General features: G+C 66.3%; 42 protein-coding genes and 2 pseudogenes (2 of these 44 running past the window's edge). 23 read left to right on the top strand and 21 right to left on the bottom strand.

Going from position 1 to position 57,671, the window contains the following annotated elements; translation table 11 throughout:
• Together ACLJO0_RS36460 and ACLJO0_RS36465 are read right to left on the bottom strand one after the other, a co-directional pair.
• A protein-coding gene (locus tag ACLJO0_RS36460) for a polymorphic toxin-type HINT domain-containing protein (RefSeq protein WP_410583740.1) crosses the window boundary here: on the bottom strand, positions 1-1,120 show its start. 5,063 nt of this gene lie to the left of the window's left edge; the window shows 1,120 of its 6,183 coding nt (coding positions 1-1,120); its start codon is at positions 1,118-1,120; the stop codon falls past the left edge of the window.
• A gap of 142 nt (positions 1,121-1,262) precedes the next feature.
• On the bottom strand, positions 1,263-7,970 hold the full coding sequence (locus tag ACLJO0_RS36465; RefSeq protein ID WP_410584006.1) for a LamG domain-containing protein: 6,708 nt from the start codon (positions 7,968-7,970) through the stop codon (positions 1,263-1,265).
• Positions 7,971-8,616: 646 nt separating this feature from the next.
• Between ACLJO0_RS36465 and ACLJO0_RS36470 the strand changes: the two genes are divergently transcribed.
• The gene (locus ACLJO0_RS36470) at positions 8,617-8,808 is read left to right on the top strand and encodes a hypothetical protein (protein WP_410583742.1); all 192 of its coding nucleotides are present in this window, start codon (positions 8,617-8,619) and stop codon (positions 8,806-8,808) included.
• Positions 8,809-8,841: 33 nt separating this feature from the next.
• Here the strand turns inward: ACLJO0_RS36470 and ACLJO0_RS36475 are convergent, their stop codons facing one another.
• Together ACLJO0_RS36475 and ACLJO0_RS36480 are read right to left on the bottom strand one after the other, a co-directional pair.
• The gene (locus tag ACLJO0_RS36475) at positions 8,842-9,330 is read right to left on the bottom strand and encodes a hypothetical protein (protein ID WP_410583744.1); all 489 of its coding nucleotides are present in this window, start codon (positions 9,328-9,330) and stop codon (positions 8,842-8,844) included.
• Between the two features lie 177 nt (positions 9,331-9,507).
• Entirely contained in the window at positions 9,508-9,876 is a 369-nt protein-coding gene (locus ACLJO0_RS36480; protein WP_410583746.1) for a hypothetical protein, read from the bottom strand.
• 132 nt (positions 9,877-10,008) lie between these two features.
• Between ACLJO0_RS36480 and ACLJO0_RS36485 the strand changes: the two genes are divergently transcribed.
• The 3 genes and pseudogenes from ACLJO0_RS36485 to ACLJO0_RS36495 form a co-directional block, all read left to right on the top strand.
• Complete coding sequence (locus ACLJO0_RS36485) at positions 10,009-10,296, top strand: response regulator transcription factor (protein WP_410583748.1); 288 nt, start codon at positions 10,009-10,011, stop codon at positions 10,294-10,296.
• Positions 10,297-10,981: 685 nt separating this feature from the next.
• Entirely contained in the window at positions 10,982-12,352 is a 1,371-nt protein-coding gene (locus ACLJO0_RS36490) for a pyridoxal phosphate-dependent decarboxylase family protein (RefSeq protein ID WP_410583750.1), read from the top strand.
• 2,019 nt (positions 12,353-14,371) lie between these two features.
• A pseudogene (locus ACLJO0_RS36495) lies at positions 14,372-14,799 on the top strand (transposase); the annotation flags it as partial.
• Positions 14,800-14,893: 94 nt separating this feature from the next.
• Here the strand turns inward: ACLJO0_RS36495 and ACLJO0_RS36500 are convergent.
• Both ACLJO0_RS36500 and ACLJO0_RS36505 read right to left on the bottom strand, forming a co-directional pair.
• Positions 14,894-15,505, bottom strand: a complete 612-nt coding sequence (locus ACLJO0_RS36500; RefSeq protein WP_410583752.1) for a TetR/AcrR family transcriptional regulator — start codon at positions 15,503-15,505, stop codon at positions 14,894-14,896.
• A gap of 68 nt (positions 15,506-15,573) precedes the next feature.
• Complete coding sequence (locus ACLJO0_RS36505) at positions 15,574-15,708, bottom strand: hypothetical protein (RefSeq protein ID WP_410583754.1); 135 nt, start codon at positions 15,706-15,708, stop codon at positions 15,574-15,576.
• Positions 15,709-15,761: 53 nt separating this feature from the next.
• On the opposite strand from ACLJO0_RS36505, the gene ACLJO0_RS36510 reads away from it, so the two are divergent.
• The 6 genes from ACLJO0_RS36510 to ACLJO0_RS36535 all read left to right on the top strand — a co-directional run bounded on the left by ACLJO0_RS36510 (position 15,762) and on the right by ACLJO0_RS36535 (position 19,839).
• On the top strand, positions 15,762-16,070 hold the full coding sequence (locus ACLJO0_RS36510; RefSeq protein ID WP_410583756.1) for a hypothetical protein: 309 nt from the start codon (positions 15,762-15,764) through the stop codon (positions 16,068-16,070).
• A gap of 166 nt (positions 16,071-16,236) precedes the next feature.
• On the top strand, positions 16,237-17,142 hold the full coding sequence (locus tag ACLJO0_RS36515) for an NADP-dependent oxidoreductase (RefSeq protein ID WP_410583758.1): 906 nt from the start codon (positions 16,237-16,239) through the stop codon (positions 17,140-17,142).
• A 51-nt stretch (positions 17,143-17,193) separates the two neighbouring features.
• Positions 17,194-17,916 carry an alpha/beta fold hydrolase gene (locus tag ACLJO0_RS36520; RefSeq protein ID WP_410583760.1) on the top strand — a complete coding sequence of 241 codons (723 nt, stop codon included), beginning with the start codon at positions 17,194-17,196 and terminating at the stop codon, positions 17,914-17,916.
• A gap of 169 nt (positions 17,917-18,085) precedes the next feature.
• Positions 18,086-19,228 carry a Gfo/Idh/MocA family protein gene (locus tag ACLJO0_RS36525; RefSeq protein WP_410583762.1) on the top strand — a complete coding sequence of 381 codons (1,143 nt, stop codon included), beginning with the start codon at positions 18,086-18,088 and terminating at the stop codon, positions 19,226-19,228.
• A 160-nt stretch (positions 19,229-19,388) separates the two neighbouring features.
• A complete protein-coding gene (locus tag ACLJO0_RS36530; RefSeq protein ID WP_410583764.1) occupies positions 19,389-19,529 on the top strand; it encodes a hypothetical protein in 141 nt (46 codons plus the stop codon).
• A gap of 16 nt (positions 19,530-19,545) precedes the next feature.
• The gene (locus tag ACLJO0_RS36535) at positions 19,546-19,839 is read left to right on the top strand and encodes a hypothetical protein (RefSeq protein WP_410583766.1); all 294 of its coding nucleotides are present in this window, start codon (positions 19,546-19,548) and stop codon (positions 19,837-19,839) included.
• 465 nt (positions 19,840-20,304) lie between these two features.
• Here ACLJO0_RS36535 and ACLJO0_RS36540 read toward each other — a convergent pair whose 3' ends face one another.
• A complete protein-coding gene (locus tag ACLJO0_RS36540; RefSeq protein WP_410583768.1) occupies positions 20,305-20,982 on the bottom strand; it encodes a MarR family winged helix-turn-helix transcriptional regulator in 678 nt (225 codons plus the stop codon).
• A gap of 143 nt (positions 20,983-21,125) precedes the next feature.
• On the opposite strand from ACLJO0_RS36540, the gene ACLJO0_RS36545 reads away from it, so the two are divergent.
• Positions 21,126-22,097 carry an aldo/keto reductase gene (locus ACLJO0_RS36545; protein WP_410583770.1) on the top strand — a complete coding sequence of 324 codons (972 nt, stop codon included), beginning with the start codon at positions 21,126-21,128 and terminating at the stop codon, positions 22,095-22,097.
• A 71-nt stretch (positions 22,098-22,168) separates the two neighbouring features.
• Positions 22,169-23,260 (top strand): Gfo/Idh/MocA family protein, encoded by a 1,092-nt coding sequence (locus ACLJO0_RS36550; RefSeq protein WP_410583772.1) that lies wholly within the window; start codon positions 22,169-22,171, stop codon positions 23,258-23,260.
• 526 nt (positions 23,261-23,786) lie between these two features.
• On the opposite strand, the gene ACLJO0_RS36555 is transcribed toward ACLJO0_RS36550, so the two are convergent.
• The 3 genes from ACLJO0_RS36555 to ACLJO0_RS36565 are packed head-to-tail and all read right to left on the bottom strand — an operon-like array spanning position 23,787 to position 27,186.
• Positions 23,787-24,068 carry an ATP-binding protein gene (locus ACLJO0_RS36555; protein WP_410583774.1) on the bottom strand — a complete coding sequence of 94 codons (282 nt, stop codon included), beginning with the start codon at positions 24,066-24,068 and terminating at the stop codon, positions 23,787-23,789.
• Positions 24,065-24,964 carry an LLM class flavin-dependent oxidoreductase gene (locus ACLJO0_RS36560; RefSeq protein ID WP_410583776.1) on the bottom strand — a complete coding sequence of 300 codons (900 nt, stop codon included), beginning with the start codon at positions 24,962-24,964 and terminating at the stop codon, positions 24,065-24,067. The genes ACLJO0_RS36555 and ACLJO0_RS36560 overlap by 4 nt, the downstream gene beginning before the upstream one ends.
• Positions 24,961-27,186, bottom strand: coding sequence for an LLM class flavin-dependent oxidoreductase (locus ACLJO0_RS36565; protein WP_410583778.1), 2,226 nt, complete (start codon positions 27,184-27,186; stop codon positions 24,961-24,963). The genes ACLJO0_RS36560 and ACLJO0_RS36565 overlap by 4 nt, the downstream gene beginning before the upstream one ends.
• A gap of 119 nt (positions 27,187-27,305) precedes the next feature.
• Between ACLJO0_RS36565 and ACLJO0_RS36570 the strand changes: the two genes are divergently transcribed.
• Positions 27,306-27,686 carry a winged helix-turn-helix transcriptional regulator gene (locus ACLJO0_RS36570; RefSeq protein WP_410583780.1) on the top strand — a complete coding sequence of 127 codons (381 nt, stop codon included), beginning with the start codon at positions 27,306-27,308 and terminating at the stop codon, positions 27,684-27,686.
• A 1,691-nt stretch (positions 27,687-29,377) separates the two neighbouring features.
• Here ACLJO0_RS36570 and ACLJO0_RS36575 read toward each other — a convergent pair.
• Both ACLJO0_RS36575 and ACLJO0_RS36580 read right to left on the bottom strand, forming a co-directional pair.
• Positions 29,378-29,896 carry a hypothetical protein gene (locus tag ACLJO0_RS36575; protein WP_410583782.1) on the bottom strand — a complete coding sequence of 173 codons (519 nt, stop codon included), beginning with the start codon at positions 29,894-29,896 and terminating at the stop codon, positions 29,378-29,380.
• Between the two features lie 210 nt (positions 29,897-30,106).
• Positions 30,107-33,760 carry a polymorphic toxin type 50 domain-containing protein gene (locus tag ACLJO0_RS36580; RefSeq protein WP_410583784.1) on the bottom strand — a complete coding sequence of 1,218 codons (3,654 nt, stop codon included), beginning with the start codon at positions 33,758-33,760 and terminating at the stop codon, positions 30,107-30,109.
• Between the two features lie 512 nt (positions 33,761-34,272).
• Here ACLJO0_RS36580 and ACLJO0_RS36585 point away from each other — a divergent pair.
• Positions 34,273-35,382: an LGFP repeat-containing protein gene (locus ACLJO0_RS36585; protein WP_410583786.1), complete on the top strand. Its 1,110-nt coding sequence runs from the start codon at positions 34,273-34,275 to the stop codon at positions 35,380-35,382.
• Positions 35,383-35,581: 199 nt separating this feature from the next.
• Here the strand turns inward: ACLJO0_RS36585 and ACLJO0_RS36590 are convergent, their stop codons facing one another.
• The 6 genes and pseudogenes from ACLJO0_RS36590 to dnaE all read right to left on the bottom strand — a co-directional run.
• Positions 35,582-36,013, bottom strand: coding sequence for a hypothetical protein (locus tag ACLJO0_RS36590; protein ID WP_410583788.1), 432 nt, complete (start codon positions 36,011-36,013; stop codon positions 35,582-35,584).
• A complete protein-coding gene (locus tag ACLJO0_RS36595) occupies positions 36,010-38,094 on the bottom strand; it encodes an integrase (protein ID WP_410583790.1) in 2,085 nt (694 codons plus the stop codon). Before ACLJO0_RS36595 ends, ACLJO0_RS36590 begins: the two co-directional genes overlap by 4 nt.
• On the bottom strand, positions 38,091-40,037 hold the full coding sequence (locus tag ACLJO0_RS36600; protein WP_410583791.1) for a hypothetical protein: 1,947 nt from the start codon (positions 40,035-40,037) through the stop codon (positions 38,091-38,093). The genes ACLJO0_RS36595 and ACLJO0_RS36600 overlap by 4 nt, the downstream gene beginning before the upstream one ends.
• Positions 40,037-40,741: a hypothetical protein gene (locus ACLJO0_RS36605; RefSeq protein WP_410583793.1), complete on the bottom strand. Its 705-nt coding sequence runs from the start codon at positions 40,739-40,741 to the stop codon at positions 40,037-40,039. The genes ACLJO0_RS36600 and ACLJO0_RS36605 overlap by 1 nt, the downstream gene beginning before the upstream one ends.
• Complete coding sequence (locus ACLJO0_RS36610) at positions 40,696-41,517, bottom strand: hypothetical protein (protein ID WP_410583795.1); 822 nt, start codon at positions 41,515-41,517, stop codon at positions 40,696-40,698. Before ACLJO0_RS36610 ends, ACLJO0_RS36605 begins: the two co-directional genes overlap by 46 nt.
• Positions 41,518-41,621: 104 nt before the next feature.
• Positions 41,622-43,811 (bottom strand): annotated as a pseudogene (dnaE, locus tag ACLJO0_RS36615) (DNA polymerase III subunit alpha); the annotation flags it as partial.
• 240 nt (positions 43,812-44,051) lie between these two features.
• Here dnaE and ACLJO0_RS36620 point away from each other — a divergent pair.
• From ACLJO0_RS36620 to ACLJO0_RS36630, 3 genes are all read left to right on the top strand, one after another.
• The gene (locus ACLJO0_RS36620) at positions 44,052-44,243 is read left to right on the top strand and encodes a hypothetical protein (RefSeq protein ID WP_410583797.1); all 192 of its coding nucleotides are present in this window, start codon (positions 44,052-44,054) and stop codon (positions 44,241-44,243) included.
• A 533-nt stretch (positions 44,244-44,776) separates the two neighbouring features.
• Positions 44,777-45,502 (top strand): hypothetical protein, encoded by a 726-nt coding sequence (locus tag ACLJO0_RS36625; RefSeq protein ID WP_410583799.1) that lies wholly within the window; start codon positions 44,777-44,779, stop codon positions 45,500-45,502.
• 215 nt (positions 45,503-45,717) lie between these two features.
• Positions 45,718-46,734: a hypothetical protein gene (locus ACLJO0_RS36630; protein WP_410583801.1), complete on the top strand. Its 1,017-nt coding sequence runs from the start codon at positions 45,718-45,720 to the stop codon at positions 46,732-46,734.
• A gap of 78 nt (positions 46,735-46,812) precedes the next feature.
• Here ACLJO0_RS36630 and ligD read toward each other — a convergent pair whose 3' ends face one another.
• Positions 46,813-47,823, bottom strand: a complete 1,011-nt coding sequence (gene ligD, locus ACLJO0_RS36635) for a non-homologous end-joining DNA ligase (protein ID WP_410583803.1) — start codon at positions 47,821-47,823, stop codon at positions 46,813-46,815.
• Positions 47,824-48,029: 206 nt separating this feature from the next.
• Here ligD and ACLJO0_RS36640 point away from each other — a divergent pair, with 206 nt between their 5' ends.
• Positions 48,030-48,269 carry a hypothetical protein gene (locus ACLJO0_RS36640; RefSeq protein ID WP_410583805.1) on the top strand — a complete coding sequence of 80 codons (240 nt, stop codon included), beginning with the start codon at positions 48,030-48,032 and terminating at the stop codon, positions 48,267-48,269.
• 61 nt (positions 48,270-48,330) lie between these two features.
• Here ACLJO0_RS36640 and ACLJO0_RS36645 read toward each other — a convergent pair whose 3' ends face one another.
• A complete protein-coding gene (locus ACLJO0_RS36645; RefSeq protein ID WP_410583807.1) occupies positions 48,331-49,239 on the bottom strand; it encodes a hypothetical protein in 909 nt (302 codons plus the stop codon).
• Between the two features lie 326 nt (positions 49,240-49,565).
• Here ACLJO0_RS36645 and ACLJO0_RS36650 point away from each other — a divergent pair, with 326 nt between their 5' ends.
• The 4 genes from ACLJO0_RS36650 to ACLJO0_RS36665 all read left to right on the top strand — a co-directional run bounded on the left by ACLJO0_RS36650 (position 49,566) and on the right by ACLJO0_RS36665 (position 53,828).
• Positions 49,566-51,056 carry a pentapeptide repeat-containing protein gene (locus ACLJO0_RS36650; RefSeq protein ID WP_410583809.1) on the top strand — a complete coding sequence of 497 codons (1,491 nt, stop codon included), beginning with the start codon at positions 49,566-49,568 and terminating at the stop codon, positions 51,054-51,056.
• A gap of 724 nt (positions 51,057-51,780) precedes the next feature.
• A complete protein-coding gene (locus tag ACLJO0_RS36655) occupies positions 51,781-53,034 on the top strand; it encodes a hypothetical protein (protein WP_410583811.1) in 1,254 nt (417 codons plus the stop codon).
• A 37-nt stretch (positions 53,035-53,071) separates the two neighbouring features.
• The gene (locus ACLJO0_RS36660) at positions 53,072-53,605 is read left to right on the top strand and encodes a hypothetical protein (RefSeq protein WP_410583813.1); all 534 of its coding nucleotides are present in this window, start codon (positions 53,072-53,074) and stop codon (positions 53,603-53,605) included.
• Positions 53,606-53,672: 67 nt separating this feature from the next.
• On the top strand, positions 53,673-53,828 hold the full coding sequence (locus ACLJO0_RS36665) for a hypothetical protein (protein ID WP_410583815.1): 156 nt from the start codon (positions 53,673-53,675) through the stop codon (positions 53,826-53,828).
• Positions 53,829-53,876: 48 nt separating this feature from the next.
• On the opposite strand, the gene ACLJO0_RS36670 is transcribed toward ACLJO0_RS36665, so the two are convergent.
• Positions 53,877-57,095, bottom strand: coding sequence for a hypothetical protein (locus ACLJO0_RS36670; protein ID WP_410583817.1), 3,219 nt, complete (start codon positions 57,093-57,095; stop codon positions 53,877-53,879).
• 543 nt (positions 57,096-57,638) lie between these two features.
• On the opposite strand from ACLJO0_RS36670, the gene ACLJO0_RS36675 reads away from it, so the two are divergent.
• Positions 57,639-57,671 carry the 5' portion of a YfbU family protein gene (locus tag ACLJO0_RS36675; RefSeq protein ID WP_410583819.1) on the top strand. The gene runs 306 nt beyond the window's last position, so the window shows 33 of its 339 coding nt (coding positions 1-33); its start codon is at positions 57,639-57,641; its stop codon lies off the right edge, out of view.

Below are 57,671 nucleotides of genomic sequence, written 5' to 3' on the forward strand. Positions count from 1 at the left end.
TGTAGTGATCCTTGCACGTGGGGCCGTCACAACGATCGGCCAAGGCGACATCGGGAAAGTTCTCGGGCTTCTCGTAGACGCACTCGCTCCCGGGAACACACCGTTTCGCGGTCGTGAAGGTCACTTTCCCTGCCGCGGGGGCGGGGTCACCCTCACGGAGTCCGTACTGGATCTCTTTGAGCGTCCCGCCACGAACGTACGAGACCGCAGTGTCTTTGACGTTCTGCCCGTAATTGTTGGTCTCGATGTCGTAGCTGTAGAGGATCAGATTCCCGTGCCGGTCGACGACCTTGTCCAGATTCCAGCGGTATGCCTGGACACAGGCGGAGTTGTCGAACGTGTTGTCCGCTGCGTGACACGGTTCGCCAGCATCGTCGCCGTAGACGGGAACGGTCCAGGTCGACTTCGACGCCGGAGCGGACCCAAAGAAATACTGGGTGCCATCGACCGTGGTGATCTTCCAGTACTCGCCGTCACGAGCACCATTGTGTGCACCGGTGAGGTGCTCGATGCGCGACCCGTTGTCGCTCTTCTGCCGCCACACCTTCTTGTCGGTGTCGTGGATGAGCATGCCGCCGGACCCGTTGTAGACGGCGGTGGCGTTGTCGCTCTTCCAGCAGAGGTCACCGACCTTCGGTGGGGTGGTTCCGCCTTCTTTGTCGTCCTGGCAACTGCCGTAGGTACGTTCGACGAAACCGGGGTGCAGGTCCCATCCCTCGCCGACCCACGACGCCTGGTTGTTGGTGGCGCTCGTGCGTCCGTCGACCGTCGAGGAGTTGTAGGACAAGGCCAGGTTGGGTTGCAGATCACCGGGTGCGGGTGGTACACGCAGCGGGTACGACCAGGTGAAGTCACCGGTCTGCTTCGACACATCCCACGTCGCCGAGGGCGACAGGGACGTCGCGCTGCTAGTACCGCCACCGTCGGGTGTGGTGGATCCCGTGGGCTGGTTCCCAGTGAGCGCAGCCAGGCTCGCATCGTCGAGGTTTCGCCCCTGCATAGTCTGCTTCGTCACCGGAGTCGAGTTGACTTTCGGCGAGTCGACACTCCAGCCATTGGCCGCGTTCGCGACCTGCGAGGTGCTGACGCCGGTCACGACCAGCGAGCAGATCAGCGCCATGGTCAGGGTTCTCGAGCTACGGCGTGTGGACGACTTCGGTCGCATCAGTTCTCCAGGCTGGACGCGGTGAGACCCTGCCCCACGGCCTGGGGAGTGCCTCAAGTGGCTGTAGTCGATCGGGGTCGCGAATTCCGGTGGCGATCTATCCGCCGCCGGTTCCCGTCGGCGGTGCGGGTTCGCGCCCTACCGTGGACCCGCTGCTCGCTGCGGCGAAGACGGGCTCGACCTGGGGAAGTTTGGTGATGACGTAGCCGAGCAAGCGGTCGTTGCCCATGGCGCCGCAGTTGTCGCTGGTGTTCGTCATCGATTCGACACTGCTACTGCCGCACCGATAGAGCATCTGCACGTCCGGTCCGTCCGGCGGCTGTGTCCACAGCTGTCCGAGCGGCCCGATGACGTTCTTGCCCTCACAGTTCGTGTCGAGTGACACGAACTGGTCCGCGTCGTTCACGCACGCGGTCAGCGGTTGCGTTCCGGTCTGCGGCAGCAGCGGCAAATACCCATGCCGGAACTCGGCGTAGTAGCCGGGGCGTGCGGCTTGTGTGGTGCTGAGGTGGTCGTAGGCGGCGTTGTTGTAGTACCGCACGAGTGGTGCGTAGGCGAGGGTGTAGCCGAGGAGTGCTTCCTGGGTCGCTCCCCCGCAGTCGGCCTGGCGGCTGTCGAAGTGCCCGGCCGCCGAGGTGCATCGGTAGACCGGGATCGTGGGGATGTTGGTCGGCTGCTGGGTGTAGACGGAGCCGATCTCGCTGATCTTGGTCTTGCCCTCGCAGGCGGCGTCGGTCGAGGTGAAGAAGTCCGTACCGGATTGGCAGGAGTACAGCACACGGGTGTGGGGCTGTGCGCTGTCGATGAGCATGCCCAGGCTTTCCTCGAACCGGTACCCGGCCGCGGGGGCGGCATTCGTGCTCGCCGTCCGCTTGCGCCCAGCCGCGTCGACATAGCTGCCCAGCTGTCCGCCATCGGGTGCGGGGAAGCTGCCATAGGTTCTGATCGCTGCTTCGGAGGCCATGCCGTAATGGGCGTAGACCTCGTCGATCATGCCGGGGAAGAATTCGGCTGCCTTGCCGTTGGTCTTGCCGCGGCCGATGACGAAGGACCCGTTCGCCTGCCAGAGGACGACACCGTCCTTCTTACCGGCGAACTGCCCATCGACATAGAGCCGGAGCTGGTGGGCCGCCTGGTCGTAGATGCCGGTGAGGTGTGTCCACCGGTTCACGACTGCCGGGTCGAACGAGCTGACGTAGGACACCGGTGACACGTCGACGTCCTGCGCGGTCGCACCGAACGTCCACCGCCCGGCTTCCGGCCGATACTGCAGGGCGAAACCGCTCATCCGCGCCCCGTCCTGCGACATCACGGTCGCGACCTGATCGGTACGGGCAAGGTTGGCCCACGCGGACACGGTGAAACTGTCCTGCATGGCCAATCCCCGCTCCGGCGCGGTGGCCTGCCCGTCAGTGCCGTTCAGCTTGAGCGCGGTACCGCTCACACCCGGTACGAAGGACGCGCCACCGGCCGGGACGACAGTGTTGCCGCGCCAGCTGTAGTCCTTGCCGGTGCCGTTGTCGAACCGCCAGGCCCCGCCGTCACCCCGGGGGATGTCATCGTGCACCTTGCGCACTTCGGCGTCGGTGAGTGCTCGGGAAAAGGCCCTCATGTCGTCGATTCCTTGCGGGAAGAAACCAGCGTTCCCACCGTTCCAGCGTGCCCTGCCGATCGAGAAGGCACCCGCCGACGGAATCGTCGTAACACCCACCTGTGCCGCGCTTTGCACGCCATCGACATACAGCCTCAGCTGCCGGAACTGAGCGTCATACACCACGGCCAGGTGCACCCACTGATGCGCCTGAGGAGCCTGGCTGGCCCACAGCGCGACAGCCGGGGGGTTGTCTTTGTCCTCGCTGGGTACGACGACACGCCACTTCTTCGCGCCCCCGTCGTATTGGACCAGGAACGCGCTGACCCGATTACCGTCCTGCCCGAACACCGAGTAGTAGCCGCCGTCGGTCTTCGTCAGCTGCACCCAAGCCGCCGTTGAGAAGCTCTTCGCCGTATCCAGCACCGGCCCAGAGGTCTGCGCGTAGCCGGTGGCCCCGTCCAAACGCAACCCCGGCGTGTTCATCCCGCCGCCCCACCCGGCACTATCCTTCAACGCCACGGTCAATCCACGACCACTCGCGTCCAGGGCCACCTGCCCGGCGTTCTCATCGAACCGCCAGTGCCCCGCATCCGCGACCGGCAACGTGGCAGTACCACCGTCACCGGCGGGATACGACTTGTACAGACCCGACACCCGGTCCTTATCGAGGGCTGTCGTGTAGACGCGGACATCGTCGACCCTGCCGGTCCAGAACTGGCTCGGCTTGTCCGCGGTCAGACCACGACCGATCTGAGCACCACCGGACGCCTGCCAGCGCCCGTTCAACGTCGCGTCCCCGACCCGCTTACCGTTGACATACAGCCAGGTCTTCTTGGTCTGCCGGTCATAGGTACCAGCAAGGTGGACCCAAGAATTCATCTCCGCGGGGAACGCCGGCACCGCCGCTCTCGCGACCGTAGTGTCCGTGTCGGTCTCCGCCATCTCGAACACCCATTTACCGCAGGCATTGGGATTCTCGAATTCACCACCGAAACAGGTCGCGTTCATCTCATCGGCCACGTGCCCGAGCCGGAACTTACTGGTCCGCTCGCCATCGACACTCAGCGCCGTAAGCTTGGAGACGATGTCGGATCTGCGGTCCATGTAAACCCACGCCGACACACTGAAACTCTCGTCAGTCCGCAAGTCGACACCCGTGGTTCCGATGGCGCCGGTCTTCCCGTCGAACTGGACGGCGTTCCCGACCCGACCGGGTGCGAACTGCGTACCGGGCTCGAGTGTTCCGGTGCGGGCGCCGGTGGAGTCTGACACCTTGATGCCGCCGGATTCGTCAAGCTGCCAGTTGTGCACCAGGGTGAGGTCCTGCCCGGACATGGTGCGGATCTCGTCGGTGAACAAGGTGCGGCTGTATACCTTGACGTCGTCGACCGCGCCACCGAAGTGGTCCAGCCAGTTACCTGCCCACTTGCCGCGCCCGATGTCGAACTCGGTCGTCGCGTTCCACCTCGCGGTGAAGGTCGCTGTCCCGGACAGGGTGCCGTTCACATACAGCTGCATCTCGCCGGTGTTGCTGTCGTAGTTCGCGACGAGATGTGTCCAGACACCGGTCTGGACCGGCTGCGCCGAGCGTGCGCGGACGACTGCGGTCGGTGCGGTGCTGTCAGGGCCGTGCATCGCGAAGGCCCACCTGTCATCGGCAGTGCCGGTGTAGCCGATGTTGAACGCGGACACGTTCTGCCCGCTCTGGCTCAGCACAGCACCCCAGCCCGGGGTCTTGGTGGTCATCTTGACCCAGGCGGCGACGGAGAAGCTCATGCTGCTGTCGACCGGCGAGGGTGCGCTGACGTGGTCGTCGACGCCGTCCAGCTTCACCGCGAGATCGGTCTGATCCGGGTAGCTGGTTTGCCCCGCTATCCACTGGGCACCGTTTTTCGCGGATGCGTGTTTCGCCATACCCGAGGTGTCCTGCGCGTCGCCATCGAGCTTCCAGGTGGCGGCGGTGACATTGTTCTGCGCGACGATGCCCTGGATCTCCGCGAGGTCAAGAGTGCGGCTGTAGGCACGGACCTCGTCGATACCACCTGCCCAGTAACCGAGCGGTGTCCCGTACTTCCCTCGGCCAATGGCGAAAGGACCGGCGGAGTGCCACGGCGCCGCAGGCGCCGAAACGCTCGCGACCTGCTTCCCATTGACGACGAGGGTAAGGGTTTTGGCGGTCGCGTTGTACACGCCGGCCAGGTGTGTCCATGGCACGGTCTGCACCGTGTTCGCCGCGGACTTGGCCTCTGCCGCTGTGCCGCCGGTGGCGTCACCGGGGTTCATGCCGAAAACCCAGGAACCGTTGATCTGTTTGAGGTAAAAGCCGCTCACGGCCGTGCCGTCCTGGGAGACGGCGGTCATGTCACCGAGCTTGTCCGGCTTTACCCAGGCAGTGATCGCGTAACTCTGATCGGTCCGCACCACAGGACCTGACGTCGCCGCATAGCCCTTGACTCCGTCAAAGGTGGCCGCACCGTTGACCGCCCCCTGGGGAGCGAACCTGGCACCAGGTTGCAGAACCGCCATCTCGCCGCCCGCGGCCGCATTGCGCGCGGTCGTCCCGTCCGCGTCGTCGAGATTCCAATAGCCCGCGGTGACATTGTCCCGGGTGACCGCGGACTTGACCTCGGCATCGGTCAGCACCCGGTCATAGGTACGGATCTCGTCGACCGCACCGGCCAGATAGTCCGACCCGGCGCTGTTGACGATCGCGCGCCCGACCGCGAACTCGTGGGTCGCCGGCCACGGGGCCGTCCACGTCGTACTGCCTTGGAGATCGCCGTTGACATACAGCCGGATCTGCTGTGCCCCGGAGTCGTAGACACCGGCGAGATGAGTCCACGTGTTCGCCTGCGCCTGGGAGAGCGAGGACACCGTCGTCGGTGCCGTGCCCGGGTCGTTACCAGGCCTGAACTCCAGCGCCCAGCGATCGGTCGCGGTGCCGGTGTGCCCGAGCTTCACCATTGCCGTCGTCGACGCGTTCTGGCTCAGCAGCGTCGACCATCCTGGCTTCTTCTCCGCAAGGTTCACCCAGCCAGAGAAGGAGAAACTAGGGTACGTGCCCGCTGAGATCGGCGCCGTCATGTAGTCGTCAACACCGTCCAGCTTGATACCAGAACCGGTACTGCCCGGCACATAGACCGTCCCGCCGTGCAACGTCGCGTCGCGGAATCCGAGGGTCGCGGTGTCCTTCGTGTTGCCCTCCAACGACCACTGCCCCAACGGGCCGTTACCCGCCCGCACATAGAAGTGGTGCGTCTGCACAGGACTGGGATTCCCGGCACGATCGACACTCCGCACATACAGGTCACGCGGCCCATCCCCAGGCGGAGTCAGCTTCACATAGGCCTTACCACCGAGAGCGACTGCATCGACCTTCGTCGTCGGCGGATCCGCCCAGCCATAGAGATAGTGATCGACATCGGTGACCGTCGTAGTCGCGTCGCTCGCATCGAACTCGAACACATCCGGCACGCCGACACCACCGTGCCAAGCATTGTCCGCCTTGTAGAGCGACGCTGTCACAGTCGGCTCATTACCGATACCCGTCCGGTCGACGATGAACGGGCCCGGCCCATTCCTCCAATCACCACCATCAGCGGAATCGTGACCCCACATCGTCCATGAAACACGCTGCCCATTCCGCTTCGTCAAATCGACATCCGTGCTGTGATAAGCGCCAGACGCCTGGTAGGTGGCGGGCGCACGTTGATCAGGGGCACCACCGTAGATGTCCCAGACCGGGCGAAGCTGATCGTTGCCGTCCGGGTCCGACAGCCTGCTCAACAGTCGGATAGACGGGTCCCCGACATACGGCACCCCGTCACACCAGCGACACGGCGCGCGCAGCGGCGGATCGGTCTTCATGTCATACGGCGGATTCGGCCTCGTGTTGTAGGTGATCTGCAGGATCGTGCTCGGCACGTCGTACCTGCGCCAAGCATCGGAGTCCGACTCGGACTTCGCCTGCAGGAAGTAGGTCGAGGGGCCATTAGGGTTGACGTAGAGGCCAACACCGAACCCTGCGGGCTGATTGCCCGGACACGAGTCCCAGCTACCGGGCACCCAGGATGTACTGACTTCTTGCCCGCCCGGCTGGTTGTTCCAGGTGACCCCCCAGTCGAGATTGCGGTCGGCGATGAAGAGCTTGTGCTCGTTCGCACCACAATCCGGACCATGAACCACGGCGGTATTGAAATTGACCGTCTTGATGAGTTTGCCGGCCAGGAAGCCCGTATCGAACTGGAAGAAGGTACGAGCGAGATCGATGTCTCTGCATTGAGCCCATGTGCACTTTCCGACCTTCGCCCACGCGTCACCGTCACCCGTGCCGTTGACATAAGGCATGTCAGGATGCCCTCGGAACACCTTCGCCCACATGCTCTGTCCCGGCGACCGCATGTCAGGGTCGACCACGACCGGGTACCGCGTACTCGGGGCCGTCAACATCGCGGCGTTCGGCTTCAACGTCATCGTGGAGCTGTCGACCGCGACATCGACGGGCGTGCTCGTGCTCTCGCGTCCTCTGGCGTCCCACATGATCGCCGCCGGTGCGACGAAGACCTTCTGCCCGGCGCCATCGACGGCCTGAACCCGCCCGGTCCCGTCCGACATGAGCTGCACGCCCTCCGTCTCAAGCGCGAGCTTGATCGACGCCAGCGCTGGGTTACGTCCTGCCTCCGGCGTCTTGACCACGAAGCGTTGGTTGTATCCCTCAGCTTCGGCCTGCATCTCCAGGTCGACGCCGGGCAGCACCTCCCGATACCTGGCCGTGCTGCCGTCAAGCTCAGGCTTCGGCAACACGCCAGGCCACCGCAACGCGAGACGCTTACCATCACGCGAGAACCGCACCAGCGGCCCCTCGGCTCCACCGGCCGAAAACGCCACATCAGCCACGGCAGCCTTCGGCCTGACCGTGCCATCCGACACGGACGCCAGCGCTGTATCGACAGGAACCCAACCGTCACGCTTGCGGACCCGCACAGGCTGCGGCGACAGCTGCGCCGTCAACGTCCCATCCGGATTAGCCAGGACCTTCTTCGCCTCGGCGGTCTGATCGGCCACTCCGACCGGCGTGCCCTGCAACCGCGCCGCCGCGAACGCGCTAGCGGCGTCCGGCGCTTCCGCCACGGGAACGACCGGGGTCGGCAGCGAACTCTTCGGTGAACTCGCCGTCACCACGACGACGCCAGCGAGCATCAGGAACACCATGGGTAGCGTGCGCAGCCTGAAGCCACGCGCCACTGACGGACGCAACATTGGAAAAATCCCCTCAGACGGCCAACGCGCGTCCCCGACGCCACGCGACCACAAAGTCATCATGACTCTTCACGACCACTATCGAGTGAAGGAAGACTCCATCAGAGTGAATGATCATGGAACATGATCTGGCATTTTTCGGCGACTCGTCAGATGCTGCCGGTTTGCCGCATTTCCCCTACGTTATGTTGGAACTTTTCTGACCTATTACTTACTGCGTGACCGGGACATCAATTACGCCATCCGCGCTACTGCTACGCCCCGAACCCAGCATTCGCTTCAAAATCCACGCCAACCAACCAAGAAGCTTCATCGATGGACGCCGATGGATTGTCAAGCCGATGAAGGGGCACTGCTGATCAGGGGCGGCTCGGCTCCGCCCGCAAACGATCCGCGCGAGTCGGCAGCTCAGGTCCGGCAGCAGCAGACAGCCCCACCTGATCGACAATTCTGGCCAGCCAGACCTCCTGCTGGCTGTCGCGGTCGCCTGGAGGATCAAGCCCGCCACCACGGACTCCGGACTCGACAAGATCGCCTCCCAGTTCGTGGCCGTCCCCACGGGACGTGCTGCCCGACGCGGCTCACCGACAGCCTGAGAGTGGATGAGGGCCTGAACCACAAAGCGCACTGGCACAAGCCCGGTACGGCCGTGCAGCTCACGGCGTATGGGGCGAGAAACTCTTCTGAGACCCTGCGGCAACTGGACGAGATGCGGGAACGCACCGACCAGCTGATTGCCCACATCACCGACAACCTCAACCTGGTCCGGCGCGTTACAAACCGTCGCTGACCGCCGGGCGTCACCCGCCTCAGCCCGCCAACCTCAGCGTTCGCTCTCCGCGGATGACGCGGGCCGGGCGCTGCCAGAGTCGAGGCGATACAGGACGTCGGGGGCGCTGACATAGGAATGCAGCCGGTCGACGTCGAGCGGGTCAGCCGGGGTCGCGGGCACGGACAGTTCTGCGTCGAGTTCGCCAGCGGCGACTTCGGCGCCGTTGAGTAAACCCAGCCGGGCGTTCTGATGGGCGAGGAACCGGGCGGTCGGGAAGCTGGGGTGGCAATAGGTGGTGGCCTGCGGCACGACCCAGATCGCGACGCCGCCTTTGCCTTCGGTGAGACGGAAAGGAACCCCGGCGCGGGAGTACGCCTTGCGGTCGTCCATCCACGGCTGGGAGCTGCGGCTGCGGTCCGCCCGCCCCAGCACGCCCTTGCCCCGGCCAACCTGGAGACTGCCAGCGCCGCAGCCCTTGGCATCGATCAACAACCAGTCACACCCGGTCACCACGAGGTGGTCGATGTTGCTGCCGCCCAAGTGATCGGCTTCAGCCCGGCGCCGCTGATGTTGTTCAGCCCGACCAGGTCATGGAACACATGCACCTCGTCCTGTGAGACGACACCAGAGTGTCAGTAGCCAAACGACATTTGAGTGTCAGTAGTTCGTCGGCGTGTGCGTGCATGTCTACCTCGCCTGTGCAGAGGCTCGTTGTGACTACTTGACGACGAGCCTGAGCACGGCGGTGACGAGGGCGGCGATGATGCTTGAGGTGATCGTGGCGGTGACGACAGTGCGGAGCAGCCGGGCGAAGCGGCTACGGGGTGAGCGGGTGGCGAATCGTTTCGCCGGCGAGAATTGAATGTCGGGCACGGTGTCGCCGGTGCTGATCGCCGTGATCATCTCAGCCATGTAGCCGCTGAAGATCGCTCGGCGTCTGGCTTCGTGCGGGCTCTCGGCGTACCACAGCAGTACCTCCCCGAGCCCAAACTCGGCCGTGGAGCGGCCAGCGAGACGAGCTTGGTCGCGGGTTAGCGCCCAGGCCAGCCCGGCGATCCGCCTCCGCCGGTATAGCTGGTTCCGCATTTTGAAGCGGAACCACCTCAAGATGGGATCTACGGGGGTGTCACGAAACAGGATGAGCAGCCGGATACACCGTGTGGCCGAGATCAGCAGTCGTATGCGAGGCGACACGGCTGTGACTGCGAAGACACGGCAATGCCCTACGCGCTCGGAAAGAGCGTCACACCCGCAGACTTGGGCATACCGGGCGAATCGCTCACCATCCGCGAACGTGAGATCGCCTCCCTCGTCAGCGCGGGACTGCCCAACCGGGACATCGCCGCAAAACTGGTCATCTCCGTTCGCACGGTGGAAACACACGTGCAGAACATCATGACCAAGTTCGGTGTGAGCAACCGGACCCGGATCGCCACCTTGATGACCTCGACCGACACCACACCGAACCGACCACCCGCACCTCAAGATCATCCACCGGCTTATTGAGGACTAAGGCAAACGTGGCGGGTCGGCCGCGGGCCGATCGTCACGAGGACCCGGCGCGGTCACGACTGTCCACAAGGGACGCCAGGCCGAGTTGTGACGCCCGTTTTGCGCACTTTACGCAGTCTGGCGCGGGGGGCGCGAGTGGCAAGTGTCGTTCTAACGCTCTTTACCACTCACGACCCCGGCGAACCCGGCGAAAGACCTGCGCGACAGGCATTCACAACCCGCCACGTTTGCCTTACTCCTCAAGAGACCTCAACGAGAAAACATCTCACAGGTGGTCTACGATCGAATGCCATGTCGAGGCTGGCGTGTTGACGCTCTCCGAAATTCCTCACTTGTGCTCTCGAACGATCCGAACCGGAATGACCCCGGCGACGATGCCCTGCTGATGACCGGAGCGCGATCGGTCGCTTAAGCACCTGTTCGTCGAGCCCCACACCACAGAGATCATCTCCATGATCAAGGACACTGGCGGGCACCGCACGCTGTCCTTTCTCGGCGGGCTCGCTCACGGTGCCGTCGAACTGCAATACTTGCCGGGGCAATACCCCTGCTGGCCCGCACGTGCAAGACGCCCGTCGTTTCGGGCTGACCGACCGGGCCTCATCGTGCACCGAATCGCCGCTCAGCGTATGAGAACCAGATAAACCATGTATAGCGTGGCATTGCCGGAAGGACATTCATGCACGAAGAGCACTCTCTCTTTTCGCGAGCGGCGGAGTTGGCCGCCGAGTACGTGGCCGGCCTGGATGATCGGCCTGTCGCTCAGCGGGTCGACCTAGCGGACCTACGGAAAGCTTTCGGAGAAGCACTTCCCCGCGATCCCAGCTCTCCGGAAGCCGTCATCGAGCAACTCGCTCGCATTGCCGAGAAAGGACTCGTGGCGACGGCGGGGCCACGGTTCTTCGGGTTGGTCATCGGCGGCGCCTTGAGGTCCGCGGTCGCGGCGGACATCCTGGCGGCAGGATGGGATCAGAACAGCTTCAATCCCGCTCTGTCACCCGCCGCGTCCGCCGCGGAGGACGTCACCGGCGGATGGCTCAGGCACCTCCTGGGCATTCCGGCCACCGCGTCGACCGGGTTCGTCACCGGAGGCCAGGCGGCCAACACGGTCGGACTCGCGGTGGCACGTCACCACGTCCTCGCTCAAGCAGGTTGGGACGTCGAACAGGACGGCCTCATCGGCGCACCCGCTCTCCGGGTTGTGGCAAGCGTCGAGCGGCACGCGACCATCGACCGCTCGCTGAGGTTGCTGGGTATCGGTACCAGGGCGATCGAGGAGGTGGCAGCGGGTCCGCAGGGCGCGATCGACGTCGAGGACCTGGCCAGGGTTCTGGCCGCAGGTGAGGGTCCCACGATCGTCTGCCTGCAGGCGGGAAACGTGAACACCGGCGCCTGCGACGACCTGCGCGCCGCCTGCACACTCGCGAAGGGGCATGCTGCCTGGATCCACATCGACGGTGCCTTCGGGCTCTGGGCCGCAGCCAACCCCGCGACAGCGGCGCTGGTCGACGGCCTGGAGCTGGCCGACTCCTGGGCGTGCGACGGCCACAAATGGCTGAACGTCCCCTACGACTCGGGCTTCGCGTTCTGCGCACACCCGGCACTGCACGCCGAGACCATCGCCTATCGCGCTCCCTACCTCGCCGGCTCAGCCGAGTTATCCCGGATGGGAGACCTCACGCTCGAGGCATCGCGCCGCGCACGGGTGTTCGCGGTGTGGGCGGCCTTGCGCGAGCTGGGACGCGACGGTGTGGCCGACCTCGTCGACCGCTGCTGCAGGCTTGCCCGGCTGTTCGCCACGATCCTCGCCGAAGGTGGTGCCGAGATCGCCAACGACGTCGTCCTGAACCAGGTACTGGTCAGGTTCGGCGACGATGACCGAACCGACGCGATCATCGACGCCGTTCAACGTGACGGCACCTGCTGGCTGGGCGGCACCACCTGGCACGGTCGCCGCTACCTGCGAATCTCGGTCTCCAACTGGTCGACCACCGAATCGGACGTCGAGCGCTCCGCCGCGGCGATCCTTCACGCAGCGGCGGCGAGCTGAACGAGTCCACCCGCGTGACGAACAGCGAATCGCCACACCACCGTTGATGAACAGCGAATCGCCGACGTTCTCTGCCTGACCTTCCTGCCGACCAAGGAGATCAGCGTGTTCTCCCAGGGCGGTGAGCCCCCCCACCCCCCCCCCCACCGAATGAACACAGTCGTCCCGAAGAGGACCAACCGAGAGCGAATGAGACGCCACCAGGACGTCTGCGCCCGCCGAGTTGACACCGAGATATTGAGCCGAGCAAGGAGGCCTCCGGGGCGAGGCGCGGGCGCCGACGAGGACTACCGCGCGCCCCGATCGTCCACAGAGGACAGTCCGGGCCACTGGAGGTCCGTTTGATACCCATTCGAGCACCATCGTGCTCACCGCCGACACAACCGGATCGCGCCGCTCCCCCGTCATCGTCCGCACCACCCAGCGACGCTTGGTCCTTCAATGTGGCTGGACCAAGCGACAGAACCCGGCATCCACGAGCCCGAGACGTCCAAAACAGTCCGACACCAGGCGACGCACCCCGACACCATGGATGCGCCGCGACCAGACGAAAAGGTCTTGTTAGACATTACTTGGCACCATCCGACATAGAAAGCAGCTCACTCTTAACCAGCGGGTTGCCGACATGGGTGCTGCCATCGGGTCGCATCCTGCGAAAGTTCCTGTGTCATGGGGGCTCGGGTCGCAGGTAGTCCGGTTCAGAGGCTGTCTGAGCTTGCGCAAGCGCCGCCGGGCCTCGCGGCTTCTTACTGATGAGGAACTTGCCGATCATCTTCACTGGCTTCTCAACCGACTCGAGCCTAAGCCGACACGTTGTGGCAGCTGGCAAATCAGGGGTATATGGCCGACTGGTTCTGCTTGGCGGCGTCGGATCCGTGCGAATATGCGATCGAGCTCGACCGACCACTCCTTCGACGACTGCTGACAGTGCCAGGCGATCCACTCCTGGACGTCATAGGCGATGACTGACCATCATCCGCTCATGCCGCTATGAGGACCTCCGGACATGCGGCTGGACCAGCCCACACCTAAACCGTGGACGTCACCGACCTTCTGCTCGAGATCACGCCAGCCGACCTGCGAACGCACCCAGCTTGTCGAACTGCGGAAGCAAAGAACCCCGGACCCGCTGAAGCCCCACCTCAGCGGTTGTGACGAGAAAGCAGAAAACTGCTACGCCACCAACCGGCTCCACAGAGCACTTCTCCACCTCTCGGCACACCGGAGCAAACGGAGACATAACGGAGCCCAGTCGCTATTAACGCCGAGGCGAAATTGCCGCCGAAGGCCCAACGTCCCTGCAGGTCGGCAACGATACTGACGTGGTGGGCCGGGTCGGGCTCGAACCGACGGCCAAGGGATTACGAGTCCCTCCGCCACCGTGTCGGCGAGTGTCGCGTGGTACCGAATTTTGACCGTTCGTGCAGGTCAACGTGCACCTCCTGCCCATCCGAGTGTCAGGCCATGTCGGTTCGTACCAGGCTCTACTTCGGCAACGGAGCCCAATCGGAGTCGGCCGTTGTCCCGCTCAGTGGGCGACTTCCTATGTCCGAACCAGACCGGCGGTGTCAGAACGTCCCCTGCGAAGTTTCTGTCTGTGCGGTGCCGCTATGGCATGATCTGACCATGACGACATTCAGAAAGGGTCATGGCGCGTAGACCGCCTGCGGCTGTCCGCGCGCACCTTCCTGTTCGCCCGCGCCTCCGGCAGTTCTCCGTCGTGCCCGGGTTGCCGCGCTGGGCGCTGGCAGACATCCACCGGTTAGAGGCCACCCAGCTCCGACCGGGAGACATCGCGACCGCGTTGCGCGAGTGGCAGCGGTATGCCCGTGTCGCCCACCAGTACCGAGCACCACACTGGGCTCTCGGCTGCCCGTGCTGCGAGCCCCTGGCACGGGAAACCCTGGACCTGGCGCTCCGAACGCTTCCGCCGCGAAGCCGCGCCGCCCTGCACACCCTCATTCGCCCCGTCGACGACGAGATACGCCGGAAGACCCTGCCCGATCCCACCAGCCCGCCGGGCTGTGGATGGGCACCGGCGGCGAGGGGCGAAGTTCTGGATGAGCGTGCTGATCGGCCTGAAGAACCGCGGTGTCCGGGACGTGTTCTTCCTCGTCTGCGACGGACTCAAAGGCCTGCCCGAAGTCGTGACGAACGCGTGGCCACAAACCATTGTCCAGACCTGCATTGTTCACTTGATCCGCAACACCTTCCGGCTCGTGTCCCGCCGGGATCGGGACGCGGTGAAACGCGACATCAAACCCATCTACACAGCACCCAGCCGGGACGCCGCGGTGGCTGCTCTCGTCGCATTCGAAGAGAAATGGGGCGCGAAGCATTCGGCGGTGATCCGCCTATGGCGCAATGCTTGGGATGAATTCACCCCATTCCTTGACTACGACGTCGAGATTCGGACGATGATCTGCTCCACGAACGCGATCGAATCACGCCCGCTACCGGCGGCGGCCCGCACCCTGCTGTCGAGCGGACTCGGGGGTGACGCCTAAGGCGTCGATGAAGACGATCGCAGAGTTCGCTGTCTCAGCCGTGGGACCAGGACGCCGCGTTCATCGCCACATCAGCAACCCGGCGCAGTTCCGCCTCGCTCTTGCCCGTCGCCGCCTGAACGGCGATGCCGTACGCGACCGTCGTGATGTAGGCCGCCAGCGTGCGCGGATCCTCGGTCTCCGGCAGATCACCCTCGGCCCGCGCACGCAGAAATCGGGACTCGAGGCGCGCAGCGGCATCCTGGCGCCAGTCGACGAGGACCTTCTGGGCAGTGAGCCCGTTGTCGCCGGCGGACAGTGCAGCCTGGACGCCAAGGCATCCGTGGGGTGCCTCGCGACGCGTGCTGGCAGCGGCTGCGCCGCGAAGAAGGGACTCGGCCACTTCGCGTGCGGTCGGCTCGGACAGTGCACGGATTCCGTAGGAGGCTGGGCCTTCCGTGTAGCGCTCGAGCGCTCGGTGGAACAGCTCGTCCTTGTTCCCGAACGCCGCATACATGCTGCTGCGAGTGATGCCCATCGCCTCGGTCAGGTCCGTCAGGCTCGCCCCTTCGTATCCTTTGGCCCAGAACACTCTCATGGCTTGTTCGAGGGCGTGGTCGGGATCGAACCCGCGGGGTCGCCCCAGATTGGTCTGCGATACGGGCATGGCAGTCATTATGCCCCCTTACGGACCAGGCAGTCCAGATAACGCGAAAGCGACTGGGACGCCCCGGTTCAGGATGCGGTCATCGTGGAGTAACTGGCCGCTTCCACCTGGAACGCCGGGTTCGGGATGCTGACCGACCGCTTCGGCGTGACCTGGAGCTTCAGCGTCACCGCGAGTTGAGATCCGGCTCCTGCGACTGTCATCGACCGAGAAAGCGGCGATCCTCTTGTCGACGACACTGTATGACAGTCGTGCCTTGGCGGATATGCGGCAGATGCCGCTGGATGAGGCAGACCGGTCGGATGAGGCGGGCGAGGAGTTCGACGCCCTCCCGCCGGACGCAGACGAGGACGTCCGCGGCCGCCTGGCCGAGCGCTTCGCCCCCGAGCTGGCGCTGGTGTTCCGCCAGTACCCGTGGCTCACGAATCCTTCTGGGCGTATGAGCGTGCCGCCCGACGCCGCGCAGCGCGATGTCATGACGCGGGCGTCGAACTCGCGCGGGCCGAGGACGGCGCGATCACCCAGGCCTGACGCCCCGGGCCGTGACGCGTGCCCGCACGGTTGAGGGCTTGCGAATAAATCTCTGCCCGGGTACGTTACTTCTGTACCGATCAGTCCTGAATTAACGTACTGGACCCCCGGACGTGACCTCGCTACCGGGCCTTCGTGAGCGAGCACGCCGAAGCACGCCGCAGCGGAAGTGCCGCCGGCTCGATATGAGAAGGATCATCATGAAAGCCGCCGTCATCACCTCGTTCGGTGAACCCTCCGTGTTGCGGATTGCGGAGGCTCCGCGACCGGTGCCGGGTCCGGGTCAGGTACTGGCGCGGGTTCACGCCGCCGGGGTGAACCCGGCGGAGCTCCTCGCACGCGCCGGAGCGTTCCGCCTGCGTGCTCCCGCCATCATCGGATTCGAGTTCGCCGGCGTCGTCGAGGCGGTCGGCCCGGGCGTCGACGAGGGCGTGGTCGGCGACCGCGTCGCCGGGTGGCCGGACTCCGCCACCCAGGGCTCCTACGCCGAGTACACGGTCAGCAGCAACTTCGCGGCGATCCCCGACGGCGTTTCCTTCGAGGAGGCCGCGGCCACCGTCATCGGCGCTGACAACGCGGCGAGGGCGCTCGGGCTTCTGAACCTTCGCCCGGGTGACACGCTCGTGGTCACCGGCGCGAGCGGTGCCTTGGGCGGCGCCGCCGTGCAGTTCGCGCGACAGCGCGGTGTGACGGTGATCGGCGTCGCCGGGACTGCCAACGCCGACTTCGTCAGGAGTCTCGGTGCGATCCCTGTCGCCCACGGCCCGGGCCTGGTCGACCGCATCCGCGAAGCCGCTCCCGACGGTATCGATGCCGCGCTCGACACCGCCGGCAAGGGACTCCTTCCCGCCCTCGTCGATCTCCTCGGCGGCCCGGACCGGATCGTGACGCTCGCCGACCGCGATGCCGCACGATACGGCGTCGCATTCAGCCCGGGAGGCAGCGGGAATCGCGACCGCGGCCCTGTCCAGGAAGCCCTGAATCTGATCGCCGCCGGCGCATGGACCGCACGCATCGGCCGGAGCTTCCCACTCGACGAGGCCGCGGACGCCCATCGCCTCGTCGCCACGGGCCACACCCACGGCAAAGTCATCCTTCTTCCCTGACTCGGCCGACCGGCCATTCCACCACGACAACAATCAATTGGAGAATCCGAAATGCCTGCAGTCCTCGTCCATGGTGTCCCTGATACCCACCGGCTTTGGGACACCGTCCGTTCCTACCTTCAACGCGAAGATATTGTGACGATCGATCTCCCCGGGTTTGGCGTACCCCTACCACCGGGATTCACGTCGACGAAAGAAGAGTATCTCGATTGGCTTATTAAGAAGATCGAAGAAATCGGCGAACCCGTCGACCTGGTCGGTCATGATTGGGGGTCTCTGCTGACGGGCCGTCTCGCGTCTGTCCGACCAGATCTGGTGCGGACATGGACAGGCATCAGCGGGCCAATCGATCCGGAGTATCCGTGGCACTATCTTGCCAAGATCTGGCAAACGCCAGGCGAGGGCGAGCAATGGATGGCGGACCTCGACCTCGAGGCGTTTGCCGCAAGCCTCAACGAGGCGCAGATGCCGCGCGACGCGGCAAACGAATCGGTTCGGCATCTCGATGCCACTATGAGGGCAAGCATTCTCGCTCTTTACCGTTCGGCGATCGAGGTCGGGGCGGAGTGGAAGCCAGGTTTGAGCAACGTGACCGCACCAGCGCTAGTGATCTGGGGCCTGGACGATCCGTTTCTCCCCCACCGCTTCGCCGACGAGCTCGGTAATGCCACACGCGCACGTGCCGTCTTCAAGCTGCGCAGCTCGCATTGGCCGATGATAGAGCGTCCGGCCGATGTCGCGCGCGAACTCGAGGCCCACTGGGCTCACGCGTAAAACCTGCGCTTAGGTCACTCGGGCTCAAACCCCGCGGCCGCTACGCGAACGGCAATAATTGCTCGCTCGCCATGGTGAGCCCCGAGTGCCCACGCATTTGCCTGGAAACGAATCATCGTGACGCAGCCCGGAGAGCGATGCCGGGGCTGCACAAGGCAGGAGCGTCCTAATGACGAATTCAGCAAATACCCGGATCGGCGTCGGCCTTATCGGGGCTAGTGCCGATCGGGGTTGGGGCGGAATTGCTCACGTCCCGGCGCTACAGGCGCTCGACGCGTTCCAGATCCGCGCCGTCAGTACGACTCGTATGGAGAGCGCGAACGCGACCGCTCGTCGGCTGGGCGCCGATCTCGCCTTCGACACACATGAGGCTCTGGTCGTGCGACCGGAGGTCGACCTGGTGGTGGTTGCGGTCAAGGTGCCGGAGCACAAGCAGATTGTTTCCGACGCGCTGGCCGCGGGCAAGATGGTTTATTGCGAATGGCCGCTCGCAAGAAACCTATCGGAGGCCGAAGCGCTGGAGGGGTTTGCCCGCGAGCGGCGGCTGCGGACGGTTGTCGGGTTGCAGGGCGGCCTGCACCCGCCGATCCTCTTCCTTCGCGACCTCATCGCGCAAGGCGTGATTGGCAAGCCGCTCAGCACGAGCATCCGAGCGCATTTGACCGACGACATGTGGGTCGGCCGATATGACCCGCCGGTCGAGTACATGGCTCACGCAAAGCATGGCGCCACGCTTCTGAGCATCATGCTCGGCCACGGGCTCGAACCGCTTGCGCGCGTGCTCGGCACGTTCGAGAGTCTGTCCGCCGTCGTCGCCAATCAGCGCGGTGACGGCGTCCGCCTCTCCGATGGCGCGTCGCTGCCGAAGGACGCGCCGGATGAGATCGTCGTCGCCGGCGTTCTCGAAGGCGGGATCGTCACTTCGCTGCACTACAGTGCCGGGCAGTCTGCCGGCTCGGCGATGGTATGGGAGATCCAGGGCACCGAGGGCGGTGTGCGTGTGGAGTCGGCGTCGGGCTACATCCATTTCACCGATTTCACCATCACGCTGCGCCGCGGCAGCGAGCCTGTCCAAGTGCTACAGGTCCCCCCCGCTTATGCGGCTCCCGACCTGCAACTCGACGCACCCGCAGCGGGAGTCGCCCGCCTCTACGCCCAGTTCGCCGCCGACCTCCGCGACGGAACCGCCGATGCGCCGGATTTCGCGGTCGCACTCGATCGCCACCGGGTACTCGAGGCGATCACACGGGCCGCTGAAACAGGTCATCGGCAGCATCCGTCCCGCCCCGACCGAATGAACTCCAATCTTTGAACCCGGGAGAGGCACTGCCGCAGGACCCGAGGAGATGGCGATCCGCGAGCTCAGAGCGTTATTCAGCGCGTGTGGATCGGGAGCGGTCTGATAGCGGCTTGACCGGCATCGTTGCTGGGGCAGGGCAAGGTCGGACAGGTGGAACCACCGGATCTCCTCGATGCGAGCCCCGATCGAGCGCACGATCGCGCTACTGAAGCAGTGGAGAATCCTGTCGACCGGCTACCGCGGCCGCCTGACCGAACTACCAAGCGTGATCCACATGGTCACCAACCTGGAGTTCTTCCGCCAGGCCACCTGAACAACGCTCTGAGATTGTGATCTTCGAAGCTAACGGTTTGACCATCGACCTCCAGCACGTCGATGACGTCCACGACGCACTCGATGCCCGCAGCGGCCGCGACCAGTTCGGTTTCGTCACCCTCCAAAATGGGCTTGAAGACCAGATCCAATCTCTCGGCAGCCACGTTGTCATCATCGACCGAGTACGACTCGCACCGGCCTGGCGTGGCCTCGGCGGAGTTGGCCGACTACTCACTGCCCGGCTGCTCCGGATTGCCGTTCCCCGTCGACCTCGACCGTACTCTGATCAAAAACGACGCGGTCTTTGAACCGGCACTTGAACAGGCACGCCGCACCTGGGCATCACTCGGGTTCCGCCCAGCACCGGCCAGCTGTGGGTCATGGATCCAGCGGACGGAACCCACGAGAATGCCGTCAACAAATTGGAAAAGTCCTTGGGATTCAGGAAAAGCAGTTAATCTACGGCAGCCGCTACTGCCGGCGAGCAACCCTGCGCCGTGCAGGACGTAACCGGGGGCGATGGTGTTGGCCCGGATTCCGCGGGCGCCGAACGCGCTCGCCACGTGCCGCATCAGCGCGTGCCCGGCCGCGGAACTGGTGTAGAAGATGGCTCCGCCGCCCCGTTCGAGAGCAACGGCAGCGCGGCCTGGGTGCACAGGACGAAGCCACGCGCGTTGACGTGCATGACCTCGTCGTACACCTCGAGCGGCAGTTCCAGGACGTCGACAGCGAGTATCGGATCCTGGAAGTTCGCGAAATTGACCGCGGTGACCTCAACAGCCGGAGGCTGATGCGGGTCGAGGACGTCTGGGGTAATGGTGGGCCGACTCCGAGGTCGACGTTTCGTTCGGGGAGGCCACCGTCGAGTCCCTGTCGCGTTGCCCGCGCTTGATGGCAGCATCGACTGCGGTGCCGATTCGGCGCAATGCCGTCAGCTCGTGCGGCTCGAGGTCGTCCATCAGGTACTCCCGGACGGCCGCGACATGCCCCGGTGCCGCCTCCACCACGGCCTCGTAGCCCGCCTCGGTCAGCGTGGCGTTGGTCCGCCTACCCGGGCCGGGAATCCGGGCCCGGGTGAGAAGTTCGCGCTTCTCGAGCCGTCCGACGACGTGCGACAGCCGTGACAGCGATGCCGCCGTCCGGGCGGCGAGATCGCTCATCTGCAGCGTGTGATCCGGCTGCTCGGACAGCACCGAGAGCACCATGTACTCAAAAAAGGTCAGCTGGGACTCGCGCTGCATCCGCGCGTCCAGGGCGGCAGGCAGGCTGATCATGATCGCGGAGTTGGCCAGCCATGCCGCCAGCTCATCGCCGTTCAGCCATCGCGTGTCGCCGACCGGGGCCGCGGGCTTGCCCGCCCCCGTAGCGGCGGGAGCCGACACCTCGGGTGCCACGTCCTTACGCGGACGCCGGCGGCGTGGTCCGCTCGTGCCCGCTGCGGTGTTCGCCATGACACCATCCTAGCCGAGCTTGTTGACGGGTCAAGTTCGAGCGGGTAGATATTGAAGCGTCAAGTTCACGGCGCCGGCGGATCTCTTAGCCACTCAGGCGACCGGCGTCGTACCTGCCCATCGAGTCGTGAAAGGACCATCGGATGCACCGCACATCGTTGGGAGGACTGGAGGTCTCGCGGATCGGGCTCGGGGCCATGGGGATGTCGGCGTTCTACACCGGCGCTGGCCGGGACGACGCCGAGTCGATCCGCACCATTCGGCGAGCCCTGGACCTCGGTGTCACGCATCTGGACACCGGCGAGGTATACGGGCCCTACGTCAACGAGGAACTGGTGGGCCGGGCGATCAGGGGCCGCCGGGACGAGGTTGTCGTCGCCACCAAGTTCGGCCTTGTCTCCCACACCGGCCGGCCGGGTCCGGACAGCACGCCGGCGAACGTTCGCGCGGCTGTCGACGGATCGCTGCGGCGGCTCGGAATCGACCACATTGACCTGTACTACCAGCATCGGGTGGACCCCGGCACGCCCATCGAGGAGACGGTGGGAGCGTTGAGCGAGCTGGTGTCCGCGGGCAAGGTCGTCCACATCGGACTGTCCGAGGCGGCCGCGGCCACGATCCGCAGGGCGCACGCCGTTCATCCGGTGGCCGCGGTCCAGACCGAGTACTCGCTGTGGACCCGCGACCCCGAGGCGGAGGTGCTGCCCACGCTGCGCGAGCTGGGCATCGGCCTGGTGCCCTACTCGCCGCTGGGCCACGGCTTCCTCACCGGCGAGATCCGTACCCTGGACGGCTTGGACGCCGCCGACTGGCGTCGCACCAATCCCCGGTTCACCGGCGACAACCTCGCTCGCAACCTGCGCATCGTCGACGAGGTCCGCGCGGTCGCCGACGACGTCGATGCCACGCCCGCGCAGGTCGCGCTGGCCTGGCTGCTCGCGCAGGGAGACGGCATCGCGCCCATTCCGGGCACCAGGCGGGCCGACCGGCTCGAGGAGAACAGTGCCGCCGACCGAATCCGGCTCGGCACCGCGCAGCTCTCCCGGCTGAACGAACTGACACCGGCGTCCGGCGAACGTCATGCCGAGCCCGACCTGGCCGCCATCGACCGGTGAGGCCTTCCGCTCCTCACGAACCCCGGAACCCACCATTTTCTGTTGCAGCTGAACGAATGGAGCACCACACCATGGCACACACCGTAATTCGGGTCGGCATCATCGGCGCGGACACGAAGGCGAGCTGGGCGGGGGCATCGCATATCCCCGCACTGGCCGCGCAACCCGGCTTCCAGCTGGCAGGGGTGGCGACACGGCACGAGGAGAGTGCCCGCGCCGCCGCCGAGGCGTTCGGGGCCGAGCGCTGGTTCGCCGATCCGTTCGAGCTCATCCGCGATCCGTCGATCGATCTTGTCACCGTGGCCGTCAAGGTCCCTGCGCACCGCGAGCTGGTGCTGGCGGCCCTGGCGGCGAACAAGGCCGTGTACTCGGAGTCTCCGCTGGGCGCGTCCGTTGAGGAGACGGAGGAGATGGCCGCCGCGGCCGGTTCGCTGCACACGGCGATCGGCCTGCAGGGACGGCTCAACCCGTCGGTCCGCCGCGCGGCGGAGATCATCGCACAGGGCAGGCTCGGGCGGCTGCTCTCGGCTCGGGTCGTCGCGACGACGTTCGGGAACGGTCCCGAGTCGGTGAGCGCGTATGAGTACTTCGACAAGGCGGCGTCGGGCGCGAGCTTCCTGACTATCGCGGCGGGCCACGTCCTGGACGTCGTCGAAGCGGTACTCGGCGACATCACCGAGATCGACGCGCGCACGGAACTCCTTTGGCCCGAGGTGAAACTGGCGGACACCGGCACGGTCTCCATCCGGGAAGTCCCGGATCACCTCGACGCCATCGCCAAGACCTCGTCCGGCGCGCCGGTCGGAGTGCAGATCCTGGCAGGCGTTCCCGCGCCCGAGGCTCGATTCAGTCTCGAGGTTCGCGGTTCGGACGGCTGGCTGGCGCTGACCGGCGATCACCCCGCCGGCGTGCAGGTCGGCGATCTCACGCTGTCGTCGAGTGTGGACTTCACCGCGCCGGACACCCCGGTCGCCACCGGTACCGGGCCGACTGCGGCCGAGATCTGGACTGGTGCGTCGATCAACGTGGGCGAGGTGTACGCCAGCCTGGCGCGGGACATCGCGAACGGGACGTACCACACCCCGGGCTTCGACCGCGCCGTCCACAACAGCCGGCTGATCGCCCGCGTCGAACAGGCCTCGCGCACCGGTATGCGGCAGTAGGGAAACCCGGCCATGACCGATACGTCGGCGGATCCGCGAACACCGCCCGCCGACGTAGGTTCGGACACGCCGGAGGGCCGTGGCGCCCACATCCCCGACCCGGGAGTCGTTCGATGGTCTCTGTCCGCTGCCACCACGGCGCCGTCGGCGCTTCGCGGGAGGCGCACCGCGTATGAGCACTTCCGCGCGGGCGGCCGTCCTCGAAACCAAGGACGGGCCGTTCGAATTCCGCGACCTGGCTGCGGTGATGGCGGCTCGGCCTCGCGCGCGAACTCGGAGCGACACACCTCGTCAACCCGGGCGAGGTCGAGGACCTGACCGCCGCGCTCCGCGCGATCGAGGAGCGCGGTCTGGAGTACGTCCTCGACACGAGCGGCCGCGCGGAGAACCTCGACGCCGGCCGGCTCACCCTCGGCCAGTCGTTACAGAGCATCATCCAGGGCGACGCCGTCTCGTCGCTGCTGATCAACGATCTCGCCCAGCTCTACCGAGCCGGCCGGTTCCCGATCGACCGATTGCTGTCCTGCTACGGCTTCGCCGATATCGACACCGCGTTCGAGGACGCGGGCAGGTCCGACTCGGCGCGGGTGGCCAGGTAGCTCAGCCGGTGGAAGTCGGCGGCCTGGCCGTGGACGTGGCGGAGCAGAGCGGACTTGCCGATCCCCGGCTCACCCCACAGCACGAGCGCGCCACCGGTCCCTTCGCGGGCCCGATCGAGCAGTTCGTCGAGAACCGCGGTCTCGTCGCGGCGTCCGGCCAGCTCCCCCTGCCCCGCACAGAGGGCGGCTCCCAGGTCTGACAGCGTCACGCCGTGCGTTCGGACCGGACGAGCTCGCGGGCTCGCGGCGCGACCTCGTGTCCGAAGAGATCGAGTTCGGCGGGTTCGTCCGAGGCGAGGATGAACCCGGACACGCCGTACCGCAGTGCGAGGTCGGCGAGTTGCTCGGCCCAGTCGGCAGTCGTTCCCTGCAACAGGCCGCCACCGCCGGTGGTGAATCGGCCGCTCAGGTTGAGCAGGCGGCGGACCGCCGCGGGTTCGCGGCCCACGGCCGAGGCGGCCTCGTCGATCTGCTCGTTCATCGCGTCGAGCGATGCGGGTCCCTCGGGCAGATAACCGAGTGACGGCAGCCAGCCGTCGGCGATCCGGCCGGTCAGCCGGAGCATGCGCGGCTTGTAGGCACCGAGGTGGATCGGGATCCGGTGGGCCGGCGCGGGCCCGCGCTTGGCGCCGGTCACGGCGTAGAACTCGCCGTCGACCTTGAGCGGACCCGCCTCGTCGGTGGCCCACAGCCCACGGATCACGACGACCGCCTCCTCCAAGGCCTGCACGGCCTGGCCCGGAGTGAGCCTGCGGCCGCCCATCGCGGCGATGCCGTCCCAGAACGCACCCGCGCCGAGGCCCAGTTCGACCCGCCCGCCGGTGAGCCGGTCCAGGCTCGCGGCGGCGCGGGCCAGCACGGCGGGCGAGCGAAGCGGAAGGCTCAGCACGTTGCCGCTGATCCGGATCCGCTCGGTGCGCGCCGCGACGTACGACATCAGCGTCCAGGTGTCCTGGAACGCCGACTGGTACGGGTGGTCCTGGAAGCTGACGAGATCGAGCCCGGCCCGCTCCGAGGCCAGTGCCAGCTCGACCGGCGCCTGAGGCGGGCGGGCGGCGGGCGTGACGAAGCTGCCGAACCACAGGTCGTGGCCGTAGTCGGTCATTTCTCGCTTCCTCCGGGATCGTTCGTGGCGGGAGTGAGCGCGAAGTTGTCGTCGAACACTCCCTCCGGGTCGTACTGGGACTTGAGCTCACGCAGCCGCGAAAGAGTCGCCGGTGGCCACGCCTCGGCGAGGCGTTCGGGCCGGAGACCGGACTCGAAGCTGAGGTAGAGGCCGTCGAGGAAGGGACGCAGCAGCTCCCAGGCCGCGTCGACCACGTCGTCGTCACCGCCCATCACCACGAGCGAGAAGTTCGCGTCGCGGTGGGCGTAGGCGGTGGCGTCCGCGGCAACGTCGGCGACGGCCCCGCCGACCGCGCGGAGCTGGAACCAGCCGATCGCGCCGCTGTGGAGCACCCGGGCGGCGGCCGCGGCGAACTCAGGGGTCACGTGCCGGAGCAGGCCGCTGCGCGAAACCGGCTCACCACGGGACACCGGCGCGTCGTCACTCGCGTTGTTCAGCACGGCCGCGTAGGACGAGATGGTGACGTCCTGGGCGTACATCGGGGAGATCGCGGCCAGCGGTTCCAGCCGGGCGAGCACGGTCTCGCGGTCGGCGGAATGGACCATGGTGTGGCTCAGCGCCACCGGCAGTCGCCCGCCCCGCGGCGGCGACAGGATCACGAAGCTGGTGAGGTCCCGCGGCGACTGTTCGACCACCCGGCCCCACTCGACGAGGTAACGCTCGACGTCGCTCGCGTCCTGGGTGAGCTTGGCGAAGGCGACCGGGCCGACCTCGTCGACCTCGAACTCGAACGCGGTGACGATCCCGAAGTTCGCGCCCGCGCCCCGCACCGCCCAGAACAGATCCGCGTTCTCCGCGTCGCAGGCCCGCACGACGGAGCCGTCCGCGAGCACCACCTCCACGGCCCGCAGGTGGTCGATCGTCAGGCCGTGCTCACGCGCGAGGTAGCCGATGCCGCCCGCGGTGGCGAGGCCGCCGACCCCGACACCGCCGTAGTCGCCCGAGCTCAACGCCCAGCCGTAGGGTTCCAGCGCGGCCGCCACCTCGCCCCAGCGCGCGCCCGGCCCGATGCGCACCCGGCGCGTCTGCTCGTCGAGGACCTCGATCGCGTTCATCAGCGACACGTCGATGACGATCCCGCCGTCGTTCGTGGAGCGTCCCGAGACCCCGTGCCCCGCGCTGCGGCGCGACAGGGGAACGCCGGGATGCCGGCGGGCGTACGCCAGCGCCTGCACCACCTGCTCGTTCGTCGCGGCCCGCAGGACGATCCCCGGCGCACCTCCGCGCAGGTAACCGGAGCGCAGCCGCGCGTAGGCCAGGTCCCCCGGCTCGACGACCTCGGCCATCTCCGCCGGAGCGCCCTCGTAGTCGATTCCCTGACGGCGCCTGGCGAGCGCCGCCGCACGGCGAATCCGTGCGCTCGACCAACCGTGGGGCAGCGCCGCGTCAACGGCGGCCCGCAGCGCGGGGACGACGTCGTTCGCGAACCGCGCCGCGGTGTCGGTGTCGGTGTCGGTGTCGGTGTCGGTGTCGGTGTCGAGCACGATGGTGCCCACTCCATGGTCGAGAACGAGAGGCAGCAGGTCGCTCACCCAGTCCGCGGCGGTTCCGGTGAACCTCTCCGTACGCTCGCCGAAGTCACCTCGGATGGTGATCCGCCTGCGGATCTCGCGGGGGTCGCGACCTGCTTCTCGGGCGGCCTCGTCGATCAGGCGGTTGCCCTCCGCCAGCGCGGCGGCGTCGCCGACCGTCGACCACTCGTCGGCCTGCTGACCCACCAGCCGCAGCACGTGCCGATCACCGTGCACGGCGATCGGCACGTCGTGCGCGGGCGCGGCCTTCTGCGCGCCGGCGAGCCAGTGGACGTGGCCCGTGAACCGGCCGAGGCCGCGGTCGAGAACGTTCCACAGCTCATGGACGACAGCGATCGTGTCGCCGAGTGCTTCCTCGGAATCCGCGTGGAGAGCCAGTTCGACCCGGCCATCGGTGAGGCGGTCCAGACTTGCGACGGCCCTGGCGAGCACCGCCGGATGCGAGGGCGGCGGCGACTCCACCACCAGTCCGAGCGAGCCCGTCGACGCCGCGATCCACGACGACACGGTCCCCGGCTCGAGATCGGCGCCGTCGGTTCCCGCCGGGACGACGAGCAGGTCCAGCCCCCACCGCTGGGCCAGGTCCACCCACTTGATCAGGTGATCGGGTTCGCGATCGGCGCCGGTGTACAGGCGCAGCCCGGACCTCAGCCGGTGTCCGTAGTTCACGGCGTGTCGGGACGGGCGGTGGGTGCGTTCATACGACCAGGCTGCCCGAAGACGACCACGGGCGACAAACGGGACATTGCCAGGTCACCTAAAGCAACTCGGTCAGCTATAATGACCGAGTGACCACCTCGCGATCCACCGACGAATCCGCCGCCGTCCCTGGCCAGAGCCGCGCGGAGGTCGACTACGAGCACATCGACGACGACGTGTGCCGCAGCTTCCAGCGCTCGGTCGAGATCGTGGGCAAAAAATGGACCGCCGCCGTGCTCATGGCGGCGATGCGGGGCGCCAGCCGGTTCGTCGACTACCGGGCACGCGTCACCGGGATCTCGAACCAGCTGCTCTCCCAGCGCCTCCGCGAACTCGAGAGCCACGACCTGATCGAGCGAGTCGTGGTGCCGACCACTCCGGTCCAGATCACGTACCGGCCCACCGAGCGAGGCGCGAGCCTGATGCGCGTCCTGCACCCGCTCATCGAGTGGAGCGTCAAAAACGAGTAGAGCCGGAACGCTTCGCCGTTTGACGTGGATTACCGTCTGGTGCAGGGTCGCGGAGCAGTCCGGCATCGATATCGCGCCAGGGATCATCCGTGAACGTCAGAAATTCGCGACGTTCCGGAGCACGGGCGTGACAGCGAAGCCGACCCCGCATCGGCAGCGCTGCGCCGGTGAACTCGCGGTCTGAAATGGTCGGCAGCTGGTCCGCGATCCGGTAGAGATCCCGTCATCTACGGCGACGACGCGGATGTGATGCAGGCGATGTTCGCCCGTTACGAGGGCGCCGCACACCCGGCATTCCCACGATCCTGCACCACCCTTCCGGCCCGAGAGCGCTCGGACAGGACGACAGCGGCCGACACTTGTCAACATCAACGACCAGGGGCACCGCCGCCAAGCAGCCGAAAAGGTCTTGTTCGGCATCACTCGACACCGTCCGGCACGCCAAGATCGCGACTCTTGACCAGCTGGTTGTCAGTCCCCAAATCGCAGGTGGGGTGGCTGTCTCGACTCGAAGATTGCGGTCACGCCGACCTGCCGCCGTATTGTCGCCCCCAGCTCTCACGCCAACTTTACTTGGAGCTGAATCGCTGCAAGCCGGTGAGCTTCCGGACGTCTCCGGCAACGACCCCGGAAACCTGTGGGCCCACCTCGCCACGCTCGGCGCGATACCGGAAATCACTGTGATCGACGTCGGCGACGAGGCGCGGGTGCCGACCAACAGCCCTGTCACTTACCGCCAACGGCTCCTAACCGTTGGCGGAAACACGTTACTTAACTTGAAGACGAACCCAGCATGATCAACAACGCAATCTCCCACAGCTTGCTCACGGGACCAGGAAGCTGGTCGACGGTTGCAACCTGACGTCGCACAACAGCACCGTTCCGATACCGTCTGCATGACGGACGCTTCATACGCCTAGGCTCATTGGCACTGCGCCAATCTGAGGTGGCGTGGCATGACCTAGCGGAAGGCACTTTCGATGGCACAAAAGGTATCCGTCCAGATCGTCGACGACATCGACGGTGGCGAAGCCACCCAGACCGTTGGGAACCAGCTGTGCGCGGTGGAACCTTTCTGCTCCCGGAAGACCATGGACTTGAACTCCCCGACTTCCTGATCACCGACCGAGTACACGACCCCAATGCCCCGGACCCGACTAGCCGAGTGAACCAGGCACATGGGCTCGCCGGAAACGCTGGGCTGTAACCCCTCGTCGACACTTCCTTCGTCGCGCACCTTGAACCTGCCCGACGTTGTGTCCCTCTCTCGGCCGCGTGAAACGGCCCACATCGATCTCGACCGCCCGTCATCTTGTTCTATGTGGACGGCCTTGAGGCAGGCTTCGCAGCGCGCATCGGTGAAGGCGCTGACGAAGTACGTGTATCTCACGTCGTCGAGCGGGCCAGCGGTATCTGCCGGGCACATCGAAGTAGTCCAGAACGGTACAAACCTGTTCCACGGCGACTGGATAGCCCTCAGGAATGGACATGTCGTCGATGCCGAAGGGTTTCCAGGGTGTGGTGACTGGTCCCGTGCGGTAGATTCAGAGGCCGGTCTCGGTGGTGTCGTGTTCGTCGGGGTTGGCTCGATTGAGGTGGGTTTCGGCGGCGAGTTTGGCGAGGTAGGTATGGTAAGCGGTTTCGCGGGCTGCGAGCTCGGCAGCCTCCCATCAGCGCGACGGGCTCGTCGGTCACTCCTCAAGCGGTGATTGATCCGCAAGGAGTTTACTTAAAGCAAAATCGGTTGTGATGTCTACGGCGTACCAGGTTGCCGGGTCTTGGCTGGGTGCACGCCATGCGGCGGCGACACAGAATCTAGCAATCTCGTCGGGCCAGAGAGCCGGTAAGCGCCAGGTCAGTGTCGCCGGAGAGTCAAAGTTGACCCCGTAGGCAGCCTTATTGCGGTTCTGCAGTTCATGAACCCATCTGCGCGGAAAGTCTTGTCCGGTTTCAGCGCAGATGCTTATCGCCTCAAGGTCCGGGCCACCCAGTGTGAGCACAGAATCGGCGTTCTGGATGGTGACCGCCTCCAGTAGTTCACCGGGATCTGGTCCGCCGACGACATCTGCGGGCGCGCCGACGAGTTGGGCGGATAACACCAAATCGGACACGACGGCGTGTGCGTGAATCCGACATACCGCCGCCCACAATGTCACTGGAGGGAAATGCTTGGGTATGGCAGCTTTGATCTGCCCAACAGTGAACTCCACTGTGGTGTCATTGCCTCGTGCCAGCGCAACCGTTGCCCTGTTAGGTAACTGCCGTACTGCAATAGGGAGGTCAGCCAACGATTCCGTACCGAGGGACCCTGTGAAGCTTATGGTACCGAGCGGAGTGGCGATGACTGGAAACTGGTGCGGTGTCGGCTCCGAGTCAGCGAAAGTGAAATTCACGTCGCTCTGGCTTCCTGTTCGAGGCTGTCATGGTCTGACTGGGTAGATGTGAACGGTCCCGTCCTTGGCGTACACGATCATTCCCTTGGTGGTGGGTATCTTGGTTCCCGAACCGTCAACATACTTTCCGATTACTTCACCGAAGTCTACACGCTCCTTGAAGCCTGCCTGCCCGCGTGCGACGTTGCCGACTTGTTCACCGGTGCCAGCGCGTTGCACCAACTTGTTCGGGTCTGCGGTGAGTTCGCTGCGCCCTTCCAGGAAGTTTGGGTGCCCAGGTACGTGTTTCCCTTGTTTGCCCGCGTTGATGGCGGGTCTCGTTCCCTTGACGACTCCGTCGATCGCCTTTTCGGTAATCTTTCCTGCTTCGCGGAGGATTTTTCCAGCTCCGCCTCCAATGGCTCCGGCGGCCATCATGGCGCAGGCTTTGCCGTCGAGGGTGGAGCAGGCTTTCAGGTCGGAGAGGAAGACGTCGTAGATGAAGCCGGCTAGGCCGCCGAGAGGCCCGCTGGGGCGGCATTGGTCGGTGGTGCCGCCGAGGGCGTAGCAGACTTCGGCTTGAGGCCAGGGGCCGCGTGCGGCGAAGGCCAGGGCCTCGCGCCAAGTGAACCGTTTGGACCCTGTGTAGCCGAGTCCTCGCAGCGCCTCGTATCGCTCGTCGCTGAGGCTTCCGCCGACAGCTGACTGGTCCAGTTCGACCACGTCATCATCGCCGTCGTGGGTTTTCTCTTCAGGGTTGTCCCGGTTGAGGCGGGACTCGTTGGCGAGTTTGGCGAGGTAGGTGCTGTAGGCGGCGTCGGCGGCGTCGCGGGCCGCCGCAGCGTCACGGGCGGCGTTGGCTGCTGCGTTGGCAGCGCGCGTGGCAGAGACGGCCGCATTTTGTGCTGATATCCGAGCTTTGGTTGCCCATCGGTAGGCGCGCCAAGCCGCGGACGTGGCGATGTTCTGGGAGTGTCCGGCTTGGTCGGCGGCGGCGCGGGCTTTCTGTGATGAGGCCGCGGCCTGGGTGGCGGAGTCTGCGGCTCGTTGGGCCGCGGCGCGGGCCTGGGCGCTGTAGCCGGCGGCCTGGTCGGCGTAGCCACGGGCCCGTGCCGCCTGCTCCGCGGCCTTGTTCGCCGCGGCCAGCGCCGGGGCGACGGCGTTCCAGGCGTCGGCGGCTTCGCGGGCGGCAAGCGCGCCAGCCTCACGGGCGAGGGTGAGGAAACGCTCGACGCTCGCGACGTGGGCGGCGGCGACCTGGTCTTTGGCGAGCGCAAGGTACTGGCCGCGGTCGAGGAAGTCCCGGATCCCGGCGGCGGGCCCAGCGAGAGCTTCCTCCGCTGCGTTGGCCACGTTCTGCTGTTTGTTCGTGCGGGCCTCGGTCTGGACGCGGGCGACTGCCAGGACATCGTCGTGCTGCTGCCGGTAGGCCTGGGTACGGGCCAGCAGCGCCCGCACATCGGCCGGGGTCCCGGCCAGCGCTATGGTCGCGGCGTCGACAAGGGTCTGCTGCCCGACGGTGCGGGCGGTGCCCAGGACCGCGCGCGCCGCAGCTTGGTCGTCCGCGTCACGGCCGGGATAGGTGGGATCGGCGAGGAAACCGCGGACCTGCTCGATCGTCCCGGCGGCCGCGGTCGTGGCCGCTGCCCGGAGCTTCGCGGGATCCCCGGAGTCAGGCACGACGGTCGCCGGAGCAGCCAGGACGGCGATCCGATCGCGGTCGTCGGCCTCGGCCGCGGCGTCGAGCCCGGCACGCGCGAATCCTTCGGCCGCTGCGTCGTCACCGCCCAAAGCGGCTTCGGCGACCGCTTGGGTCCACGGCCCGGTGGTGAGGTTCCCGGCCAGCCGCAGCGCCACCTGCCGCGCCAGCCCGACCCGCGCCGCCGGCGCGGTGCGCGGATCACGCGCGGCCGCGAGCCGCTCCTGGGTGATCGAATCCCACCGACTGGTTTCAGGCCCTACGGTGGGCTGATCGTTGGCAGGCTCGTCGGGGTGATCGGGGTCCGGCAGATCTGCCGCGGCGCGGGCGAGGGCAAGTTTGTGCTCGTGCTCGGCGGCCAGCAGCTCGGTCTCAGCCTGCCGGGTCTTGTCGGCGATCGCCTGGGCCTTGTCCGCCGCCGCACGTGCGGCATCAGCCGCGGTGGTAGCGGCCTTCGCAGCTGTGACGGTGTCCTGGGCCGCGGTCGCGGAGCGTCCTGCCATGTCGGCCGCGGTCTCCGCCAAGCTCGCGGCTCCCTCGGCGAAGCCGGCGGCGTTGTCGGCTGTGTTCGCAGCCTCTTGGGCGGCGTAGTCGGCCTGCGCGGCAAAGTTCGTCGCGGTGTTCGCCGCGGCCCGGGAGTGAACCGCCTCAGCTTGCGCCCGCGCGGCGGCTCGTGCTGCCCGACGATAGTGCGCGCTGGCCGTGCCGGCCGCGCGCGCCGCCTTGGCCGCCGCCGCCGCGGCCGCGGCGGCTTTCTCACCGGCTCCGGCCGCGGCGGACGCGGCGATGCCCGCCTGTACCGCCGCCGCCCCCGCGGCCCGACCGGCGTCCGCGGCGACCCGGGCGCCGGAAGCGGCTTCGCCGGCCGCCTTGGCCGCGACCCTGGCATCGGCTGCCTTGCGCGCGTCCCCCGACGCCGCCGACGCGGCACGGGCGGCCTTCCCCGCCGCGCGGGAAGCGACCGCCGCCGCCGCCGCGGCCTTCGAGGCAGCCGACACCGCGGTGCGCGCCGCTGCAGCGGCGGCGCGGGACGACGCCACGGCCTGCTGGCTGGCCTGCGCGGCCCGGCCTGCCAAGTCAGCGGCGCGGGCGGCCTGGCCGCCGGCCAACCCTGCCAGCTCTTCTGACGTCCCGGCGGACGATCCGGCCTGATCCGCGTGCCACGCCGCGGAGTCGGCAAGACTGATCGCACGGGCCGAGGCGTCCTTGGCCGCCTGCGTTTCCTCAGCGGCCCGCTGCCGGGCTTGCTGGGCCTGCTCGGCCAAGGTCTGTACCGAGAGCAACTCGTTGTCGCGCGCGACGGCCAGCGAGTACCCGAAGTCCAGGAACTCCCGCTCCTCCTCCGGAGTGCCGTCCAACGCGACCTGGATGGCCTGGTAGACCGCGGATCCCTTCGGCGCGACATCCAGCAGCCGGGCGATCTTGATCTCCATGTCCACGATCTCGGCGCCGGCCCGCCCGCTGTCCACGAACTGCCGCAGCGCCTCCACAGTGCCCGCGTCGAGGGCCCGCTGAGCGCGAGCCCGGACCTCTGACCCCTCCGCGGCCGACGCACGGACCTGGTCCACCTGCCTGCGCAGATCCTGCAGATGCGCATCGATCCAGCCGGACACCAGGTACGTCTGGACGTCCTGGGGCGTTCCCGCCAACGCCGTCGTCGCGCGCTCACGGACCACCGGGCCGCCACCGGCGGCCAACTGCTCCACCTGGCCTCGCACGTCCAGCTGCTCAGCGGCGGCCTGACCGGTGTCCAGAAACGCCTTCACCTGCGCGTCGGTGCCGGTCAACGCCGCACCCGCCGCGATCTGTGCCGCGGGCCCGCCGTCCTTCCACACCGCGAGCACACGCTCCCGATCCGATACGGCGGCCCCAGCCGGAGGAGCGGGATCCGCGGACACCGGCGGGGCGCCCATCAAACCCGCCGTGACCGCCAGTACCAGCGCGCCCGCCAGCACACGCGCGGCCGCACCGCGCCCGGCACGCGCCGTCCATAATGTCCGCATTTCCCCATCAACCCCTCAGAAACAGACACACCGTTTTCAGCACGCGGAAGAATGCGCACCGCGCGCAGATTTAGAAGCACACCATTGTCGAAGCGATTTCCGGCCCTCAGTCCCGGCGGACGGAGCGTACGTGTCGAGATGATCAGTGATCTAAGTTTGTAATAGACCTCACGTCGCGACAGGTCACACGGATCCCCCTGAAGGGTTATGCGTTCTCGGCAAACACATGCGGCCACCACAGTGGTCGACCGATTGTCAATTTCCGGCGGCTACTCAAGAGTAGTAAACGCCTACCCGTACTGCGAACAATACAAAAGGCATCCGCCTGTCTCCGGTAAGTCGATAGTGCTTATGATGGCGTGCGGACGTAGTCAGAATCCCGCGATACGGAGTGCGCGATTTCCGATACGTCAGCTCGAGTTGGCTGGTTCACCGAGGGGAAAACAGTGTTGCGCGTATCTCGGATCGTCGTGATTGGCGTGTGTGTCCTGGTGGGGCTGAGCGTGCCGGCCGTGGCCGTCGCGGATCCGGTAACACTGGAGCCGGTGAGCTGCGCCGGGCGCACCGACGTCGTGCGGGTGAAGTCCTCGGCAGGGGATGGCCGGCCGGTGTGTTTCAAGATCCCGGACGACTTCGGCGAGTACGCGATAGACGTCCCCGGCGCCTACCTTCTCGCCGGAGACAACGCCCACCCCATCACCGTCACCCTCATCGACGGCTCCGGTGCCGCCGGTGCCGTCGACATCGACCTCGGCGGCTGGACCGCGGTCGGAGCCGGCAAAGAACAGACGGCCGCGTCCGCTCTGCGGCTGATCAGCGCCGCCACCGCACGGGGCTACGCCGCGGTCACCGCCGAACGGCAACGGCTCGCCGCCGACGGGTTTGCCAACTTCTACCTCGGCGAGCCCATCGGGCGCATACACCGCGCCAACCCGTCCGCAGCCGAAAGCTCCGAGAACGTCGGATGGGAGCAGTACTACGACGGCGGCGCGATCTACTACACCGCCACCACCGGCGCCCGCGCGATCTATGGCAGCGTTCTCGCCCGATACCTCGAAACCGGCGGCCCCGCCGGCCCGCTGGGCTACCCTGCCACCAGCCAGGGCGACGCCCCCGGCGGCGGCTGGTACGCCGACTTCACCGGCAACCCCGCCGCTGGCAGCAGCAACGGCGGATCCATCTACTGGAACCCCGAAATCACCCCGTTCGATGAACCCGATCGCGCACACACGCTGTACGGGCCCATCTGGAAAAAATGGGTATCGCTCGGCCGCACCGCCTGGCAGGGCCAACCCCTCACCAGCCTCGCCCCCACCCCCAACGCCACGGGCCCCAACGGCGCCGGCGCCTACGTGCACTTCGGCCAGCCCACCGAAGCCAACCAACTCGACCCCAACAGTCCGGCCAACGCCTCCATCTACTACAGCGACCAGACCAAGGAGACCCACACTGTCCAGGGCTCCATCCGGCAAACCTGGCGACAGAACGGCTGGGAACAAGGACGCTTCGGCTTCCCCACCACCGACGAACAACCCACCCCCACCGGATGGACCCAGACGTTCCAACACGGCACCATCACCTGGAACCGAGGAGCCACCGCTCCCATCCTCACCACCTCATAGACCCGGACGCCGGATCGGCTCCCTTCAAGTCCGAACGCCACTGTCCGATTTGGGCAAGGGCCGGACGTCCGAAGATCCGTCAGCTGCGTACGTCGGGTGGAGCGCTCCGCGATGTCCCTGGGGAAGTTCGCGTCGACATGCCAACAGCTCCGGGTGGTATGGGTGAATTGGTGCTCGTCTCTGCTTGCCCGTCCTGGTGTCATCTGCGGTGGTGCTCGTGGAGGGCGATGATCCTGCCGTCCTGCTCCAGGTCCTGCCTCAGCAGGGTGTTGTCGTGGTGTAGGGCTGCGATCGCCGTCGCAGCGGCTTGAAGTTGTTTCCGGAGCTCGGTGTTCTCGCGGGTTCTGTCCGCCAGTCGTGCTCGGAGCCGACCGATCTCGTCGTCGCGGCGGGCCTCGCCCGGTGTGAGGGCGCCATGCTGGGTGAGGTGGGCCTCCCAGTCGGCCAGGATGCCTGTGGCCCGGTTCATCGTCGCGCGGCTGACTTGGGCCTCGCGCCAGAGGTTCTCCTTGGTCAACCGGCCGTCGGTCCGCCGGGGCTTGCCTTCAAACAACCGCTGCATGGCGGCGCGTAGGGCTTCGGATGTCGCAGTGGAGACGCCGTCGCTGGTGATCGTGCGGCTCGTGCTCATCGTGGTTCCTTCGGGATGGTGTCCAGGACGGTCTCGACTCGTTCCAGCTCGCGGCGGATGAGGGCTTGGCGGCAGGCGGGCAGGTTCGGGGTTTGCAGGAGTGCGAGCTGGGTGCGCCGATGCGCGTCGTAGATCGGGACGTGCTCGGCGCCGATCAGGCTGTTGCGGCAGCGATCCGGGCGGCAGCGTTCCTCCAGTGGCCCGGTGTGGCCGTCCGGGATCGTGGCGTGTTCCAGGCAGACCGCGCCGACGGGGTTGCTGGGGTCGAACAGGCAGTGGTTGAGCGTGCCGAACCGAATGGTGATCCGCGCCTTGCGCAGCAGGCTTTCCTCCACTCTTGCGTCCCCGCCGCGTGCCGCGACCGACTCCTGGATCTCGTCGAAGGCCTTGCTGATCTGTGCCGCTCCGGGGCCGAACCCGGCCGGGTGGCCGTTCTTGTGGGCTTGGTAGAGGTCCCTGATGTGGCGGAACCGGGCGGCGTCGATCGCGGATTCCAGGTGCTTGGACCAGGACGGGTCCGAGGCGGCGTAGCCCTGCGTGACGCGGTTGGCCAGCGCACGGGTTGTGGCGTGCTTGAGCTGGATACCCAGGGCGATCTCCGATCCCGGGAACTGGTCGGTGAGCATCGCCATCGTCCGGCGGAACATGTGCGGCCGAGCGTTTCCTGCAGGGATCTCCTCGAGCCCGGTCCAGTCCCGGGACGCGTTGACGAAGGCGATGAACGCCGCCGTCATCTCCGCGCCGTCGACAGTCTCGCTCACGTGCGGGCGCGCCAGTGGCGCGAAGACCCTCTCGGCGTGTGGGGAGACCGCCTCGGCGACCGCGATGGCCTCGGCGACCGGCTCGATGATCCACCAGTGCTTGCGGGGCGAGCTGGGATTGCCCTTCTCGTCGATGGACGCGAGGGCCGGGGAGTTGTAGTGCTCAACGACGTTCCCGCGGGTAATGGCATGGATCTCCGAATCCCGCATCATCGACAGCGCAGCGACCAGCACGAATGCGGCATTGCGCAGCGCGACGGTGAGATTGAACAGATGCTGCGGCCCGATGCCGGGGTGCCACGAGCCGACGGTGCCGTCCGGCCTGCTCACCTGCGCAAGGCCGTCCACCAGTCCCTGCGTGGTAGTCCGCCCTTCGGCGGCAGCCCGCAGAACATGCGACTTGTGTCGCGAGCTCTTGACGAGGGAGTAGGTGGGCTGGCTACGCAGTCCGACCAGCAGGTCCAGTAGGAGCCAGTTGACCCGTGGCTGGCCGTCCTCCTGCGTCGCAGCGTGGACGGGGATCTTGTTCGCGGTGTTGGCCAGCCAGGCCTCGACCCCGGCGTGGCGGCCCAAGATCGACGGTGACGCGATGGCGAGAAGTTCGTCGCGGCGGCCGACGGCCCGGAGGATGTCCGGGGCGAAGGTGTGGACGTAGGCCCAGGCCGCGCGAATGAGCGGGAACCAGATCTCTGGAGGGATGGCCTTGGTCGCAAGCTCTCGTTCGCCGGCGCAGTGCGCGACCTGGCGTGCGCTGCGTCCCGGCCACGGGTCTTCACCGGGCCAGTCGCAGGTCAGGGCCGAGGCGATGGCGGCGAGACGCTTGAGTAAGGCGACGTGGGTCGCGACCGTGCCTGGCTTCTGGGTCGCCCGCAGGCTCTTCACCCGCAGCCGCAGATCCGCCGCATTCCAGTGGCTGGGGTCAGGGGGCAGCCCGGCGGTCTTGGACCAGGCGTGAAGGCTGCGCAGCTTGGAGGCGGCCTGGATCAAGGTAGCGATTTTCGCTGGGGCTGTGCCCAGATAGACGCCGGCTTCCTGGAGTACCTCGTGGTGTGGGTTCGCCATAGCCGTCAGCAGTTCGCGGGCCAGCAGATTCCAGTGGGGCTCCTCCAGGCCTGAGGAGAACTGGATCCGCCATTCGGCGGGGCTGAGGTTAGCTGGGCGGCGGACGATGCCGTTGAAGTCCCAACCGGCCGTGTCACCGAAGCGTGGGACCGTGGCGTCGGGGTGGCGGGCGGACTCTAGCAACGGGTGGCTTTGCAGGACCGCGTCCTTCTCGCCGAAGAGTGATCGCCGTTCGGATGCGGGTTGGTCAAGGTTCACCGGTCGAACTCCTGGTGTGCGGTCAGAGGCAGGTGTAATGCGGCGGTTCCAGCGTCGATGTGTTTGCGCGCCAACGCTTTCTCTTCCACGGTCCGGTCGGCCAGGACCGCGCGGAGGTTGGTGTAGGTCTGGCCCCAGAGCGCGGTGAACCGGTCCGGGGGCATGCGGCGGCGGGTGTTCTCCAGGTGCTGCTCGAACAACAGCAGCTGGGGCAGGTGGCTGGGCAGGATCCAGGCGTTGCGGCATTCCAGGCAACGCAACGGTGCCACCGAGCAGAGTTCCCCGGTGGAGCTGAACGGCGAGTCGTAGGGGTCTTTGCAGTGCGACAGGCCCATATCCAGCTGGCCGGTCACGATGCCCTCGGCCTGTTCGGCGGGGATCCCCAGCTCCTGCAGCCGTGCGCTGTCGCCGGCAGCTGCCTCGGCCTCCGGCGTAATGACGATTGGCCCAGTGATGGCCTTGTCGAACCAGTGTCGCTGGGCGGCGGTGATCACCTCGCCGGAGATGATCCGCAAGGTGGTGCCCTGCGCGTAGTGCCCAGCGAAGGTCTCTCGGGTGTGGTCATCAGCTGCGATCCCGACCCTGCCGCGGGCGACGATGGCCTTCTCGACCTTGGTGGACTTGCGCAGCCGGCCAATGTGGGCTGGTCCGCTGACCTCGACGCCGACGCTGGTGAGCCAGGCGCTAAACGTCGTTCGTGGAGAATCGGGGTCCCAACGCCGGAACACCAAAGCGTAGTTGGGCAGAAACGCCGCACGAACGAAGAGCGAGTCCTCGATCTCCGAAAGCTGTTCGCGGACCTTCGCGGTGACCTTCAACAGCCGCTGGATGATCGCGGTGACTTCTCTTCGGGGCCGATCGTGCAGGTCGTGCGTGGCCGGTCCTTCGGCGGCTGGCTCACCGCGATCCTCAGCCTGCTGCTCGACGCCGCCTGGCCGCGGTGCGTCGTCGCGGAAGGCGCGGTGGCGGACCCGACCCGCGCGCTTCTTGACGATCGTCAGCCTCACGCCCTGAGGCAGAAACTCGACGTCCTTCGCGCCGAAGGACGTCACCTCCTCCGAGCTCAGGCCGGTGGCGTCCATCAGCAGAACCCGGAAGGCATGCAAATCCATCGTGTTGGGATAAAGCTGCGCGATCAGGTGGTGGACGAGCAGCCGCTTGGCGAGGTTCGGCATGATCGTCCCGTCCGGCCGGGCGACCAGTCTCCGCAGCTCGTCCGGCCACTCACCAACATGCGACGGAAGCTGCGCGCGCAGCTCACTCAAAGCGACCGTTCCCCGGGAAATACCCCAGAGCAAGTCCGGCGGGTGTAGCCAGCTCCCCTGCTCAGGGTGTCGGCCCTGCGCGGCAAGGTGCCAGCCGTTGTCCAACCGGTGCTCCAACGCGTTGACCTCGGCCCAAGCGGCCTTGATCAGAGCCCGTTTGTCGTGACGGGAGAACTCATCGCGTTCCGAGGACTCACGCGAGTGCGTCGTCGCCGGGCCTCGGGCGAAGCGAACGATCTCGTCCGCGACAGGCCGGCCCGGGTGGTCATCCCGCCGGATGATCAGCACGCGCAGCGCCCTGGCAATGAAGGCAGCCCACCTCGATCCGGGGGAAAACGCCGCCGGCAACTGACGTTCCCACCTGGCCAACACGCGCGCCAGCTGCGAAGCTTCCAGATCCGTCGACTCCGGGCTGACCCCGGGATCGCTGTCGACGGCGATGCAGAACAGGTCGATGCCCCGCCGGTAGGCACCCGACGGGGCGCTAGTGATCTCGGTGGCCGCGACGTAGTCCACCCATTCATCGGCAAGCTGGGCCGCCAAACGCGAGCACCGATACGCGTCCGGGTCGAGCCGCTGGATCACCGGTCGTCCCTGCGACCGCAGAACCCGGACCTCGCGGATGCCGACCCGTCCCGCCAGTGTGTCCTCCGGCCAGCCTGCGTCCTGAGCGGCCATCAGCCGAGGTCCTGTCCTGGCTCGCCATCGAGGGCGAAGGCATGGGCGGCGATCTGGGCATACGTGACTTCCTCGGTCTGCGCGCCGATCCAGCCGCTGAAGGCCTCCTCGAACTCGTTGATCAGATCGTCGGTGTATTCCAGGTATGCGTAGGTGACAGCGGGACTGGAGTGACCGAGCCGTCGGCTCACGATCAGCAGTGGGTTGCGGCGGACGTGTTCGGTCAGGTAGCGCATGTGACGGCATTGCCGGGCGGCGGGATCGGGCTCGGCACCCTCCAGTTGCCGTTCCAGGTAGGTCAGCAGCTGCAGAGCGTGCGTGTGCCTGAGGTCATGCCAGCGCCACCGTCTCCCAGGCAGGCGCGGTGCGGACTCATCAGCCAGGGCGACCATGCGCCGCCAGGCCGCGTGCCGATACCGCTTCCAGGAGTCCGCGCCAGGCATCAGCCCGCCGCGGCAAACGAACACCGCCAGCGCTTCCAACCCGAACTCGCCCTCGTGAACAGTGATCCGTCGCAGACTTGGCGGCATGCCCGCCAGGGTGAACACGTGCTGCTCGCCGTCCTGAACTCCGTGGATCAGGCCCGATTCCCGGTCGATCCGCGAAACCACGAACAGCTCCCGATGCCGCCGCTCCAGCGGCTTGGCCGCAGCCGCGGTCAGCTCTGGCCGCTCCAGCAGCAGGTAGGTCTCCACCGAGCGCATCGACTCCTCGGGGACATAGATCCCTCGGGCCTTGCCGTACTTGGCGCAGGCCTGGACGGTGAACTCCGCCGACATTCCCGGCTTGGCGGTCCCGATGCCGAGTTCGGGCAACAGCACAGTGGCCCACTCTGCCACCGCATCCCGGTGCCCAACGCCAGATCCGCCCCAGCCCGATTGCGGTGGGGCGCCCAACCGCGGAACCCACGGTCGATGCGCGAGTCCGGGCACTGGCCGCCAAGGCCGACGTCCCGGAAGTAGCGGTACTGCTCCAGCGTGAGATGCCGGATGTCCATCGCCCGCTGGAGTCTGGGCGACAACGGGTTGCGGCCCCGCGCGACCACTCGGACCGGCCGCTGCCTCCGGTGCCCGGTCTTCTCCAGGAAATTGTAGAACTGGTCCAGCAGCACCGACTCCTTGTGCCAAGCCGAGACACCGATCGGTCGCCGCTGCAGCTGGGTGCGCTGGCGGCGGTAAGCCACCAGATCAGACTCCGACGCCGACATCACGTCCCGACTGCGGGAAGCCTGGTACGCGGCGAAGCGGGCCATGATCCGCCCGTAGTCCTGCATCGTCGTCCGGGACAACTCCGCGTAGGACAAGTTCCGGCCCCACGAACACAGCGGCTCGATCGGCATCATCGTCTCGTCGTCGAGGTAGATCGGTGTGCCGTCCGAGATCGACCGCTCCCGCAGCAGCCGCACGACGTCCACACCGGACAACACCGGGCTCTCCAGATACTGCTCGGCCAGCTTGGTGTCCACTGTGAACCGCCGCATCCTCGTACCTCCGTGAGATGGCATCGCACGAGAGATAGCAGCTGATCACCGCCAATCCAAAAACTCGATCAACCGGCATGCGCATCTCGTGAGACATATTTGAACTGCCCCAAGAACTCCTGAAACAGTGGCACGCCGAGTGTCCTATCGAGACTCCGGGCCAGCAGGGGATGTTTGTGCCGCCAGGTTTCCTCGCCGCGGCGGCGGGCGATGTAGGGGTGGACGGAGCCGCCCTGGATCGGGCCGGGCCGGATGAGCGCGACTTCGACGACGAGGTCGTAGAACTTCCGCGGCCGCAGCCTCGGCAGCGTCGCCAGCTGCGCCCGGGACTCCACTTGGAACACGCCGATCGCGTCCGCCGCGCACAGCATGTCGTACACGTTCGGGTCGGCGAGGTCGAGCTTGCCGATGTCGACCGCCTCACCGTGATATTCGGCGATGAGGTCGATCATGTAGTGCAGCGCGGAGAGCATGCCGAGGCCGAGCAGGTCGAACTTCACCAGCCCGACGGCGGCGCAGTCGTCCTTGTCCCACTGCAACACCGACCGGCCGGACATGCGGGCCCACTCCACCGGCACCACCTCCGACACCGGCTCCTTCGAGATCACCATCCCACCGGAGTGGATCCCCAGATGGCGGGGGAAGTCTTCGAGGGCGTCGGCGAGTTCGAGGATCTCGGCCGGGATCTCCCCCGCCGCCTCCTCACTGGTCTTCGTCACGCCAGCCCAGCGGTTGACGATCTTGCTGTAGGCGTCCTGCTGACCGGGGCTGAGACCTAAGGCTTTGGCGGCGTCCCGGATCGCCGACGGCGCCCGGTAGGTGATCACGTTCGCGACCTGCGCCGCATGCAGGCGGCCGTGTTTGTCGTAGACGTACTGGATCGCCTCTTCGCGGCGGTCGGACTCGATGTCGATGTCGATGTCCGGCGGCCCATCGCGTTCAGGAGCGAGGAACCGCTCGAACAGCAAGCCCCACTTCACCGGGTCGGCGTGGCAGATCTCCAGCGCGTAGCAGACCGCACTGTTCGCCGCGGATCCCCGGCCCTGGCACAGAATGTTGGCGTCGCGGCAGAACCGGACGATGTCCCACACCACCAGGAAATACCCCGGGAACCCCAGCTTCTCGATCACGTTCAACTCGTGCTCGAGCTGCGCGTAGGCCTTCGGATAGTCCTCGCGGTGCCCGTAGCGTTTCGCCGCACCCGCCCACGTCAGCTCCCGCAGATACGACATCTCGTCATGCCCCGGCGGGACCGGGAACGGCGGCAGATCCGGTGCGACCAGGTTCAGGTCGAAGGCGCATTCGACGCCGAGCAGGGCGGCGCGGGTGACCGCGCCGGGATAGCGCGCGAAGAACTCGACCTGCTCGGCGCCGGACCGCACGAACGCCATGTGCGCCGCCGACAGCCAGCCCTCCATGTCATCCAGCGACCGGCGGGCGCGGACCGCAGCGACGGCGTCACCCAGCGGGCCCCGGCCGGGGTGGGCGTAGTGGACGTTGTTCGTCGCCACCGTCACCACCCCCGCCGCCTCCGCCATCGCGACCAGGGTGTCGTTGAAGGTCGAATCGAGCGGCAGGCTGTGATCGATCAGCTCCACCGCCACGTTGTGGCGTCCGAACCTGTCCACCAGGGACACCAGCTCCGACATCGCCGTGACCTTGTCGCCGACGGCCAGGGCGCGGCGGATCCGGCCCTTGCGGCAGCCGGTCAGCACCAGCACATGCCCCGCCAGATCATCGACCAGCGCGTCCTCGTCATAGAGCGGGCAGCCCTTCTCCCCGCCCGCGAGCTGCGCCCGCGAGATCACCCGGCACAACCGGCGGTAGCCCTCCAGGCCGCGGGCCAGCACCAGCAGATGCGCCCCGCCCGGGTCCGCGACGCCGTTCTGCGGCGCGGGCAGATCCAGCGACAGCTCCGCGCCGAAACCCACGCGGACCCCGAGCTCGCGAGCGGCCTCGTTGAACCGCACCGCCCCGTACATGCCGTCGTGATCGGTCAGGAAGATCGCATCCAAACCCTGGCGGGCGGCCTCCTCGACCAGCTCCTCGGGGTGGCTGGCGCCGTCGAGGAAGCTGAAGTTCGAATGCGCGTGCAACTCCGCGTACGGCACCCGCGGCACCGCACCGCCGTCGTCGTCCCCCTCACGGACCCGCAGATCCACCGGCGGCCCCGCATAGCCCTCCCGCTTGCGCGACCACGCGGGCGCATCGTTCCCATCACCCTCCACACGAGGACGACCGGACGCGACCCGCTGAATCTCACGCCACGGGACAGCAGGATTGTTGAACGCCACACCAGCTCCACACCACACACGCTCTGCCGTGGGGGGAAGCCAGCGACAAACACTCGAACATACGCACGAACTCTGCCGACGATCCTGAACGCCGAACACGGCTCCCGTCAAGCCCAGTGGCCGACATAACACCAGGTAGTGGACCCGCCACCACTCCGACCGGCGAACCACGCGCAGCGGCTGGCATGGTTGACTCGACTTGGTAACACGCTAGGCCGTAAGAGTGACCTGGGAGGCGCAGTGGACGAATCCGACCTGACCGGCGCGACCGTGTACGAAACCGCCGACAAGCCCTCCCTCGGCGGCGGCCACTGGTACGTCCTGCCCGACGACACCACCTACTACCAACCCTTCGACGGCACTCCTCGCCCCGCCCTCGTCGCCGCCTCCACGCTGCGCGACATGCCGACCTGGACCGAAGTGCCGAACTAGACCTCATCCGACCCGATCCGGCCCGGGATGGCCATCGCGTTCCGCACGGCGGGTGCAAACATCCCGGGACTTCCAGTCGAGCCGGCTTAGCACGGCGCCCGCCAGCCGCCGACGATGATCGTGACCGCCGCGTTTCTGTCGGTGGGTCGTGGGATAACGGATACATGGATCCATGTCGACATACGCAGCGCAAGCGACATGCTCAGCTCCGGCATCAGCCACGGTCGGCGCCGTTGTGGGTCGGCGATCCCGAAGACTGGGCGGTCGTTCGACAGACGCCCCGCCCTCCCCTCGTATGCCCGGAGCCTGGCTGCGACGTCGAGTTGATCTCGTGCGAGAACCGCAGCTTCAAGCAGAATCCCCGATTCTTCAGGTTCAAGTCGGTCGACCGCTCCTGCGACCATTGGGCCGACCATGATCACGGCGGTGGCCCGGAGACGGCGCAGCACGAGTGGGTCAAATACTGACTGACCACGATCGCCCGCAGGCTCGGCTACACAGCCACGCCGGAACACCCCTCAACGCGTGCCGACGTGTTCGTTCACGAGCCGGGATACTGCCTCGAGGTCCAGCTGCGCTCCACCCAGTTCCAAAAACGTACCCAAGCCCGGGAGGCAAAAGGCGGGACCGTCTGCTGGTGGATCGTCGACGGCGTGGACTCCAAGGCATTGACCAAGGCCTTGTTCACGCTGCCGGCCGTGCGGTTCAGGGTGATCGACAAGAGCAATCCCCGGATACGGACACTAAGCCCATGGGCAGACCCCGAGGACCAGGACCTCGCTTCCCGGGCCCACTTGCAGGTCTTCGCCACTGTCGCGCACCCGCCATCGACCATGAATTCGGCCAACCCGCGATCCGCCTGGTTCCGCACCGGAACGATGGAGGGCTACGCCTTCCTGCGCGAAGTCCTCTCCGGTCGGCGCCGTTGGTACCCACCTCACGCACTGGGACACCCGTCAGGACTATGGGCGCTGGACACCGACGTCGACCGCTACCGTACTTTCCGAGCCGAGCAGCAGGCACTTAAAGTGGCAGCACAGGCACGCCTCGACGACGTCATGGCCGCGAAATCAGCCGAACCGCCGCTGACGAGGCCTCCCACGCTGCCCACCGAACCGCCCACGGTGCCGATCGCGATTCCGCAACCTGCCCCTCTCCCGAATCCCGTTCAACGTCAGCCACAGCAGGCCGCTCCCGTGACGACCTTGACGTTGAGGAGCCGACGGCGGAAGTGGTGGCAGTTCTGGCGAGCTCGATAGCAGGCTTCCGGCGTCGTCGCGTTGACGCGACCACACGAGACCACTGCGCACCAAGGAGACCTCACGCTATATTGAACGCCTTGCCCTTCGGCCCGGACACGCCTGCTCTACTAGTATGTGCGGAAATCGTCACCAGGGACCATCGGCGCGAAAGCACTATCACTCACAATTCTCTAAGTCAGCACGCCCGTAATGTTGCATAGCGAATGAGGACGATGACCGCCACGAGTAACGATCTTGTTCCCAGCCCGATAGTACTTGCCCCTGACGTTGCGGAGCCCCGTAAAGTGCCTGGTCGCCGCCGTCGGTCGATCCTGCGCCGCATCGGCGGGTGGCTGCTCCGTGGAGTACGCAAGGACGTGAGCGAGTTCCGTTTGGGCATCTTCGCTGAGTTCGTTGAGCGAGGTTTGAATACCCCTGCAGAAGCACGTCGGGCCAGGTGGAGCGTTCACCGGGCAGAGTGGGGGGCGTTCTATGTCGTCGGCATCACCTTTCTGACCGTTGGATCCCTTCGTGGCGTTCTTGAGAAGATGCCACGCGGCCTGATTCCTGCCGCGGTTCTCCTCTTTGGAGGGCTACCGTTGTTGATCTTAGCGATGCGGGTATGGGCGCCACGGTTCGCTCATGACCGCATTCGGCTTCAGATTGCACATATACTGGAGTCATTGAAGGAGGTCGACGGAATCGAATCAGAGCAGCAATTCCGCGTATGGCGAGGAAATCCTGCCAGGATACAGCAAATTCGTATCAGGAAGCTTCGAGGATACCTTCGCCATGCAGCTGCCACGATTCCCGACCAGTTCATGAGTATCAGCGGCCGCGGTCATCTGCAGGGGGACACAGTCCTTCGCGACAAGCTGAAGACACGCTTGCTATTGGCGCTCGCCGCAGCGCCAAATCTGTCAAATAGCGTAGCGCGCGACGACCTCCGGGAGATTCTATCTGTCATTTCCCGCGTGGTCGTCGAAGCAGACCCATGCGCCAAGCTCGAAACGACGCTACGCGGCTCTCCTACGTCTTGCTCAGCGGCCCAGCAGCCTCTGAAAACGTGGGCGTGGCGCTGGGCAACGTTCACAACGCCCACCCTGATTTCAGTCTTGGCTATCCCGGTTATGGCGTTCATCGCAGCGAAACTAGCCAGCGCGACGACACCGGTCGGAATGGGAATCGCAGCCGTTGGCACGGCCGCACACGCCGCCGTGAAGTATCTTCAATACCGCAAAATCGAATAGCCAAATGACCGCGTTCCCGAAGGGCAATCGCTTTCGCCTCCGCTTGGATGTAGCGCCTGCCGCTGGTGCGCCTCAGCCCTACTCGGGGACCTGGACGTCGGCGGGCTGCTTGTCGGGGCGCCATCCTCGCCAGGCGGTATGGCGGAGGCGGTGTTCGCGCGGGGTGAACTGGCGGTAGACGACCTCGCCGACGAGGTCCGGTTTTACCCAGTGCGCGTCCTTGGCGCGGTCCCGCGGCACCTCGTCGGCGAACGGGCTCGTCTTGCGGGCCAGCGGAGCGAGCTTCTTCTTCGCGTCGATGAGGGCCTGGTTGTTGAATCCGGTGCCGACGTCGCCGATGTAGACCAGGTCGCCGGAGCCGGGGTCGAGGGCGCCGAGCAACAGGGCGCCGATCATCCCGTCACGGCGGCCTTGCCCGGAACGCCACCCGCACACCACGACCTCGATGGTCTGGATCAATGGGTGTTTGATCCACTCCGGCGATCGGCCCCCCGGGACGTACTTCGACTGGATCGCCTTCACTACCAGGCCTTCGAGGCCGCGGTCCTTCGCGACGTCGAGCAGATCAGCCGGGGACATGCCGGATGCCGAGAGGTCGGCGTGGCTGTAGGACGGGGTGATCGCGACGAGATTCTTGTCCGGCGGCTCGATCCCCTCCAGCACCGCCCGCCGCCGCTCGTACGGTTCGTCCATCAGCCGGTCACCGCCGAGCAGCAGGACGTCGAAGACGAAGTACGCCACGGGCACATCGTCGCTGGTGGCGTAGTTCTGCAGCAGACCGAAGTCCGGACGGCCGTGCTCGTCCAGCGCGACGATCTCGCCGTCGAGCACCGCCTGGCGACCCTCCAGCGCGTCGCCCATAGCTTCGCCGAGGATCGGGAATCTGCCGGTGAAGTCCTTGTCGTTGCGACTGGTCAGCCTCGTCGTTCCGTCGGCGGCGACCCTCATTACCGCCCGGTAGCCGTCCCACTTCCACTCGTAGGCGTACCGCGGATCGTCCGGAAGCTCCTCCCGCGCCTGGCTCGCGAGCATCGGCTCGATGAACGCCGGCACCCGCGACCGCTCACCCCTTGCGGCGTCCTGTGCCATGACGGTCTCCCGAGCAGCCGGGTATCTACGGACGCGCTCTCACGTCCGCGATTCACCGTAACCCGAATGGCGCAGTATCGCCGGATTCCGTCGTGACACACCCAGGTGACCACGGTTTTCGTCGCTAGCTGTGGACACGGCCTGTTACATGCGCCGCTTGATAGACGACATAGCCGGACGAGACCGGCTAGAAGGGACGGCGCCGAATGCGGAACGAACGGCATGTTCAGCTGCGCTGGGAAACCCGGGCCGTGGTCGTCGACGACCCTCGCGGCCCGGCGGAGACCATGACCTATCCCGGTATCACGGTCACCCGCCGCCAGCGCGGGCGCGTCGTCGACCAACTCTGGCTCCCGGTCGGAGACGCCGAACCCACCATCGCCGACGACGAAGCCCTGGTCGCCGTGTTGCGCGCCGCGTGGTGCTGGAACATTTCAGCCGCTTGAACGGGCGCATTCACCACCGACGGCCCCCGGCTCCATGGCCCTCATCCGCGCCTTACGACGGCTACAGGGTTAGCTGCAGGGCACCGCTGGTCTTGCGAGCCTGGGCGGTGAGGGCGACGAGCTCTTTGAGCCACCAGGTCTCCATCGGCAGCCCGGCGGTATGCGTGTCACGGATCCAGGTCTGGACGAACTTCAGGCGTGCTTCGGCGGTGCGGATAGTGGCGTAGTCGGGGTGGGTGGCCAGTTCGGCGACCAGGTCGTCCCGCCGGGCCTGGAGGAGTTCCGCGCGTTCGGCCGCACGCTCCCGAACCAGTTCGTCGGCGGCGCTGATGACCGAGGAGATCATCCACGGGCCGTTGTCCGCGTCCTTACGCAGCTCGGCCAGCACCGGGAGCTGCTCGGCGACGGACCGGCGTAGGGCATAGCGGGCCCGCCGGAACTCCGGGGACGCAGCGACCTGCCTGGCCAGCTCCATGAGCTTCTCGTCCTCGGCGTCGTCGCTCACGCGGGGTTCGGGATCCCAGCGCGACGAACGAGCCGGGGTCGTGAGCTCGTCCAGGGCATCGTGCCAGGACGCGGTCACCTCCCACACGTGCAGGACACCGGCGTGGGCGAAGCCGACCTCGACACGACTTGTCCAGCCGACGATCCGGAACAGCGCCTTGCTCACCCGGGTCCGCTCCGCGCCGGCGTCGAGATCCTCCAACGCGGTGTCCACGGCATCCTGCGTCACCAGGACGCGGCTCAGGTAGAGCAGGGCGGCATCCACAGACGCGGCAATGGCCACGACCTGCTCCGCCGACAGCGTCGCCGAGTCGATTTCGACAACACGATCGGGATCGAGGCGGGCAGGGATCACCCGCAAGCCCAGCTCCTGCGCGCCCTGCGTGATCTGCTCGGCCTGGTCAGCAAGAGAATCGGTGGTGGCGGCACGCAGCTGAGCGAGCAGCTCGGTGAAATCGTGATTCATGAGCGCAGATCCGAGCAGACACCACCGACAGAACCGGCCCGCTCGACCTGCCCGCCGAGCAGGTTCACTCCAACGTGGAGACGTTCTTCGTCTGCGACGAGGCCTCCCGAACTATCTTGCGCGCCGCATGATGCTGGGACTGTTTCTTCCGGAAGGGCGCAATCAGCGGGAAGGCGGGGCGACCGACCTCGGCGCCGTGCTGATCTGGCCCGTAGCTGGAGGCTGCTCATGAGCAGCCTGCTGCTTCTTCGAATGGATGTCCGGAGTCGCGTAGCGAACAGCGGGCCCCCATACGATTACGAGTCGTGAAGTGGATAAGTGGATCGATGGCCGCGGCGTGGCGACTGTGGCGGGCCCGAGGGGGAACGTGGTGGTGGGCGATCGCAGCCATCGTCGTCCCGGTCACGTTGCTCGCGGCCGCGGCCGTCATCACCTTGATGCTGACCGTCTCTACCGCGGGCAACGCGCAGCTCAAGATTGAGCTGATCAGAACCGGACTCACGGTCGGAGTCGGCACAGGTGGCGTGGTCGCCCTGGTACTCGCGGGCCGGCGTCAATGGGCCACCGAGCAGGCCAACCGCGTCACCGAGCACGACGCCACGGAACGACGGCTTACTGAGCTGTACGTCAAGGCCGTCGAACAGCTCGGCTCCGATAGACCCGCAGTCCGCCACGGCGGTCTGTATGCGCTCGAACGCGTCGCCCAGGACAACCCCTACCACCGCCAGGTCGTGGTCGACGTGATCTGCGCCTACTTGCGGTCCCCTTTCCAGCTACCAGGCACGCGCCGGCCCCATAATCGGCCCGGGATCCACCGCCCTTTGGCCCCCAGGCACGGACATACCCGCCCGGTCGCCGAGCAGGCCACATCATCGACGGTGGCTGAAATCGACGACGAAGCTCTGCAGGAGCGCGAGGTCCGCCTCACAGCTCAGCGCATCCTCGCCACACACCTAAGGCCGGGTGGCGACCCGGAACATCCCGCACGGACCTTCTGGAGGGACGTCAACGTCGACCTCACCGGCGCCACACTTATCGACTTCAATCTCGATGACTGCCAGATCCGCGAAGCTAAGTTTCATAGGGCAACTTTTGCCGGCGACGCCGGTTTCAGCGACACGACCTTCACCCAAGGCGCCTGGTTCGCCGAAACGGCCTTTGCCAGCGAGGCCTACTTCCGCAATACGACCTTCGCTAGCCACGCGTCGTTCGACAAGGCGACCTTCACTGGCCGGGCCTGGTTCAGCTCGGCGACCTTCACCAGCGACGCCTGGTTCCGCGAGGCGAACTTCACCAGCGACGCCTGGTTCAGCTCGGCGACCTTCACCAGCGACGCCTACTTCATCAAGGCGACCTTCATGAGTCACGCCTTGTTCGACGAGGCAAGCTTCATCGGCAACGGCTGGTTCAACGAGGCGAACTTTACCGACAATGCCTTATTCCGCGAGGCGAACTTCACCAGCGACGCCTACTTCATCAAGGCGACTTTCAGCGACACCTACTTCATCAAGGCGACCTTCGCCAGCCACACCCAGTTCAACAAAGCGACCTTCACCGGCCACGCCTGGTTCCGTGAAGCGATCTTCGCCTGCCACGTCTGGTTCGACGTGGTGAGCTTCACCGGCCACGCCTACTTCGACAAGGCGACATTCGACGTAGCGTCTTGCGCGTCTGGGGCGAGTATCCGCGTGGACTCAATCGGGGATTCGTCCTGGCCGTCAGGGTGGAGTGCTGAAGTACCACGTGCTGCAGAAGAGATGTGGGCACGACTGGTTCCCGTACCAGCCGTGCTCGCCTCGCCAGGCACAGACGCCTAGCGCGGGCCAGCTGGTTCCACTTCAGGTGCGGCCTCGCTCCAAGTCGCGTTGGATCATGGAGACGGTACTTTCATCCGCCACAACCTCCGGACCGGGCCATCGTGGCACGCACAATCAGCCCTCTGCGCCGCTTCCAGGACTCTGCCTGACTACGACCCCGGACTCGGCGCCGCACGCCAGGTCCGTATTGCCCGGGCCTACGCGACCGCTCTGACAGATCGATCCCGGCCGGCCAGGGCTAGCAGGTAGCGCGGTTCGAGGAAGGCATGGACCCGGCGGCGGGCCGCGCGGGACGAGTGACGTTTGCCTACGCTGGCCGCGTCGAACCTGCCTCCGATCCGCGGCAGCCTCCTCTTCAGGACCGGCGCCAGCACGGCCAGCCCAGACGGCGTGCCACTACGACATTGCGACCATCCGATGGCACATGATGAGTTTTCCGAGAGAATCCGTCCACGTCTACGCGCATTGGATAGTCCGCCAGCAAGCTGCCGCCCGGAATCTGCGGCGTCTTTCTGGGTGACGGCACTCGACCATGTTGTTTTGTTCTCACTAGCATCGGCGGCGAACTGAGGGGAAGTTTCCTAAGTGAAACTGGTCGGGGAATTTCTGGGAACTTGATTCCCTTCGTGTTCGTGCGTGCTGACCGGAACATGAGCTATGGGGAGTACTTGTTGTGAAAAGACGCGTATTTCGTAGTGTTCTCGCACTGACGACAGCGGGATTGGTGGTCACTTCTCTGGTGGTGCCGGGTGCGGCATCGGCCGTCGGACGTGTTGCCACGGGGCCCGAGGTTGTCACTGTCGGCGGGTTCGCCGGCATCAACGAGCCGACACCGCGGCTGCAGCAGCAACCGGCGCCTGCCCGGACCGGGTCGTTGGAGGAAGCCCGCCGGATCGCCGCCGAACGGGGACAAGTATCGGAAAGCTACGGCAACGACCGAGAGAAGGTCGACTCCGCCCGGACTGCCCTGGGCGCCGCCGCCACACGGGCAGAGCCGCCGATCCCGATCCTGGACGAATGTCTGAAACGCCCCGGCGCGGGCTCGAACGAAGGGCACATCCTCAATCGGAACTTCTGGTGCCAGCAAGGGAAGATCTGGGCCGCGATCTACGTCAACGGCAAGGAGGAAGGCTACTTCGAGGTCCTGTACCGCGCCGCTGCCGTGGCGAACCCACTTGAGCGGAAAACCCACATCTTCATCCACGGTGACGACTACAACACCCGCGGAACTTTCTCTGCCTGGTCCACGATGGGTGTCACGTTCCAGTGCACGGTCCTGACCTCCGGTTGCTCGATCGACAACGAAACGGTCGTCATGGATGTGGGCGACTGGGACGACGGCGACTGGGTGCAGTGGAACATGAACTCCGATGAGAACGTGGCCACCCAGCAGCCGGAGAAGGTGATCCGGAACTTCGTCGCGGGCAGCGGGTTCGGGGTTGACGACTTCGGGCGCAGTATCGACTGGGGACCAGGGACCCGGCTGGGGTTGCGCTGTGATTCCGCCGCGTACTTCACCACCCCAAGGTCCTGTATCTTCACCGACGTCACCTCGCGGCTGAACTACATCAAGGGCCAGGGGTATGACCAGGTGGTCGACCACATCATGCTCGCCCAGGACCATCCGGAACAGACCGACCCGAACAGGGGAACGCCGAAGGTGATCCCCGGGAAATGGGCAGACCTGACCAAGCCAGGTCTGAACCGGGTGGCCTACAAAGGCGATGTCTGGAAGACGAACGAGGCCGCGAAGAACATCGCCTGCGCGACGATCCCGAAACCGAACCCGACGGACCAGTGCGACGAATACCCATTCGCGACCACGCTGCAGGGCGCGGGCAAGGGAGACGGGAACTTCTCGGTCAAGTACGTCAACGGCACGCAGAACGGCTCAGCGGGCGGCGTCCTGAGATGGTGGTACGACCGCGATCGTGTCCTGTACGGTGCGCTGGATGAGTTCTACGTCTGGGCGCGCTGACTGGCCACCTGAAGGGCCACCGGCGCCGACTGCCTTCGTGGAAGGACACACCGGCGTCGACCACGGCCAGCTCGTGATCGAGGTGCGGGGAACAGAACCATCCCCGCACCTCCCACCAGCCGGCACCAGCTGGGCCGCCGCACATCCAGGCACCATTCACCTTCACCCGGCCAGCGAATGGACTATCGCCGCAGCCGTGCGACTGGAGGCCTGGCTCGCAGAACCTGCCCGTGGCGGCCCACCGGACGCCGACACCTCCACGATCGATCTCTCCTTCGACAACCCCGACATCGGCGCCCGAGGATTCTCCGCCCCAGCCAGCGAAACTGACTTCCTCCACCTCGGTAACCCAGGCCACTACAAGGTCCGCGTCCACCGCTGGGGCGGCGACCAGGTCGACACGATCTTCAACGCCAACCCCCACGACACCATCCACCGCACAGAGAACTTCCTCCTGCAGTTCTGGCCCTCCCCCACGGACCACCCAGACGTCGGATCCGCCGTCGAGACCGCCACCATCCCAGGTGACGACGTTCACGCCGCGATACGCGACTGGGCGCAAGGGCTCTGACACAGCCCGGCGACGGGCCCTGCCCGCAGGATCATTCCGGCCCGGCTTGCAAGCCGCTCTCGACTACATGCCCACCGGCGACATGCTCACCGGCGACATGCTCACCGTCCACGAGGTCGACCGGCTTGGCCGCAACGGGCGTGCCTTGTCGGCCGCCGAACCGGACAAGTTCGTGCGGAAGAACGTGTCCACTGCGCTCAGGCTGTTCCTGCTTCGTTGCTGACCGTCGGCGGGCCATGGCCGGACGGGCTGCGGTGGACCGACCTGCTGTTCAGGAGCTGTTTGGGTCGGCATACGGATCAATGTCGGTTGCTTCGGGGTAGCCGCGGTCGATGACCTTGGTGCGGAGTTCATCGAAGTTGGGGTCGAACCGTGTCGTGCCGATGGTTCGTAGTGCGTCGATCGAGGCTCGTGCGACGTAGTCCTGCTCCCACGGCGCGCCATTGCCCAGCAGCATGAGCAGAATCTTGGTGCTGTCGTCCGGGACGGGTGCTGTTCGGCAGCGATCCGCGACTTCGATGGCGTAGTGGTCCACGCCGCCGGTGATGGCGAGTGTTCGGACCATGAGCTGTGCCCACGTTTCTTCAGGCAGGCCGGTGACGAACGCCCACCGGCCGGCGGCACGGAGTGCGTCGGCGGGCACAGTTACACGGTTAGCATCGAGTAAGGCTCGCCAGAACTCGGCGGCGGCGTCAAGTTCGGGTTCACCGTCGGTGCTGCCTTGCACCAAGACAGCGGCTCCTGAGGATGCGGCGGTAAGCGCCTCAGGGCAGCCGCGGAGGGCCTGGAGGACAGCGGGAATCTCGTACCCTGTCTCGCGGCGGAGCATTCCTACGAGGAGGGTATCGACCGCGTTGTCCGCGTTTTGTCTTGCCGCGGCGATCAACTCATCTCGCAGGTTGGCGTAGAGCCAGGGGGTGGGTTGAGCGTACTTCAAGGTCAGCTCGAGCGTCTCGATGCCCAGTTCGGTGTCCCGGAACAGGGTGTCGACGCGTCGGCCGAGCCAGTCCTTTGCGATTGTTTCGAGGAATCTGCGGTGCTGGGCGAGGACGGCCCGGTACTCCATGCCGACTGGACCAGGTATCCGGACGAGTTCGTCGAGCAGTTCGACGAACTGAGGGCGGATCACGCCTCCGTTGCGATATTCCCAGCCCGCCAGCGAAAGAATTGCCTGTAGTCCTTTTCCGCGGCGGCCGTTGATCGCGCGGAACAGCGCGTCGTGGTCACCATGAGCAGCGTCTCCGCTCTCAGGTGCACGGTCGATCAACTCCAGCGCCCAGGCCCACACGGTGTCGAGATGGTCGGCAAGTCGGGTGTCGTGATTCGCCAACGCGCGGACGAGGTCCACTGTCACCTGCTCGACGCGACGCCAGTCCGGCTCGAAGTCGAAATCGTCCTCCCCGAGAACGATCGGGGTCCAGCGTTCGGTCCGCACGAGCTGGGCCGCCGCAACGATGTCCGGTGCACTCTCGACGACATCGGCTGCCTTCTTTGCGACCGCGTCGAAATAGTGCAGGACGTACACAGGTTCCCGCAGAGCAGTCACGACCGACACGGGATCGGCCGTCCACGCCTGAGGTTCTGCTTCGACGACACCTTCGAGGGTCCGGGCAAGTTCACGAGCAAGAACCATGCGGCCGCGGCTATCACTGTCGGGCCGCCAACGCGCCATCGTGTCGATGGCGTCGGCGACGGACAGGGAGGACAGTTCTTTCGCGCTGTATGCGGATTGCCCCGACATCATGGTCACATGATCAGTCCTGTGCTCGAAGAGCTCCTGCGGGAGGGAGCCGTGGCGCTCCTCCAGTTCCGCGATCCGGTCCTGCCAGCTCTCCAGTGCAGAGCCGGGCAGCACTGTCGACCAGTGCCAAGCACGGCGCAGTGCGGCCGGGATGGACTCGCCATCACCGACCGGATCGTCTCCCGGTAGGCCGAGCGCTTCGGCCCATGGCGCGAGAAGACCCGGTTCGGGGTCGGCGAGGAGCACGGCGTCGATGAGATCTTTGTCGTCGCCGGTGGGGGCGGACGACGCGAGGCGGCGCGTGATGTGATCGATCTTGTCGTGGATCGGGACGTCGGCGGCGAGTGCGAGGACGCGGCTGGTGATCCTTTCCCCGAGATCGCCGCCGATGTCCTTTGTCCACTTAAGAAGGTCCGCGGTGGAGATGCCGAGGTTCGGTGCTTGCTCTAGCAGGCGCGCAAGGCCGTGGGCGAGGATGACGAGATAGTGGCGATCGTGTTCGCCGAGGTCGGCGGTGAGGCGCGCACTGTCTCGAGTGATCCAGCCGGCCTGGTGATGTTGGGACGCTTCCCGTGTCTTGGCCGCGAGCATGCGAATGCGGCTCGTGGCGTTGTCGCGGTTGAGCCCTGCTTCGAGTCGTTCGAGCACCAGTTTGTAGTAGTAGCGGTCGGTGTCGAGAGGATCGTCTTTCAGGATCTTCCTGGCCACAGTCTCCACAAGCGGGATTGTCGGATCGGCCTTTTTGATCACGTCGGCTCCGATCACACGAACCGACCGGTTGCTTGAATAGGCCGAGACGATGTGACCGACTGCGCTATGTCCGGCGGATCCTAACTGGGACGCGAACAGCAGCAGGGTGAACGCCACGTTCGCCCTGTCCTCTTTGAGCGTGCGTTGCTTCACGTCCTTCACCAGACTCATCAAAACGACGGCAACCTCTGCTGGCGCGGTGCGCCCGAGGCCCTCCAGCAGCGCCGCCCCCGGCCAGGTACCGCTCGGTGTCGGTAGCGCGATCACGTTCGCGTCGTAGAGGGGTGTAAGCCAGCCGGGGTCGGTCAGCAGCCCGAGAAACAGCCGGAGATGATGTTCGTTCAGCGCCAGGTTCCGCAAACGCTCAACCTGGTCGTGGCCGCTCCACGGCTCGGTTGCCAAGGCCCGTAGTGCCCGGACGATCTCATCGGATGGTGTGAACATCCGGATGAACCACGCCACGGCACGGGAATAGAGCGTGACAGCGGCTTGAAGAGTCGTCTGCGAATGCAGAGCCTGGCTTGCCTCGCCGTAAAGCCGGGTGTACTCCTTGACCGGGTCGAGCTCGCCGCTCAGAGGATCGATGCCGGCCTTCGACCGGAGATATTGCAACAGACGAGCGGCGTGGTACGAGTCCCGATCCCGCTTCTCGGCGATGCGTCGCAGAACGTCCGTGAGCGCGGCCAGCGATGCCTCGCCGTCGTTATCCGGCCGCGCTATCTCCGCCTCGTACCGCTGCCAAGCCTCACGCACGACGGAAAGACCCCCACCGGGCAACGGGCTGCTCTCTTTGACGACCGCATCGACCGCCTCGCGCACGTTGTAGGCCGCGCTCTCAGCAAGCCGAAGATCTGCCTCGTCGTCCAGCGAGTAAACGATCAACACCGACGCCGTCCGCAGGCACGCCAAGATCCTCGCGCCCTGCGTGGGCAACTCGCGCATGATCGTCGACGCCACCTCATCGGGCAGCTCCGGCAACGATCCACCGTCCTCCGTCATCGACACCACCTGTCCATTGTCGACATCGCCTGTCCGTATTTGTCGGCAACGACACGCCACCAGGCGAGCCAATCAGGACGGCCGCCGCGCCGAGGCCCGAGGCTTAGCTGCGGGCGGCTGCGTATTCGGCGTCGAGCCGGGCTTTGAGCGCGGCGGCGCGGTCAGGAGTGCAAGTTTGGCCAGCCGAGTCGATATCGCAGTGAAGCTTGATCAAGCGGGATCGGATCGCCCCTACCGTGCGCCCGTACTGCTCGGCGAGCTGGTCGTGCAGCGCCGTCGGCGCCGTGGCGGGGTCGGCGGCGAGCCACTGCTCGCGCAGTGCGGCTTCAAGCTCAGACGTCCACGAAGCATGGGAACGCGCGGGCCCGCCGGGCCTGGGCGGCAGAACCCGCCGGGCCGATGCGGCAACGGTTTCTGGCAGCAGCGGCCAAGATTTGCCGGAGGCTCGGGTATCGGAGATCTGCCTCTGAAGCCGCTCGATACGAGCGGTGTTACCGCGGGGAACCCCCACAGCCTGCGCTCAAGCGACTCGGTGACGAGGCGGTGGCAGAACTGGGTGACCATGCTTCTCGCTGG

The organism is Amycolatopsis sp. lyj-108, assembly GCF_046549005.1.
In the GTDB taxonomy this organism is placed as follows: domain Bacteria; phylum Actinomycetota; class Actinomycetes; order Mycobacteriales; family Pseudonocardiaceae; genus Amycolatopsis.

Coding starts and splice junctions, on each gene's coding strand:
- ACLJO0_RS36520 (WP_410583760.1), top strand. CDS start 17,194: ATGCCTGCAGTCCTCGTCCATGGTGTCCCTGATACCCACCGGCTTTGG.
- ACLJO0_RS36670 (WP_410583817.1), bottom strand. CDS start 57,095: ATGACGGAGGACGGTGGATCGTTGCCGGAGCTGCCCGATGAGGTGGCG.
- ACLJO0_RS36465 (WP_410584006.1), bottom strand. CDS start 7,970: ATGGTGTTCCTGATGCTCGCTGGCGTCGTCGTGGTGACGGCGAGTTCA.
- ACLJO0_RS36645 (WP_410583807.1), bottom strand. CDS start 49,239: ATGAATCACGATTTCACCGAGCTGCTCGCTCAGCTGCGTGCCGCCACC.
- ACLJO0_RS36650 (WP_410583809.1), top strand. CDS start 49,566: ATGGCCGCGGCGTGGCGACTGTGGCGGGCCCGAGGGGGAACGTGGTGG.
- ACLJO0_RS36525 (WP_410583762.1), top strand. CDS start 18,086: ATGACGAATTCAGCAAATACCCGGATCGGCGTCGGCCTTATCGGGGCT.
- ACLJO0_RS36540 (WP_410583768.1), bottom strand. CDS start 20,982: ATGGCGAACACCGCAGCGGGCACGAGCGGACCACGCCGCCGGCGTCCG.
- ACLJO0_RS36605 (WP_410583793.1), bottom strand. CDS start 40,741: ATGCGCTCGGTGGAGACCTACCTGCTGCTGGAGCGGCCAGAGCTGACC.
- ACLJO0_RS36485 (WP_410583748.1), top strand. CDS start 10,009: ATGCCCTACGCGCTCGGAAAGAGCGTCACACCCGCAGACTTGGGCATA.
- ACLJO0_RS36500 (WP_410583752.1), bottom strand. CDS start 15,505: ATGCCCGTATCGCAGACCAATCTGGGGCGACCCCGCGGGTTCGATCCC.
- ACLJO0_RS36490 (WP_410583750.1), top strand. CDS start 10,982: ATGCACGAAGAGCACTCTCTCTTTTCGCGAGCGGCGGAGTTGGCCGCC.
- ACLJO0_RS36600 (WP_410583791.1), bottom strand. CDS start 40,037: ATGGCCGCTCAGGACGCAGGCTGGCCGGAGGACACACTGGCGGGACGG.
- ACLJO0_RS36505 (WP_410583754.1), bottom strand. CDS start 15,708: ATGACAGTCGCAGGAGCCGGATCTCAACTCGCGGTGACGCTGAAGCTC.
- ACLJO0_RS36580 (WP_410583784.1), bottom strand. CDS start 33,760: ATGCGGACATTATGGACGGCGCGTGCCGGGCGCGGTGCGGCCGCGCGT.
- ligD (WP_410583803.1), bottom strand. CDS start 47,823: ATGGCACAGGACGCCGCAAGGGGTGAGCGGTCGCGGGTGCCGGCGTTC.
- ACLJO0_RS36550 (WP_410583772.1), top strand. CDS start 22,169: ATGGCACACACCGTAATTCGGGTCGGCATCATCGGCGCGGACACGAAG.
- ACLJO0_RS36590 (WP_410583788.1), bottom strand. CDS start 36,013: ATGAGCACGAGCCGCACGATCACCAGCGACGGCGTCTCCACTGCGACA.
- ACLJO0_RS36610 (WP_410583795.1), bottom strand. CDS start 41,517: ATGCGGCGGTTCACAGTGGACACCAAGCTGGCCGAGCAGTATCTGGAG.
- ACLJO0_RS36630 (WP_410583801.1), top strand. CDS start 45,718: ATGACCGCCACGAGTAACGATCTTGTTCCCAGCCCGATAGTACTTGCC.
- ACLJO0_RS36530 (WP_410583764.1), top strand. CDS start 19,389: ATGCGAGCCCCGATCGAGCGCACGATCGCGCTACTGAAGCAGTGGAGA.
- ACLJO0_RS36640 (WP_410583805.1), top strand. CDS start 48,030: ATGCGGAACGAACGGCATGTTCAGCTGCGCTGGGAAACCCGGGCCGTG.
- ACLJO0_RS36515 (WP_410583758.1), top strand. CDS start 16,237: ATGAAAGCCGCCGTCATCACCTCGTTCGGTGAACCCTCCGTGTTGCGG.
- ACLJO0_RS36545 (WP_410583770.1), top strand. CDS start 21,126: ATGCACCGCACATCGTTGGGAGGACTGGAGGTCTCGCGGATCGGGCTC.
- ACLJO0_RS36665 (WP_410583815.1), top strand. CDS start 53,673: ATGCCCACCGGCGACATGCTCACCGGCGACATGCTCACCGTCCACGAG.
- ACLJO0_RS36560 (WP_410583776.1), bottom strand. CDS start 24,964: ATGACCGACTACGGCCACGACCTGTGGTTCGGCAGCTTCGTCACGCCC.
- ACLJO0_RS36480 (WP_410583746.1), bottom strand. CDS start 9,876: ATGCGGAACCAGCTATACCGGCGGAGGCGGATCGCCGGGCTGGCCTGG.